General features: G+C 63.9%; 53 protein-coding genes, 1 tRNA gene and 1 pseudogene (2 of these 55 cut by a window edge). 39 read left to right on the top strand and 16 right to left on the bottom strand.

Going from position 1 to position 57671, the window contains the following annotated elements; translation table 11 throughout:
* The 3 genes in view from hrpA to QRN59_RS22830 are tightly spaced (at most 60 nt apart) and all read right to left on the bottom strand, a layout consistent with a single transcriptional unit that may run on beyond the window.
* Positions 1 to 3672, bottom strand: the 5' portion of a protein-coding gene (gene hrpA, locus QRN59_RS22840) for an ATP-dependent RNA helicase HrpA (RefSeq protein WP_284984710.1). Its footprint begins 330 nt before the window's first position; only the first 3672 of its 4002 coding nucleotides appear in the window; it begins with the start codon at positions 3670 to 3672; its stop codon lies off the left edge, out of view.
* Positions 3673 to 3685: 13 nt separating this feature from the next.
* On the bottom strand, positions 3686 to 4672 hold the full coding sequence (locus tag QRN59_RS22835) for a helix-turn-helix transcriptional regulator (protein WP_284984709.1): 987 nt from the start codon (positions 4670 to 4672) through the stop codon (positions 3686 to 3688).
* Between the two features lie 60 nt (positions 4673 to 4732).
* Positions 4733 to 4900: a hypothetical protein gene (locus QRN59_RS22830; RefSeq protein ID WP_284984708.1), complete on the bottom strand. Its 168-nt coding sequence runs from the start codon at positions 4898 to 4900 to the stop codon at positions 4733 to 4735.
* A gap of 81 nt (positions 4901 to 4981) precedes the next feature.
* Here QRN59_RS22830 and QRN59_RS22825 point away from each other — a divergent pair, with 81 nt between their 5' ends.
* Positions 4982 to 5950 (top strand): GlxA family transcriptional regulator, encoded by a 969-nt coding sequence (locus tag QRN59_RS22825; protein ID WP_284984707.1) that lies wholly within the window; start codon positions 4982 to 4984, stop codon positions 5948 to 5950.
* Here QRN59_RS22825 and QRN59_RS22820 read toward each other — a convergent pair.
* From QRN59_RS22820 to QRN59_RS22795, 6 genes are all read right to left on the bottom strand, one after another.
* Positions 5947 to 6270 carry a protealysin inhibitor emfourin gene (locus tag QRN59_RS22820; protein WP_284984706.1) on the bottom strand — a complete coding sequence of 108 codons (324 nt, stop codon included), beginning with the start codon at positions 6268 to 6270 and terminating at the stop codon, positions 5947 to 5949. The two genes, QRN59_RS22825 and QRN59_RS22820, sit on opposite strands and share 4 nt — an antisense overlap.
* Positions 6271 to 6303: 33 nt before the next feature.
* Positions 6304 to 7347, bottom strand: coding sequence for a M4 family metallopeptidase (locus QRN59_RS22815; RefSeq protein ID WP_284984705.1), 1044 nt, complete (start codon positions 7345 to 7347; stop codon positions 6304 to 6306).
* A 149-nt stretch (positions 7348 to 7496) separates the two neighbouring features.
* Positions 7497 to 7569: transfer RNA gene (locus QRN59_RS22810), tRNA-Arg, on the bottom strand.
* Between the two features lie 87 nt (positions 7570 to 7656).
* Positions 7657 to 9180: an FAD-dependent oxidoreductase gene (locus QRN59_RS22805; protein WP_284984704.1), complete on the bottom strand. Its 1524-nt coding sequence runs from the start codon at positions 9178 to 9180 to the stop codon at positions 7657 to 7659.
* Complete coding sequence (locus QRN59_RS22800; RefSeq protein ID WP_284984703.1) at positions 9177 to 10049, bottom strand: FAD:protein FMN transferase; 873 nt, start codon at positions 10047 to 10049, stop codon at positions 9177 to 9179. Before QRN59_RS22800 ends, QRN59_RS22805 begins: the two co-directional genes overlap by 4 nt.
* Before the next feature lie 4 nt (positions 10050 to 10053).
* A complete protein-coding gene (locus tag QRN59_RS22795) occupies positions 10054 to 10473 on the bottom strand; it encodes an FMN-binding protein (RefSeq protein WP_284984702.1) in 420 nt (139 codons plus the stop codon).
* A gap of 232 nt (positions 10474 to 10705) precedes the next feature.
* On the opposite strand from QRN59_RS22795, the gene argS reads away from it, so the two are divergent.
* The 10 genes from argS to QRN59_RS22745 all read left to right on the top strand — a co-directional run bounded on the left by argS (position 10706) and on the right by QRN59_RS22745 (position 23448).
* Positions 10706 to 12355, top strand: coding sequence for an arginine--tRNA ligase (gene argS, locus QRN59_RS22790; protein WP_284984701.1), 1650 nt, complete (start codon positions 10706 to 10708; stop codon positions 12353 to 12355).
* Positions 12356 to 12360: 5 nt separating this feature from the next.
* Entirely contained in the window at positions 12361 to 13857 is a 1497-nt protein-coding gene (gene lysA, locus QRN59_RS22785; RefSeq protein WP_284984700.1) for a diaminopimelate decarboxylase, read from the top strand.
* Positions 13850 to 15166 carry a homoserine dehydrogenase gene (locus QRN59_RS22780; protein ID WP_284984699.1) on the top strand — a complete coding sequence of 439 codons (1317 nt, stop codon included), beginning with the start codon at positions 13850 to 13852 and terminating at the stop codon, positions 15164 to 15166. The genes lysA and QRN59_RS22780 overlap by 8 nt, the downstream gene beginning before the upstream one ends.
* Positions 15167 to 16273, top strand: coding sequence for a threonine synthase (gene thrC / locus QRN59_RS22775; RefSeq protein WP_284984698.1), 1107 nt, complete (start codon positions 15167 to 15169; stop codon positions 16271 to 16273).
* A 2-nt stretch (positions 16274 to 16275) separates the two neighbouring features.
* On the top strand, positions 16276 to 17250 hold the full coding sequence (gene thrB, locus QRN59_RS22770) for a homoserine kinase (RefSeq protein ID WP_284984697.1): 975 nt from the start codon (positions 16276 to 16278) through the stop codon (positions 17248 to 17250).
* A gap of 301 nt (positions 17251 to 17551) precedes the next feature.
* On the top strand, positions 17552 to 19666 hold the full coding sequence (rho, locus tag QRN59_RS22765; RefSeq protein ID WP_284984696.1) for a transcription termination factor Rho: 2115 nt from the start codon (positions 17552 to 17554) through the stop codon (positions 19664 to 19666).
* A gap of 177 nt (positions 19667 to 19843) precedes the next feature.
* Positions 19844 to 20917 carry a peptide chain release factor 1 gene (gene prfA, locus QRN59_RS22760; protein WP_284984695.1) on the top strand — a complete coding sequence of 358 codons (1074 nt, stop codon included), beginning with the start codon at positions 19844 to 19846 and terminating at the stop codon, positions 20915 to 20917.
* An 18-nt stretch (positions 20918 to 20935) separates the two neighbouring features.
* Positions 20936 to 21808: a peptide chain release factor N(5)-glutamine methyltransferase gene (gene prmC, locus QRN59_RS22755; protein WP_284984694.1), complete on the top strand. Its 873-nt coding sequence runs from the start codon at positions 20936 to 20938 to the stop codon at positions 21806 to 21808.
* A 12-nt stretch (positions 21809 to 21820) separates the two neighbouring features.
* Positions 21821 to 22654 (top strand): L-threonylcarbamoyladenylate synthase, encoded by an 834-nt coding sequence (locus tag QRN59_RS22750; protein WP_284984693.1) that lies wholly within the window; start codon positions 21821 to 21823, stop codon positions 22652 to 22654.
* A complete protein-coding gene (locus QRN59_RS22745) occupies positions 22651 to 23448 on the top strand; it encodes a WecB/TagA/CpsF family glycosyltransferase (RefSeq protein WP_284984692.1) in 798 nt (265 codons plus the stop codon). The genes QRN59_RS22750 and QRN59_RS22745 overlap by 4 nt, the downstream gene beginning before the upstream one ends.
* Positions 23449 to 23452: 4 nt before the next feature.
* Here the strand turns inward: QRN59_RS22745 and QRN59_RS22740 are convergent, their stop codons facing one another.
* Positions 23453 to 24349 carry a glycosyltransferase gene (locus QRN59_RS22740; RefSeq protein ID WP_284984691.1) on the bottom strand — a complete coding sequence of 299 codons (897 nt, stop codon included), beginning with the start codon at positions 24347 to 24349 and terminating at the stop codon, positions 23453 to 23455.
* Between the two features lie 212 nt (positions 24350 to 24561).
* Between QRN59_RS22740 and QRN59_RS22735 the strand changes: the two genes are divergently transcribed.
* The 14 genes and pseudogenes from QRN59_RS22735 (at position 24562) to QRN59_RS22670 (ending at position 38046) form a co-directional block, all read left to right on the top strand.
* On the top strand, positions 24562 to 25671 hold the full coding sequence (locus tag QRN59_RS22735) for an MraY family glycosyltransferase (RefSeq protein WP_284984690.1): 1110 nt from the start codon (positions 24562 to 24564) through the stop codon (positions 25669 to 25671).
* A 127-nt stretch (positions 25672 to 25798) separates the two neighbouring features.
* Positions 25799 to 26287, top strand: a complete 489-nt coding sequence (locus QRN59_RS22730) for a Cg1360 family ATP-synthase-associated protein (RefSeq protein ID WP_284984689.1) — start codon at positions 25799 to 25801, stop codon at positions 26285 to 26287.
* 61 nt (positions 26288 to 26348) lie between these two features.
* Positions 26349 to 26612: pseudogene (locus tag QRN59_RS22725) on the top strand (hypothetical protein); the annotation flags it as partial.
* Positions 26613 to 26693: 81 nt separating this feature from the next.
* Positions 26694 to 27494 (top strand): F0F1 ATP synthase subunit A, encoded by an 801-nt coding sequence (atpB, locus tag QRN59_RS22720; protein WP_236811724.1) that lies wholly within the window; start codon positions 26694 to 26696, stop codon positions 27492 to 27494.
* A gap of 82 nt (positions 27495 to 27576) precedes the next feature.
* Complete coding sequence (gene atpE / locus QRN59_RS22715) at positions 27577 to 27795, top strand: ATP synthase F0 subunit C (protein WP_028264751.1); 219 nt, start codon at positions 27577 to 27579, stop codon at positions 27793 to 27795.
* 54 nt (positions 27796 to 27849) lie between these two features.
* The gene (locus tag QRN59_RS22710; RefSeq protein WP_284984687.1) at positions 27850 to 28410 is read left to right on the top strand and encodes a F0F1 ATP synthase subunit B; all 561 of its coding nucleotides are present in this window, start codon (positions 27850 to 27852) and stop codon (positions 28408 to 28410) included.
* Positions 28410 to 29237 (top strand): F0F1 ATP synthase subunit delta, encoded by an 828-nt coding sequence (locus QRN59_RS22705; protein WP_284984686.1) that lies wholly within the window; start codon positions 28410 to 28412, stop codon positions 29235 to 29237. Before QRN59_RS22710 ends, QRN59_RS22705 begins: the two co-directional genes overlap by 1 nt.
* Before the next feature lie 83 nt (positions 29238 to 29320).
* Positions 29321 to 30958, top strand: coding sequence for a F0F1 ATP synthase subunit alpha (gene atpA, locus QRN59_RS22700; RefSeq protein ID WP_078108478.1), 1638 nt, complete (start codon positions 29321 to 29323; stop codon positions 30956 to 30958).
* 93 nt (positions 30959 to 31051) lie between these two features.
* Positions 31052 to 31939, top strand: coding sequence for a F0F1 ATP synthase subunit gamma (locus tag QRN59_RS22695; protein ID WP_284751221.1), 888 nt, complete (start codon positions 31052 to 31054; stop codon positions 31937 to 31939).
* An 86-nt stretch (positions 31940 to 32025) separates the two neighbouring features.
* A complete protein-coding gene (atpD, locus tag QRN59_RS22690; protein WP_284984685.1) occupies positions 32026 to 33480 on the top strand; it encodes a F0F1 ATP synthase subunit beta in 1455 nt (484 codons plus the stop codon).
* Position 33481: 1 nt separating this feature from the next.
* On the top strand, positions 33482 to 33766 hold the full coding sequence (locus QRN59_RS22685) for a F0F1 ATP synthase subunit epsilon (protein ID WP_059387616.1): 285 nt from the start codon (positions 33482 to 33484) through the stop codon (positions 33764 to 33766).
* 10 nt (positions 33767 to 33776) lie between these two features.
* Positions 33777 to 34208, top strand: coding sequence for a DUF2550 domain-containing protein (locus tag QRN59_RS22680; RefSeq protein ID WP_284984684.1), 432 nt, complete (start codon positions 33777 to 33779; stop codon positions 34206 to 34208).
* Between the two features lie 5 nt (positions 34209 to 34213).
* Positions 34214 to 35485 carry an alpha/beta hydrolase gene (locus QRN59_RS22675; protein ID WP_284984683.1) on the top strand — a complete coding sequence of 424 codons (1272 nt, stop codon included), beginning with the start codon at positions 34214 to 34216 and terminating at the stop codon, positions 35483 to 35485.
* A gap of 68 nt (positions 35486 to 35553) precedes the next feature.
* Entirely contained in the window at positions 35554 to 38046 is a 2493-nt protein-coding gene (locus QRN59_RS22670; RefSeq protein ID WP_284984718.1) for a bifunctional lysylphosphatidylglycerol flippase/synthetase MprF, read from the top strand.
* 73 nt (positions 38047 to 38119) lie between these two features.
* Here the strand turns inward: QRN59_RS22670 and QRN59_RS22665 are convergent, their stop codons facing one another.
* The 3 genes from QRN59_RS22665 to nucS form a co-directional block, all read right to left on the bottom strand.
* The gene (locus tag QRN59_RS22665; protein WP_028264741.1) at positions 38120 to 38323 is read right to left on the bottom strand and encodes a cold-shock protein; all 204 of its coding nucleotides are present in this window, start codon (positions 38321 to 38323) and stop codon (positions 38120 to 38122) included.
* 303 nt (positions 38324 to 38626) lie between these two features.
* Positions 38627 to 39874 (bottom strand): N-acetylglucosamine-6-phosphate deacetylase, encoded by a 1248-nt coding sequence (gene nagA, locus QRN59_RS22660; protein ID WP_284984682.1) that lies wholly within the window; start codon positions 39872 to 39874, stop codon positions 38627 to 38629.
* A gap of 64 nt (positions 39875 to 39938) precedes the next feature.
* Entirely contained in the window at positions 39939 to 40634 is a 696-nt protein-coding gene (gene nucS / locus QRN59_RS22655) for an endonuclease NucS (RefSeq protein ID WP_284984681.1), read from the bottom strand.
* A 69-nt stretch (positions 40635 to 40703) separates the two neighbouring features.
* Here nucS and QRN59_RS22650 point away from each other — a divergent pair, with 69 nt between their 5' ends.
* Together QRN59_RS22650 and QRN59_RS22645 are read left to right on the top strand one after the other, a co-directional pair.
* Positions 40704 to 41036, top strand: coding sequence for an Rv1322 family protein (locus QRN59_RS22650; RefSeq protein ID WP_284751215.1), 333 nt, complete (start codon positions 40704 to 40706; stop codon positions 41034 to 41036).
* Positions 41037 to 41186: 150 nt separating this feature from the next.
* Positions 41187 to 41981 carry an alpha/beta hydrolase gene (locus tag QRN59_RS22645; RefSeq protein ID WP_284984680.1) on the top strand — a complete coding sequence of 265 codons (795 nt, stop codon included), beginning with the start codon at positions 41187 to 41189 and terminating at the stop codon, positions 41979 to 41981.
* 24 nt (positions 41982 to 42005) lie between these two features.
* On the opposite strand, the gene QRN59_RS22640 is transcribed toward QRN59_RS22645, so the two are convergent.
* On the bottom strand, positions 42006 to 43196 hold the full coding sequence (locus QRN59_RS22640) for an AI-2E family transporter (RefSeq protein ID WP_284984717.1): 1191 nt from the start codon (positions 43194 to 43196) through the stop codon (positions 42006 to 42008).
* Between the two features lie 299 nt (positions 43197 to 43495).
* On the opposite strand from QRN59_RS22640, the gene QRN59_RS22635 reads away from it, so the two are divergent.
* The 8 genes from QRN59_RS22635 to QRN59_RS22600 all read left to right on the top strand — a co-directional run bounded on the left by QRN59_RS22635 (position 43496) and on the right by QRN59_RS22600 (position 53215).
* A complete protein-coding gene (locus tag QRN59_RS22635; protein ID WP_284984679.1) occupies positions 43496 to 45307 on the top strand; it encodes a DUF8094 domain-containing protein in 1812 nt (603 codons plus the stop codon).
* Between the two features lie 36 nt (positions 45308 to 45343).
* A complete protein-coding gene (locus tag QRN59_RS22630; protein WP_284984678.1) occupies positions 45344 to 46309 on the top strand; it encodes a tetratricopeptide repeat protein in 966 nt (321 codons plus the stop codon).
* Complete coding sequence (locus QRN59_RS22625) at positions 46309 to 47412, top strand: NADH:flavin oxidoreductase/NADH oxidase (RefSeq protein WP_284984677.1); 1104 nt, start codon at positions 46309 to 46311, stop codon at positions 47410 to 47412. Before QRN59_RS22630 ends, QRN59_RS22625 begins: the two co-directional genes overlap by 1 nt.
* A 170-nt stretch (positions 47413 to 47582) precedes the next feature.
* Positions 47583 to 48374, top strand: a complete 792-nt coding sequence (locus tag QRN59_RS22620) for an ABC transporter ATP-binding protein (protein ID WP_284984676.1) — start codon at positions 47583 to 47585, stop codon at positions 48372 to 48374.
* Entirely contained in the window at positions 48356 to 49927 is a 1572-nt protein-coding gene (locus QRN59_RS22615) for an ABC transporter permease family protein (RefSeq protein ID WP_284984675.1), read from the top strand. The genes QRN59_RS22620 and QRN59_RS22615 overlap by 19 nt, the downstream gene beginning before the upstream one ends.
* A gap of 93 nt (positions 49928 to 50020) precedes the next feature.
* Complete coding sequence (nagB, locus tag QRN59_RS22610; RefSeq protein ID WP_284984674.1) at positions 50021 to 50803, top strand: glucosamine-6-phosphate deaminase; 783 nt, start codon at positions 50021 to 50023, stop codon at positions 50801 to 50803.
* Positions 50804 to 50839: 36 nt separating this feature from the next.
* Positions 50840 to 51178 carry a DUF3039 domain-containing protein gene (locus QRN59_RS22605; protein WP_284984673.1) on the top strand — a complete coding sequence of 113 codons (339 nt, stop codon included), beginning with the start codon at positions 50840 to 50842 and terminating at the stop codon, positions 51176 to 51178.
* A gap of 258 nt (positions 51179 to 51436) precedes the next feature.
* The gene (locus QRN59_RS22600) at positions 51437 to 53215 is read left to right on the top strand and encodes a DEAD/DEAH box helicase (protein ID WP_284984672.1); all 1779 of its coding nucleotides are present in this window, start codon (positions 51437 to 51439) and stop codon (positions 53213 to 53215) included.
* 25 nt (positions 53216 to 53240) lie between these two features.
* Here the strand turns inward: QRN59_RS22600 and QRN59_RS22595 are convergent, their stop codons facing one another.
* Positions 53241 to 53867, bottom strand: coding sequence for an isochorismatase family protein (locus tag QRN59_RS22595; RefSeq protein WP_284984671.1), 627 nt, complete (start codon positions 53865 to 53867; stop codon positions 53241 to 53243).
* On the bottom strand, positions 53868 to 55196 hold the full coding sequence (locus QRN59_RS22590) for a nicotinate phosphoribosyltransferase (RefSeq protein WP_284984670.1): 1329 nt from the start codon (positions 55194 to 55196) through the stop codon (positions 53868 to 53870). It abuts the gene before it with no gap.
* A 177-nt stretch (positions 55197 to 55373) separates the two neighbouring features.
* Between QRN59_RS22590 and clpS the strand changes: the two genes are divergently transcribed.
* The 4 genes from clpS to QRN59_RS22570 form a co-directional block, all read left to right on the top strand.
* Positions 55374 to 55784: an ATP-dependent Clp protease adapter ClpS gene (gene clpS, locus QRN59_RS22585; RefSeq protein ID WP_284984669.1), complete on the top strand. Its 411-nt coding sequence runs from the start codon at positions 55374 to 55376 to the stop codon at positions 55782 to 55784.
* Complete coding sequence (locus QRN59_RS22580) at positions 55777 to 56343, top strand: DUF2017 domain-containing protein (RefSeq protein WP_234747793.1); 567 nt, start codon at positions 55777 to 55779, stop codon at positions 56341 to 56343. The genes clpS and QRN59_RS22580 overlap by 8 nt, the downstream gene beginning before the upstream one ends.
* A 104-nt stretch (positions 56344 to 56447) precedes the next feature.
* Positions 56448 to 57518: a glutamate racemase gene (murI, locus tag QRN59_RS22575; protein ID WP_284984668.1), complete on the top strand. Its 1071-nt coding sequence runs from the start codon at positions 56448 to 56450 to the stop codon at positions 57516 to 57518.
* Positions 57515 to 57671, top strand: partial view of an MBL fold metallo-hydrolase gene (locus tag QRN59_RS22570; RefSeq protein WP_284984667.1) — the beginning only. 641 nt of this gene lie beyond the right edge of the window; only the first 157 of its 798 coding nucleotides appear in the window; the start codon lies at positions 57515 to 57517; the stop codon falls past the right edge of the window. Before murI ends, QRN59_RS22570 begins: the two co-directional genes overlap by 4 nt.

The raw sequence follows: 57671 nt of genomic DNA, 5'->3' as shown, positions 1-57671 counted from the left end.
CACGAGTTGCTCCAGTTGGCTCTTCATATCGTTGAGCGCACTGATTAAGGCGAGGCTCGTGCTGCCCTTGAGTTGCTTCTCGATCCGCCGGGTGCTCCCCAGGATGCGTTCGACGACGGCGGTCACCGTGAAGACGGTGTCGATCAGTTCCGCGCGGACCAGCTCGTACAGGGCATCGAACGCCGCCCTGTCCCAAGGAAGTTCGGCCGGAGTCAGCTTGTCGATGGCCGCCAGGACGCAGTCCGCGATCAAGGCGCTCACCGAACCATGGGGGTTCTGGCTGAACGTCAATTTCTCCGTGTTGTTCAAATGTTCCAGGACGTACCGGTCCGGGGCGGGAACCCGTAGGGCGAGCAGCCGGATCACGCCGCCTCGCATTGCCGACTCCTGCTCTGCGCGGCTCTGGAACACGCGCAATGCAACGGACTTGCCCTCATCTACGAGAGCGGGAAAACCCGTGACATCGTGCCCCTTCACCGTACGCGTCACTTGGCGTTCGATAGCTCCGAAAGTCCAAGCGGTGAGCCCGGATTGCTCGGACAGGAAACCGGCGGCCTGCGGGGTCGCGCCGCCGGCGCCGTTTCCACCGGGGGATACGGCCCCCCCTGCACGTGGGGCGCCCTTCGGACCGTTGGCGCGTGCCGTCGTCGCGGGTGTTGCCCCGAGGGATTCGGCGATGGCCCGGCGGGTAGCCGGGGCCAGCTGCTCCTGGAGCGCGGCAAGGTCCTTGCCTTCGTCGAGCACCTTGCCGCGGCTGTCAACAACTTTGAAGCTGACGCGCAGATGCGCCGGAACGGCGTCCCAATTCCACGATCCCGGAGGGATGATGTGTCCCCGGATACGGCGCAGCACCAGCTCGAGCGAGGCCTCAAGATCGTCTGATGCAGGATCGAAGTCGGTTTCCAACGCAGCAGCCGCTTGCCGGGCCACATCCGGGGCCGGCACGAAGTTCTTACGGATGTGTTTGGGCAGCGACTTGATCAGCGCCGTGACGAGCTCCACCCGCTGGCCGGGTATTTGCCATCGGAAGGCGGCGTCGTCGAGCTGGTTGAGGAACAGCACGGGAACCTCGGCTGTGACACCGTCCGAGGGATTGGGCGGCGAGCCGGGAGCCACCGGATGGAACTCGTAGCTCAGGGGCAGCTCAAAGCCCTTGTGCAGCCAGGTTTTCGGGTAGGCGGAATCGTCCAAGGCCTCGGCGTCCTCGCTGATGAGCAGCGATTGGTCGAAGTCGAGCAGGGTTGGGTCCTGCTGGCGGGCTTCCTTCCACCATTTGTCGAAGTGGCGTTCGGAGACCACGTCCTTGCCGATTCTGGCGTCGTAGAACTCGAAGAGCGTATGGTCGTCCACCAGGATGTCCCGGCGACGCATCCGCGTCTCGAGTTCCTCGATTTCGTGGAGCAATGCGCGGTTGCGGTGGAAGAATTTGTGGTGGGTCTTCCAGTCGCCTTCTACGAGGGCATGCCGGATGAAGAGTTCGCGGCACAGCTCGGGGTCGATCCTGCCGTAGTTGATGCGGCGGTTCGGGATGATGGGAACTCCGTAGAGCATGACCTTCTCGTGCGCCATGACCGAGCCCGTCCGGGTGGACCAGTGGGGTTCGCTGTAGGAACGCTTCACGAGATCCGGTGCAACCTGCTCGGCCCACAAAGGATCGAACTTCGCCGCGACCCGGGCCCAGAGGCGGCTTGTTTCAACCAACTCCGCAGCCATCACAAAAGCGGGCGACTTCTTGAACAACGCCGAGCCCGGAAAGATGGCAAACCGGCTGCCGCGTGCTCCGGCGTATTCTCGCTTGCGTTCATCCAGCATGCCGATGTGGCTCAGCAGTCCCGAGAGCAGGCTGATGTGGATTCCCTCGTTGTTGCCTACGGGGTCGGCCTCGCGCTTGTTGTCGATAGCGATGCCCAGCGGCTTGGCGAGCTGGCGCAATTGCTGGAAGAGGTCCTGCCATTCGCGGACGCGCAGGTAGTTGATGAACTCGTTCCTGCACAGCCGGCGGAACTGCGTGGAGGACAGTTCCTGCTGCTTTTCCTGGATGTAGTTCCACAGGTTCAGGAATCCGGTGAAGTCCGAGTTCTCGTCCCGGAAGCGTGCGTGCTTCTCCGCCGCAAGCTGCTGCTTATCGCTCGGACGCTCTCGGGGATCCTGGATGGTCAAAGCCGCCGCCAGGATCATGACTTCCTTCACGCAGCCGCGCCTTCCGGCCTCCACAATCATCCTGCCGAGCCGGGGGTCGACCGGGAGCTGGGCCAACTTCTGCCCGACGGCGGTCAGGCCGCCCCGGTTTTCTGCGCCGCTCGTACGCGCGTTGCCGCCGTCGATGGCTGGGGGAGTGCCGCCGTCGCCCGTGCGCGCCGCGCTAAGGGCGCCGAGTTCGCGCAGCAGGGTGACGCCGTCGTTGATGGCACGGGAGTCCGGCGGCTCAACAAAGGGGAAGTTCTCGACGTCTTTGGGGCCGCGCGCGACGCCCATGGCCGTCATCTGCAGGATGACGGCAGCCAGGTTGGTCCTCAGGATCTCCGGATCAGTGAACGGGGGGCGGGACTCGAAGTCTTCCTCGGAATAGAGCCGGATGGCAATACCCTCGGAGACACGCCCGCAGCGGCCGGAACGCTGGCTTGCCGATGCCTGCGAAACACGTTCAATTGGCAGCCGTTGCACCTTGGTGCGGTGCGAGTATCGCGAGATACGGGCTGTGCCGGTGTCGATGACGTACTTGATGCCGGGCACCGTCAGCGAAGTTTCCGCGACGTTGGTGGCCAGGATGATCCGCCGCTTGCCGCCCGGGTTGAAGACCCTGTGCTGCTCCTGCAGGCTCAATCGGGCAAACAATGGCAGGACTTCCGTGCCCGCCAGCCTGCGGTTGGCTTGGATCCGGCCATTCAGGGCTTCCGCGGCGTCGCGGATCTCGCGCTCGCCGGAGAAGAACACCAGGATGTCTCCCGGAGCCTCAAGCGCGAGTTCGTCGACGGCGTCGCACACGGCGTCGAGGGGGTCGCGGTCTTCCTCAAGCTCGTCGTCGGAAGCGTCCTCATCCTCGCCGGAAGCACCGCCGGCCGGCTGGGACAGCGGCCGGTAGCGGATTTCCACCGGATAGGTCCGGCCCGAGACCTCGATGATCGGCGCGGGTTCTTCTTCGCTGCCGAAATGCTTCGCGAAACGCTGGGGGTCGATGGTCGCGGAGGTGATGATGACCTTCAGGTCCGGCCTTTGCGGCAGGATCCGCTTGAGGTAGCCCAGGATGAAGTCGATGTTGAGGCTGCGCTCGTGTGCCTCGTCGATGATGATGGCGCTGTACTTCCGCAGGAGCTTGTCCCGCTGGATCTCGGCCAGCAGGATGCCGTCGGTCATGAGCTTGATTTTGGTGGCCCTGCTGACTTCGCCGGTGAAACGGACCTGGAAGCCCACTTCCTGCCCGATCTCGACGCCCATCTCGAAGGCGATGCGTTCGGCAACGGTACGCGCGGCAAGGCGGCGCGGCTGGGTGTGGCCGATCAGGCCCTTGTCCCCGAGGCCGAGTTCCAGGCACATTTTGGGGATCTGGGTGGTCTTGCCGGAACCGGTTTCGCCGGCGATGATGGTCACCTGGTTTGCGGCGATGGCCGCCATCAAGTCCTCGCGGCGCTCGGAGACGGGCAGCTCTGCGGGGTAGGAAATATGAAGTGTCATGGCTGCTGACAGTCTACTGTGGCGGCGCGTCGCCTTGCATTGCGTGGTTCCCTGCGGCCTTTTCCAATCGCCCGGCCATGGTGCGGGCGTACTCCTTGAATTCCTCCGGAGAGATGATCTCAAAGTCCATATCGAGCGCTGCGAGGTGCGCCGCCGGCTGCGCCAGGCTGTCCCAGCCGGCACGGAGCAGGGTCGCGTTCCCGCCGTCGTCGCTCAAGCTCGCGAGCTGCGGGCCGACGACGGCGGCCACCTCGCCGATGGGGGCGTGGAGGCGCACGACGACGTCGTAGCGGTAAGGCGAGCGGGTCACGGAGCGCTGGACGTAGTCCGCGAGGTCCTTGGCCGGCAAGGGGCGGGGCACGTACTTTTTCCGTTCGGCCGGAAGTGAGGCGATGCGGTCGGCGCGGAACGTGCGCCAGTCTTCCCGGTCCACGTCCCAAGCGACCAGGTACCAGCGCCGCCCGGTATCCACCAGCCGGTATGGCTCCACCAAGCGCCGGCCGGCCCCGCCGTCGGCCTTGACGTAATCGAAACTGAGTTGTCGCTTGTCCGCAATCGCAGCCGAGACCACCGTGAGCTGCTGCGGGTCTACCGACGCCGCGTTGCTGGGCAGTGTGGTGACAGCGGCCTTGAGCATCGCGAACTTCGGGCGTAGACGTGCAGGCAGCACCTGCTCGAGCTTGGCAAGGGCGCGAACCGATGCTTCGCCGATCCCTGCTACGGGACCTGCTGCCACTGAGTTCAGCCCCAAGGCGACCGCGAGTGCTTCATTGTCGTCGAGCAGCAACGGCGGGAGCTGCGCCCCGGCGCCCAGTTGGTAGCCGCCGGCTATGCCCGGCGAGGCATGGATGGGGTAGCCAAGGTTCCGGAGCTTGTCGATATCGCGGCGGACGGTGCGCTCGGTGACACCCATCCGGGTGGCCAATGCCGGGCCGGTCCATTCGCGCCGGACCTGCAGCAAGGACAGCAATTGCAGCAGCCTGGCAGACGTCTGGATCATGGCATTGAATCTAGCCCAGGATGCGGACAAAAGTCGTCCGTGTTCAGGGACAGACTGTGTTTAGAATGCGCGCAGTGTCCAGCATGAGTTGTCAGGCAGGTCCCTCGAGGTCCAAGGCTCGGAATGGTCGGGGGGAAGGTGGCCGCGGCCGTCCCGAAGGACCGCTGAGATGGAACCGGCGGCAGTGATGATGAAGACGATGAATAGCAAAACTCCGATGAACTCCATGACTCCATCGTGTTCCTGATGCACCTCAAGAAACAGTGGCAGAAACGACCCGTTTAGGCAATTTTCTGCCACACTGGATCTATGTTGAAAACGGTGGCAATCATTGTTGTTCCCAACTTCTCGATCTTCGAATTCGGGACCGCCTGCGAGGTCTTCGGCATTGACCGCGCGGACCGGGGGAGTGGCGTTCCCGGTTTTGACTTCAGGGTCTGCGCTCCCGTCCCTGGAGAGGTGAAGATGAAGTCAGGCCTGTCGATGCATGTCGCCCTGGGCCTGGAAGCTGCGGCCGATGCCGACCTGGTCATCATGGCCCCGTACGGACGGGATGAGGACGTCCCGGAGTCTGTATTGGATGCGCTGCGGGCGGCGCACGCGCGCGGGGCTTGGGTGATGTCGATTTGCTCCGGAGCGTACGCGCTTGCGCGTGCAGGACTCCTTGACGGGCGCCGCTGCACCACGCACTGGCACTATTCGCAGGACCTCGCCAGCAGGTATCCGAAGATTCACGTGGACGAAAATGTGCTCTACGTCCAGGACGGAACGATCATCTCAAGTGCCGGCACGGCCGCCGGTATTGATGCCTGCCTGCATTTGGTCCGTGTGGAGTTGGGCGCCAATGTCGCTGCGGCCATTGCGCGCGACATGGTGGTTCCGCCGCACCGCGACGGCGGCCAGGCCCAGTTCATCGACCGGCCCATGCCCACGTGCGGCTCTGCGCCCATGGAGGCATTGCTGCGTTGGATGGTGGAGAACCTCGATCGTGACCACAGCGTCAACGAACTGGCGGCCCGGCTGCACATGTCCGCCCGGACGTTCGCCCGGCGGTTCCGGGCCGAAACGGGTGCCACACCTGCGGCGTGGCTCAACTCGCAACGGGTGCTCCGGGCGCAGGAACTCCTGGAAACCACGGAGCTGAACATCGACGAGGTTGCGCGCGAAGCCGGGTTCGGACATTCGGTGCTGCTGCGGCACCACTTCGCCAAGGTCCTGGCCACTAGCCCGCAGTCGTACCGCAGGGCTTTCCGCGGCCAGTTGGCGGAGGTGGGCTAGCGGCGGAGGGTCTCCCGGCCCTCTACCTTGGCGTTCTCCACGAGGGTGTGCCATGGCCCGGTGACATCGGTCTCCGGAAGCGTGGCCCGGTGTTGTCCGGCGCGGATCGAATACATGAACCGGTCGGCCTGCCCGGCTGCTTTCCCGGCTGTCTGCGCGGTCGTTTGTGCGCGGGCTTGACCGCGGGCTGGCACTTGGTCCCAAGGGCAGGCCTCCACGATCGGCGTCCAGCGTCGCTTGTCTTCGGAAGTGGCGGCATCCACGGTCCAGACGCGTGTGATCGCGGCGACGCCACCGCTGCGCTGGACAGTGATTTTCATGTTCTGCGGCTTCCACTGCTCTGGAGGGTGCTGCTAGAGCTTTACCTTCACAGTTTCCCACGCCTTATTGACTGCGTCATGCTCGTTTGAACCGGAGCCGAAGAGCTCCTCTGCCGACGCCGCTGTGGCCTTTGCGAAGCGTCCGAAGGTGCACGTGGCAGGCAGTGAGCCGCTGGTCAGCGTGTTGTACCAGATTTGTCCCGGCGCTTCCCAGGCGTTGCCGCCCAGCTCCAGTGCAACAAGGGAGAACGCCCGGTTGGGGATGCCTGAGTTGATGTGCACACCGCCGTTGTCCGCGGTGGTGCGGACGTACTTGTCCATGGAGTCCGGTTGCGGATCCTTGCCGAGCACGTCGTCGTCATAAGCAGTCCCTGGTGCTTTCATGGAACGGAGCGCGGTGCCTTGGACGGCGTCGGTGAACAAGCCCTCGCCGATCAGCCAGCTGGCCTCGGCAGCAGACTGCTTTTTGGCATATTGCTCCACAAGCGCCCCGAAAACATCCGACATGGACTCGTTGAGGGCTCCAGCCTGGTTCCGGTACGCGAGGGCTGCCGTGTACTGGGTGACGCCGTGGGCGAGCTCGTGCCCTATCACGCTGAGCGACTTCGTGAACCTTTGGAAGATCTCGCCGTCGCCGTCGCCGAACACCATCTGGCTGCCGTTCCAGAAGGCATTGTCGTACAGCTGGCCGTAGTGGACAGTGGCATCGAGTTTCAGCCCGGCGCCGTCGATCGAATTCCGGCTGAACGCCTCGGCATAAAGCGCGTGGGTTTCGCCTAGTCCGTCGTAGGCTTCATCGGCGGCAGCGTCGCCCGTCGCCGGACCTTTCTCCCTGCGGACAAGCTTCCCCGGCAAGGCCTCGGTGGAGCCTGCGTCGTAGATCGTCCGCTTGGGCGGGCTGGGCTTCGCCTGGCGCGCCGTGGGCACAGGGACCGGCACGGGAAGCGCCCGGACCGCCTGGAGGTTCTTGATGTGCAGCAGGGATTCCTTGGCCGCGCGCGCAATCACCCGCAGGCGGGGCTCGTGCTGGGCCGCCAGCCTTCGCAGGATATAGGGAGGAATGATGGAACAAATCACGGCGAACCCTTTCGTACCTTTTTGGACGGGTACGAACAGCTTAGGAGCGGCCACCGACCTTTTAGCCGGCCGGGTGCGGCATGTCCCCGGCAACGCGGCCAGGCAAAGAAAAACCCGCCGGTTCCTTGAACTGGCGGGGTTTTCTGTTGTGCCCTCGATAGGATTCGAACCTACGGCCTTCTGCTCCGGAGGCAGACGCTCTATCCCCTGAGCTACGAGGGCATCCGGGATCCCGTCCGTTGCCGGAGGGACGTCCATGAGCTTAGCAGGTCACCGCGCCGCAATGGAAAACGGGCGGGGGGCGGGCCGTCAGTAGCCCGCAAAAGCGTCCACATGGATTCGTCGGGCTCCGGCATGGCGGGCGGCAGAGCGAAGGGCGTCCACGTTTGCCGGCGACCCGGAGACGTATACGTCCCGCTTGGCGACATCGGGGATGAGCTCCCGCAGGGAGTCGCCGTCGATGCGGCTCCGCCCGGCGTCGTGCATGAACGACGGCGGCGGGGAACCGTCCGAAAGGCGGGCGATGACCCGTGCGCCGGAGGCCGCCAGGATATCGCTCCCGGCAAGTTCGGCAGCGCCAGGGGCGAGATACAAGACGACGATGTCCCTTCGCGCGGAGTCGCCGGACGCCAGCTGGGAAAGGAAAGGGGCAATCCCGATTCCCGCCGCGATGAGCAGCACGGGTTTGCCGGCGTCGGGCGGTAAGACAAAGTCGCCGCCCACGGCGGTTCCCTGGACGCACTCTCCAGGCTCAAGTGCGAGCAACGCGCGCTTGGCGGCCGAGACAGGTTCCGCCGTGCCGACGCCGAATGTCATCTCGGCCGAGCCCGGCGCGCTGGTGATGCTGAAGACCCGTCGCCGTCCTTTCCCGTCGGAGCGCGAGTGCGGAAGGTTGAGTTCCATGAACTGCCCCGGAAGGAAACGGACGGGCCGTCGCGGCTCAAAACGGAATTCGGTGGTGAAGGGAGTCAGGGGACGCGAACCCTTGAACGTCAGCATGATTCCGCCCCGCTGTCCCAGAAGGAATGCCAGGAGGTTCCCGATGAGCAGTGCGAGCTCGGGCGAATTGGCGATGACGCCCGCCAGGTTGTACGGCACGGCGAACAACAAGGCCACGACGACGGCCAGCGCCACTTGCTGCCAACGGCGGGGAGGCAGGGTGAGGGGCTCGGTCAGCATGAAGCCGACGAAAAACAGCAGCGGCTGCTGCGAGATCGGCTGCCACAAGGCCGGGCCCAAGGTCATGCCGCCCCGCACGAGCGCGGCGCACACCACCGACACCGCCACCACAAGGAAAGCGCAGGCCATTAGCACCTTCAGCGTCCGGTACAACACCAGCAGCACGCCGGGGACCAGGAACCACAGCATGGCCGGGGTTGCCGCCCACCACGTGGCGGTGTTCAAGCCGGTGAGCCCGGCGATGAAGGCGCCCGCCGCGGCGGGATTGAAAATATGCCGGCCGCGGAAGGCCAAGACGTATTTGGATACCGAGGCGAGGACACATGCCACGGCGACTCCGGCGAGATCGGGGATCTGGACCGAGGGAATCAGCTCGGTGGGCCAGAACAAAAAGTACAACAGAAGGCCCGTGATGAGCGAGGACTCCGAATGCGGCTGAACCTTGAAGAGCATGGCCACGAGCCGGTTGGATGCATATGTCAGACCAAGGCACAGCACGAGGTGGACCAGCATTTCAGGCAGCCCGAAGCTTAGCCAGCCCAGGGCGTTCAACACCATGCTGTACGCCGCGAGCACGGCAAGGACCCAGAGGATCAGCCGGTACATCGTGAAATGGCCGAGCCAGGCATCCACACGCGCTTTGATGGCAATCATGAGAACAGTGTCCCTTCGAAGCCGGCCGAATAGGCGGCGTGTCCGTCCGAATAAACCTTGACCCAGGAGAAGTCGAATTCTCCCTCAAGCACCTTCGGATCCACCATGAAGAGCGCCGTGGCCAGGGCATCGGCTTCCATTGCGGTGGCGGCCATGGTCCACGTGGCCACGACCGTCTCTACCGGGCGCCCGGTCGCGCCGTCGAGGACATGGTGCAGTCCGTCGCCCCACGCGCGCCGGTTGGCTGCGGAAGCGCACAGCGCGGCGCTGTGGAGTTCGACGACGCCGATCGCCTGGGCGGGGTCGTAGGGGTGTTCGAGTCCCACGCGCAATGGTTCCGCACTGGAATGGAGCATGTCGCCGCTGGCATCGACCAGGAACTCCGTGATTCCCTCCGAGCGCAGGACCGCGGCCGCAAGGTCCACCAATTGGCCCTTCCCGGCGGCACCGATGTCCAGGACCAACGGTGCGGAAGCGGAGATCGCCGTGCCCTTCCACTCCAGGACGTCTTCCCACCGCGGTGCCGGCACCGGGTGGCCGAGGGGCCGCAAGGCATAGTCCGCCCCGTAGCCCAGTCGCTCGAGGCTGCCGCCGATGAGCGGCGTCATGGCGCCGCTGCTGAGGCGGTACAGCTTTGTGAAAAGCTGCTCCAGCTCGTTTGCCCCGGCCGGGAGGGTCACGGTGCCGGGTTCACGGGCGAGCGCTGCAAGCAAGGAATCGTCCCGGAAACGTGAGTAGCTTCGGTCGTAGTCCTCCACGACGCCGAGCAGACCGGCCCGCGCCCCCTCCGGGAGTTCCTCCGGCGTCGAGATTTCCCACGTGGTCCCGATACCGTCGAAGCTGAAAACGCTCCAGCCCGTGTGCGTCATGCGCCTATTTGGCCTCGGACTTGATGGTTTCCACGGCCTTGTTGAATCCTTCGCTGGTCAGCGAGGAGCCGGCTACCTTTGAGACGTTGATCTCGTCCAGTTTCTTGCCGACCACCTGCGCGGCGATGCCGTTCTTGAACTGTCCCTGGAATTCCTTGGTGTTCGGGTTGTTGGCATGGACGGTGATGTCCACCGCGGAAATAGTGCCACCGGCCAAGGTCAGCTGGACGCCCACGGTTTCGCCGCCGTTGGGTGAAATGTAGTCGCCGTCCGCGCTGTAGGTGCCGTCCTTGTACGGGCCGGAAATCGTGGAGGTCTTTTGAGGGGTGCTGCCTTGGGCCGAGGGGGCGCAAGCTGCCACCGAACTGGCCAGGGAGAGGCCGGCGGCGCCCACCAGAAGGCCCTTGCGGAGCGGCGTAGTCATGGTTCTGCTCGTTTCAACTGGACAAGTCATCTGGACAAGAAAAGGGTCGATGCAAAGTGCTCTGGGCCGTGGGCCGATCACACGATTGACGTTGATTTCAGCCTATCGGTTCAGTCTGGGAGCTCTACCGGCCGAAGCTGGGCGCAGGCTGGGTGCGCGCTGGTGCCCGCGTGTGCGCATTGCTAAGCATAAGAATTCCACCAGTTGCAAGCCCCACCGGTAGGCTAGACGGGTGACTCCCGAAGAACTCTCAGCCGCCATATCCGCCTGCCTGAAAGACGCTGTCGCCGCCGGCGAGCTTGCGCTTTCCGAATCTGCCCTCCCCGAGGACGTGCGCGTGGAGCGACCCAAGAACCGGGAGCACGGCGACTGGGCCACCAACATTGCCTTGCAGCTTGCCAAGCGTGCCGGGACCAACCCGCGTGAATTCGCCACGATCCTGAGCAAGCGACTGGAAGCGATCGACGGCGTCACGGCCGTGGACATCGCGGGCCCGGGCTTCCTCAACATCACCGTGGATGCAGCCGCCGCCGGCGCGCTGGCCAAGGTCATCGTCGAGGCGGGAAGCTCTTACGGAACGAACCAGGCGCTCGCAGGCCATGTGGTCAACATGGAATTCGTCTCGGCCAACCCCACGGGACCGCTGCACATCGGCCACACGCGTTGGGCCGCCCTGGGCGACTCCATTGCCCGCGTCCTTCGCGCCTCCGGTGCGGACGTCACTGCGGAGTACTACATCAACGATGCCGGATCGCAGATGAACGTTTTTGCGAACTCGGTACTGTCCCGCCTGCACGGACGCGGCGTTCCGGAAGGCGGCTACCCCGGCGAATACATCCGGGAACTCGGCGACGAGGTCCTCAACGCACATCCGGCAATCCGCGAGCTGACCGACGAGGCAGCACTGCCGGTGATCCGTTCCGCCGCCTACCAGGCCCAGATGAAGGACATCAAGGACACCCTGGCCGAGTTCGGCGTGGCTTTCGACGTCTTCTTCTCCGAGCAGGAACTGCACGACGGCGGTGCGATCGAATCGGCGGTTGCCCGCCTCCGGGAGCAGGGCCACGTGTTCGACGACGGCGGGGCAGTCTGGCTGCGCACCACGGACTTCGGCGACGACAAGGACCGCGTGATGATCCGTGCCAACGGCGAACCCACGTATTTCGCCGCCGACGCCGCCTACTACCTGTCGAAGAAGGACCGCGGCTTCACCGAGAAGATCTACCTGCTCGGGGCCGACCACCACGGCTACATCAACCGGCTCAAGGCCATCGCCGCCTGTGCGGGCGATGACCCCGAGGTCAACATCGAGGTCCTGATCGGGCAGCTGGTCTCGGTCAACGGCGCCAAGCTGTCCAAGCGTGCCGGCAACATCATCGAGCTCAAAGACCTTATCGAGTGGCTCGGGAAGGACGCCGTGCGTTACTCGCTCGCGCGCTTCCCCGCTGATTCGCCGCTGACACTGGACCCGGAACTGCTGAAGAAGAACAGCAACGAAAACCCGGTCTTCTACGTGCAGTACGCGCACGCCCGCTCCCGGGGAACAGCCCGCAACGCGATCGAGGCCGGCGTGGACCACAGCGCCTTCGACGCGTCCCTGCTGGACCACGCCACCGAGAACGAGCTGCTGTCCTACCTCGGCAGCTACCCGTCCATCGTGGCGAAGGCCGCGGAGCTCCGAGAACCGCACCGTGTGGCCCGCCACCTCGAGGTCATCGCGGGCGCCTACCACCGCTGGTACGACGCCTGCCGCGTTTCGCCGCTCGGCGACGAAGCCGTCCAGGACGTCAACCGCACACGGCTGTGGCTCAACGACGCCACGAGCCAGGTGCTGGCCAACGGACTTGAACTCCTTGGCGTATCGGCTCCGGAACGGATGTGATCCCCGTGAACGACTCCAAATCCGTGCAGCAAAACCCCGACAACGCGACAGCCTCACCCCTTGCCCCCGAGTGGCTCGCCGTGCCGGCGGACGTGAACGCGCTACACGCGCCGATGTGGGCCGAAGATGTCCACCGGACCGGCGACGGCGAACTCGCCATTGACGGGGTTCCCGTCAGTGAGCTCAAAGCGCAGTTCGGCAGCCCGCTGTTCGTCATGAGCGAGGGCGATTTCCGTGCCCGCGCCCGCTCCTTCAAGGACGCCTTTGACAGAGCTTTTGAGGACATCTGCGGGGGAGTTGACGTCTACTACGCCGGAAAGTCCTTCTTATGCACAGCCGTGGCCAGCTGGGTTGCCGAGGAAGGCCTGCGCCTGGACACATGCTCAGGCGGCGAACTCGCCGTCGCGGCCCGCGCCGGCATCGACGGCGGCAATCTGGGGCTGCACGGCAACAACAAATCCGACGCCGAGATCAACCGGGCACTGGACATGAAGCTCGGACGCATCGTGGTGGACAGCCTCGACGAGCTTGAGCGGGTTGCCAAGATTGCCTCAGGCCGCGGCGAGACGGCCAAGGTGATGCTGCGGTTGACCCCCGGCGTCCACGCCCACACCCACGAATTCATCGCCACGGCCCACGAGGACCAAAAATTCGGTCTTTCCATGGCCGGGGATACCACGGAGTCGGCAGGCCTCTCGGCCGCCGAGGAAGCCGTCGCTGCGGCCACCTCGTACTCCAATGTGGAACTCCTGGGCCTGCATTGCCACATCGGCTCCCAGATCTTCGAGCCTGACGGCTTCGCCCTGGCAGCCGAGAAACTGTTGGGATTCCTCGCCGCGATGCAGGCGAAGTACTCCATCGTCCTGCCGGAACTGGACCTGGGCGGTGGCTACGGCATTGCCTACACGCCGGTGGACACCCCCCGCCCGCCCGCCGAAATCGCGCAGGCGATGGCCGCCGTCGTTCGCTCCAAGTGCGCTGAGCTGGGCATCACCCCGCCCCGCATTTCGATCGAACCCGGCCGCGCGATCGTCGGCCCCAGCACCTTCACCTTGTACGAGGTCGGGACGCTGAAGACGGTTCGCGTTGATGCGCCTGCAGAAGCCGCGGGCAAGGAAAACGTTACGTTCCCGCGCCGGTATGTGTCGGTGGACGGCGGCATGAGCGACAACGCCCGTCCGGTGCTGTATGACGCGGATTATTCCGCCATTCTCGCCTCGCGGATCTCGGACGCCGCCCCGCAACTGTCCCGAGTAGTGGGCAAACATTGCGAGAGCGGCGACATAGTTGTTAGAGATGTATATCTGCCCGAAGACGTGGCAGCCGGTGATCTGCTCGCTGTACCGGGAACCGGCGCTTACTGCTGGGCCCTCTCAAGCAACTACAACTATCTGGCCAGGCCTGGCGTTGTCGCTGTGCGCAATGGATCCGCCCGGCTGATCGTCCGCGGGGAAACCGAAGAAGATCTCTTGAACCGCGACATGGGAGTGGCGAATGTCTGAAGTGCGAACCCTGAAGGTGGCCCTGCTGGGCTGTGGCAACGTGGGAGCCCAGGTAGCGCGGATTCTCCTTGACGACGCCGACGCACTTGCGGCCCGCAGCGGCGCACGGTTGCAGCTGTCCGGCATCGCCGTGCGAAACATTGATTCAGAGCGCGACGTCGAACTGCCGCGCGAACTGTTCACCACCGACGCCGATACCTTGGTCAAGGACGCCGATCTGGTGATCGAGCTCATGGGCGGGATCGAGCCGGCCCGTTCGCTCATCCTGACCGCCATGCAGAATGGCGCTTGCGTCGTGACCGGCAACAAGGCGCTCCTTGCACAGGATGGCCCCACGCTCTACGAAGAGGCCGACAAGGCCGGCGTCCAGCTCTCCTATGAGGCCGCCGTCGCCGGAGCCATTCCGATCCTGCGCCCCATCCGCGACAGCCTCTCCGGCGACCGCATCACCCGGGTCCTGGGCATCGTCAACGGCACCACCAACTTCATCCTCGACCAGATGGACAGCACCGGTGCGCAGTTCGCCGACGCCCTGGCCGAGGCCCAACGGCTCGGATACGCGGAAGCGGACCCGACTGCCGACGTCGAAGGCCTTGACGCCGCGGCCAAGGCCGCCATCCTCGCGTCATTGTCCTTCCACACGCGCTTCGCCCTCGAAGACGTCTACTGCGAAGGCATCACAAAGGTCAGCGCAGCGGATATCGCTGCTGCGAAAGAAGCAGGCTTCGTCATCAAGCTGCTCGCCATCGCCGAGAAGATCAACAACCCGAACGGCGAAGGCGGCATTTCAGTCCGCGTCCACCCCACCCTCCTGCCTCGCGAACACCCGCTTGCGGCCGTTCGCGGTGCGTTCAACGCAGTCTTCATCGAAGCCGAGAACGCCGGGGAACTCATGTTCTACGGCCAGGGCGCCGGCGGAACTCCGACGGCGTCTGCCGTCCTGGGCGACCTCGTCTCGGCGGCACGCCGGGTGGTGCTCGGTGGTCCCGGTCGTACCGAGACCACCACCGGCTACGTGCCCGCGCTGTCGATCGATGCCTCGACCACGAGTTATTACATCGGCCTCGACGTTGCCGACCAGGCCGGCGTGCTGGCCCGGATCACCCACATCTTCGCCGAGCACGGCGTATCGATTGAAATCATGCGCCAGACGATCCACCGCGACGCCGCCTCGAAGGTTGAGTCTGCCGAGCTGAAGATCGTCACCCACCGCGCATCCGAAGCCGCACTCGCGGCAACCGTCGAGGCCGTCAAGGGCCTGGACGTCATCAATTCTGTGACATCCGTCCTGCGGGTAGAAGGGGTCTAAGTGGCTCACCAATGGCGCGGAGTAATCCGCGAATATGCTGATCGTTTGCCCGTAACGGAAGCCACGAAGGTCATTACCCTCGGCGAGGGCGGCACCCCGCTCGTCTACGCGCAGAAGCTCTCCGAACTCACCGGGTCCACTGTGTACCTGAAGGTGGAGGGCATGAACCCCACCGGGTCCTTCAAGGACCGCGGCATGACGATGGCCATGACTGCGGCTGTCGAAGCGGGCGCCAAAGCCGTTGTTTGCGCATCCACGGGCAACACCTCTGCCTCCGCCGCCGCCTACGCCACGGCCGCCGGGCTGAAGTGTGCCGTTTTGGTCCCAGAAGGCAAGATCTCCATGGGCAAGCTCAGCCAGGCGATTGCGCACGGTGCCACGCTCCTGCAGGTTGACGGCAACTTCGACAACTGCCTGGACATCGCCCGCAAGCTCGGCGAGTCCTACCCGGTGTTCCTCGTGAACTCCGTCAACCCGGCGCGTATCCAGGGCCAGAAGACCGGTGCCTTCGAAATCGTCGACGCTCTCGGAGACGCTCCGGACATCCACGTCCTGCCGGTCGGAAACGCGGGCAACATCAGCGCGTACTGGAAGGGCTACAAGGAGTATTCCGCGCCCTTCGAGTCCGCAACCGCCGGCACCCTTCCTGCCGTCTCCACCAAGACGCCGGCCATGTGGGGATTCCAGGCAGCAGGCGCGGCACCGTTCGTGGCGGGCCACCCCATCACCGAACCGGATACGATCGCCACGGCCATCCGTATCGGCAACCCGGCGTCCTGGGACACGGCCATCGCGGCACGTGATGAATCCGGCGGCTTCATCGACGCCGTGACCGACGAGGAAATCCTCGATGCCCACCGCTGGCTCTCCGCCAAGGAAGGCGTCTTCGTGGAACCCGGTTCCGCGGCAGGCGTTGCCGGCCTCATCAAGAAGCACGCAGCAGGCGAGGTTCCCACCGGAAAGACAATCGTCATCACCGTCACCGGGCACGGACTCAAAGACCCGCAGTGGGCTCTCCGCACCGAAGACGGCAGCGAGGTCCAGCCGGTCAAGGTACCGAACGACGTCGTGACCGTGGCATCCGAACTGGGACTGGAAGAAAACTAAGAGTGGAAACCACGCAGCCCACCGCGACCGGTCTTAAGCTTGTCGCGGCAGGCCAGCAGCTGACCGTCAGGGTCCCGGGTACCAGCGCCAACCTGGGCCCCGGCTATGACAGCCTCGGCCTGGCATTGTCGATCTACGACACCCTGACTGTCGAAACGCTCACCACCGGAGAGCTCGAGTTCGAGCTCTCCGGTGAGGGAGCCGAGACCCTCCCTCGCGATGCCAGCCACCTCGTCGTGCGTGCCCTCAACACGGCCTTGGAGCGACTTGGTTTCCGGCACAGCGGTCTCAAGATCACCGCGGTCAACGTCAACCCGCACGGCCGCGGACTTGGCTCCTCGGCCTCGGCAGTGGTCGCCGCCGTGACCGCGGCCAACGCCTTGGTGCCCGAATCCGCGCAGCGTGACCGCGAATGGATCCTGCAACTCACGAGCGAGATGGAAGGGCATCCGGACAACGTCGCACCCGCGATTTTCGGCGGACTGGCCCTGTCATGGCAGGACAGCGAGCAGTACAGCAGCACACGCGCAGAGGTTGTCCCGTCGGTCATCCCGATCGTGGCCGTGCCTGACTACGAACTGTCCACCGAGACTGCACGCGGTTTGCTGCCCGCCTCCATCGGCCACCACGCAGCGGCCATGAACTCAGGACGCGCTGCACTCCTGATCCACGCATTGACGGCCGACCCCCGTTTCCTGCTTCCCGGAACCGAGGACTACCTGCACCAGAGCTACCGTGCAGAGGCAATGCGGCCAAGTGCGGCGCTGATCAAGGCATTGCGGTCTTCGGGCCATGCGGCTGTCGTTTCGGGAGCGGGACCCACGGTTCTGGCGTTGGCCAACGGGGCGGACGAAGCTGAGGCGATTGCCGAAATGATCACCACGTTCACCGCGGACAACACTCCGGACGTTGCGTGGCGCGTGATGACACTGGCAGTGGACGTTGAAGGTGCTAGAGTGGACTTGCACCGGCGGTAGAACCGCGGGCAGTTCCCTGACATTGGATCCCGGCTTAATGCCGTTCCCGTCTCCTACTGTGTCGAAGTCTGCCGGTGTCGTCTCCTTATCGGCCTGTCGCAGGTACCACAGAACCATTTCTGTTACCCGAACCGTCAGCCCGCGCCCCGCCCGCCGGAGCATCGAAGACGTATTAGTATCCGGCCCTGCTGAAACTAAACCGGCAAGACCGAAATCACGGCTGCAGATCTGAACTGCAGTCCAGAACAAATCATCGCGTCCAGCTCTAGGTCTGGACGCCGTCGAGGGGGAAGGATCCTTCGTGACAGAAACCACTGAGCTGGCTTCAGCTGTGGACACATCATCTTCTGCAGCTGAATCAACGGCCGCAACCGCTAAGAGCAGCGGCCTTGCAGGCCTTAAGCTCGCGCAGCTCCAGGCTCTCGCCAGTCAGCTGGGCATTTCGGGCGGATCCCGGATGCGCAAGGGGGACTTGGTCTCGGCTATCTCGGCCCATCGTGCCGGTGCAACCACGAGCAAGGCTCCTGCCGCGGCCAAGGCCGTGGCAGCAAAAGCCGCGCCTGCCCCGGAAGCTGAGACCACTGCCGCACCTGCCGCGGCATCCACCGAAGCTCCCGCGCAGGACGGCACTCGGGCACGTGGCCGTGGCCGAAGCCGTCGCGCCACCAGCGATGGTGTTGTTGCCGCTCCTGCCGCGGCGGAAACCGCGGAGGCTCCCGCCGTCGCCGTCGAGGTTCCTTCTGCTCCCGTTGCCGAAGCAAGCGAGGCCGCCGGCGAACGCCGCCAGCCGCGCACGCGGAACCGTCGTCGTGGCGAGGCCGCTCCTCTGGAGACCGGTGAAGCCAGTGAGACCCGCGCTGCCGAGCAGCCCCAGGCAGAACAGCCCCGCGTAGAACAGCGCCAGGCAGAGCAGCGTCAGCCCGAGCAGCGCCAGCCCGAGCAGCGCCAGACGGAACAGCGTCAGGCACAGCCGCGCCAAGGCGAGCAGGCCTCGGTTGAGGCCGGCGAATCCGGCCAGCGCGAACGCCGCGACACCACCCGTACGCGTCGCGAAGACACGAACGACGGCGATGACATGGGCAACCGCCGCAATCGTCGCAACCGCCGCGACCGCAACGACCGTCAGGGTCCGCAGGACAACCGTGACAACCGCGATGGAAACACCCGCAGCGACCGCTTCCGCGACCGCAACGAGCGCCGCCGCGGCCGCGGCCAGGGCCCGGACGTCGACGACGTCGAGGTCACCGAGGACGACGTCCTTCTGCCGGTTGCCGGCATCCTGGATGTGCTGGAGAACTACGCGTTCATCCGCACTTCCGGTTACCTGCCGGGTGCAAACGACGTGTACGTGTCCCTCGCCCAGGTCAAGAAATACAACCTGCGCAAGGGTGACGCCGTCGTCGGCGCAATCCGCGCCCCGCGTGACGGCGAGGACCGAAGCCAGCAGTCCGCGCGCCAGAAGTTCAACGCGCTCGTCCGCGTCACGTCGGTCAACGGCAAGACGCCCGAAGAGCTCAAGGATCGCGTCGAATTCGCCAAGCTCGTCCCGCTGTACCCGTCCGAGCGCCTGCGCCTCGAAACGGACCCCAAGAAGATCGGCCCGCGCGTCATCGACCTCGTGGCCCCGATCGGCAAGGGCCAGCGCGGCCTGATCGTCTCCCCGCCCAAGGCCGGCAAGACGCTCATCCTGCAGTCCATCGCGAACGCGATCACCACCAACAACCCTGAGGTCCACCTCATGATGGTGCTGGTGGACGAACGTCCCGAAGAAGTCACGGACATGCAGCGCACCGTCAAGGGCGAGGTCATTGCCTCGACCTTCGACCGTCCCGCCGATGACCACACCACGGTTGCCGAGCTTTCCATCGAACGCGCCAAGCGCCTCGTGGAAATGGGCATGGACGTGGTGGTCCTCCTGGACTCCATGACCCGCCTGGGCCGCGCCTACAACCTGGCAGCGCCGGCCTCGGGCCGTATCCTGTCCGGTGGCGTCGACTCCGCTGCGCTCTACCCGCCGAAGCGCTTCTTCGGTGCTGCGCGCAACATCGAAAACGGTGGCTCACTGACCATCCTTGCAACCGCCCTCGTGGAGACCGGTTCCAAGATGGACGAAGTCATCTTCGAAGAGTTCAAGGGCACGGGCAACATGGAGCTCCGCCTGTCCCGCCAGCTGGCGGACAAGCGCATCTTCCCGGCCGTGGACGTCAACGCTTCGGGTACCCGTCGCGAAGAGAACCTGCTTTCGGCCGAAGAGGTCAAGATCATGTGGAAGCTGCGCCGCGTCCTTTCCGGACTGGAGACCCAGCAGAGCCTTGAACTCCTGACCAACAAGATCCGGGAGACCGGGAGCAACGTCGAGTTCCTCATGCAGGTGCAGAAGACGACTCTTGGAGCCAAGTCGGATAACGACAAATAGCTGTTTTAGGGGCGGGTGCTGGTTCGTTCGTGCGGTTGGTGCCGCGCGGATGTTCCGCCCCCGCCCCTTCGCGTTGTAACGCGGGGTCAGATACGGCCCATCCGGACCCTCGGAATGGGCCGTAAGTGACCCCGCGTTGCAGTTATTAGACTTGTAGAAGTCGAAAGAGGTTTTGAAATGTTTGAGTCCGTACAGGGATTGCTTGATGAGCATGCTGCTATCCAGGCGCAGTTGAGTGATCCTGCTGTCTATGCCGACCAGGCTTTGGCCCGCAAGCTGGGGCGGCGGTCCGCCCAGTTGCAGGGCATCGTGGAGGCGTACAACCGTTGGCACGGGCTCATGGACGATCTTGAAGCGGCAAAGGAAATGGCTTCCGAGGACGCCGAATTTGCTGCCGAGGTAGACGAAATCGAGGCGAAGCTTCCGGCCGCGCAGGAGAAATTGCGGCGGTTGCTGATCCCGCGCGATCCTGACGACGCCCGCAACGTCATTCTTGAGGTCAAGGGTGGCGAAGGCGGCGACGAAGCTGCGCTCTTCGCCGGGGACCTGCTGCGCATGTACATGCGTTATGCGGAGTCGCGCGGCTGGAAGACCGAGCTCATCTCGGCCACCGAATCGGATCTGGGCGGCTACAAGGACGTCCAGATGGCCGTCAAGGGCAACTCGAACGATCCCGCGGAAGGCGTGTACGCCCGCTTGAAGTTCGAAGGCGGCGTGCACCGCGTCCAGCGTGTTCCCGTCACCGAGTCGCAGGGCCGCATCCACACTTCCGCGGCCGGTGTACTCGTGCTCCCGGAAGTGGATGAGCCCGAAGAACTCGAAATCAACCAGAACGACCTCAAGATCGACGTCTACAGGTCCTCGGGTCCGGGCGGCCAGTCCGTCAACACCACGGACTCGGCAGTCCGCATCACCCACCTGCCCACGGGCATCGTGGTGGCCATGCAGAACGAAAAGTCCCAGCTCCAGAACCGCGAAGCCGGCATGCGCGTCCTTCGTGCCCGTATCCTGGCCCACCAGCAGGAGCAGATCGACGCCGAGAACTCGGCCCAACGCAAGTCGCAGATCCGCACCATGGACCGTTCGGAGCGCATCCGCACGTACAACTTCCCGGAAAACCGGATTGCCGACCACCGCACCGGCTACAAGGCCTACAACCTCGACGCAGTCATGAACGGCGACCTGGAGCCGGTCATCCAATCGGCCATCGAAATGGATGAACAGTCTCGCCTGGATGCCCTGGGCGAGTAACAGCCTGCAAGGATCTTCATGACGTTCTTTCCGGGCCAAAGCCTCGCCGACGCAGTCCGCGAGGCAACAACCATCTTGTCCGACGCCGGAGTCCCCACTCCCCGCGTGGACGCGGAACTCCTCGCGGAACATCTCCTGGGTGTCGGCCTCGGCCGCCTGCGCGCCATGCTGCTTGGTGATTCCGCCGCTCCGGATGGCTACGGGGACTTGGTGGCCGAGAGGGCACAGCGGGTTCCGCTCCAGCACATCACCGGCGTCGCGCACTTCCGCTACCTCACGCTTGCCGTGGGCCCGGGCGTGTTCATTCCGCGGCCGGAAACGGAATCCGTGGTCCAGGTGGTCATCGACCACCTCCAGGGACTCCAGCACCCCAAGGTGGTTGACCTTGGTACCGGTTCCGGCGCCATTGCAGCTTCGATCGCCCACGAAGTGCCGGGGGCCGAGGTCCACGCCGTCGAATTCAGCACGTTCGCCCATGCCTGGGCCTCCAAGAACCTGAAGCCACTCGGAGTAAAGCTCGTGCAGGGCGACCTCCGCAATGCCTTGCCCGAACACGACGGAACTTTCGACGTCGTCGTTTCCAATCCCCCCTACATCCCGGCCGAAGCAATTCCGAACGAACCTGAAGTGGCGCTGCACGATCCGCCCGAGGCACTGTACGGTGGGGGAGCGGACGGGATGGAGCTTCCGACGGCGGCCGCCGCCTCGGCTGCCCGGCTCCTCAAGGGCGGCGGCTTCTTCGTGATGGAGCACGCCGAAGTGCAGGCACGGTGGATTTCCGAACATCTGAAGGCCGCCGGCTGCTGGACGCAGGTCACCACCCACCTCGATCTCAACGGCAAGGAACGTGCGACGAGCGCAGTGTTGGCAATCGCTGCCTCCGGGAAATGAAAGAATAGCGCTGTGACCACAAGCTACAACTGCACGTCAGAGGAACAACGCGCCGAAGGCCTGGAGCATGCGCAGCGCGCCATCAGCGAGAAAAAGTGTGTCGTCATGCCGACGGACACCGTCTACGGCATAGCCGCCGACGCGTTCTCGCCGCACGCCGTGACCATGCTGCTCGTCTCGAAGGGCCGTGGCCGCCATATGCCGCCCCCGGTGCTGATCCCGCGGCTCAATGCGCTCGACGGACTGGCAACCGATGTCTCGGAAGAAGCCCGCAAACTGGCAGAAGCCTTTTGGCCCGGCGGCCTGACGCTGATCTTCCACGCCCAGCCGTCGTTGGATTGGGACCTGGGGGAGACCCGCGGAACCGTGGCCCTCCGGATGCCCGACGACGAAATTGCACTCGAACTGCTCAACCGCACCGGACCACTGGCGGTGTCCTCGGCAAATCGCACCGGTCAGGCGGCCGCGCAGACAGCCGCCGAGGCGAGGACCCAGCTTGCCGAATCGGTCGAGGTGTACCTTGAGGGCGGCTTTCGGCCGGTCGAGGGAACCGAGTCCGTAGCGTCCACGATTGTCGACGCCACCACCCTGCCTCTCCGTGTGGTCCGCGATGGTGCCATTTCCCTGGAACGCCTTCGCGGGATTGTTCCAAGGGTGCTTGCCTTGGGCGAAACCGCGCCGGAACCTGCGACGGAGACTGAAACGGCGCCGGAAACTGAAACCGCGCCTGAGCCGGCCTCGGAACCGGAACCGGAAACGGCCCCGGTGGTCCAGGCTGAAACCGTCGCCGGCGAGAACGGTGTTCCCGGCGAGACCCCTGTTCACACGGAGACCAGGGCCGAATGAGCCTGGTCCGGGATCGTGTTCCCCTTCTGGACGTAGACGTCACCGCACTATGCGCCGAGGAACTCATCGAGGCCATCAGCGGGTACGTTTCGGACGGCACCACCAAGGTTGTCCTCGGACACAATCTGCACAGCGTCACGTTGTTTCATTCGAGCCCGGACTTCCGCCGCCTCTATGAACGCGGCGATGTGGTGCTCATGGACGGCGCGCCTGTCGCCATGCTCTGGGGACTTGGACGCCGCGGAGGTTCACGCGGCGAAGCCGCGGGGTTGATGGAATACCGCTTGGGATCCACTGACTGGGTGCCGGCGCTCGGCGGCGTCGAAGGACTGCGCCGGATCGCCGTCGTCGGCGCCGGCCCCGAGGCCAACAGCAAGACGGTGGAGCGTCTCCGCGAAATCGTGCCCGGCGCCGACGTTTCCGGGCGGCCCGGCGAGAATTGGGACGATGCCAGCGAAGAGGCCGCCGTCGCCTGGCTGGCGGAATTCCGCCCGCAGCTAGTGCTTCTTGGCCTTGGAATGCCGCTGCAGGAATCGGTCCTGCACCGCCGCCTCAACGAGCTTCCGCCTGCCGTCTACTGCACAGTCGGCGGTGCCATCGAGCAGCTGGCGGGCCTCCAGAAGCTCGCTCCACGCTGGCTGGGCCGGCTCGGGCTCGAATGGGCCTGGCGGCTCGTCCTGCATCCGGGACGGGTCGCTTACCGGGTCTTCGGTGAGCCGTGGGTGCTTCTAGGCCTGCTGGTCCGCCGTCGGCTCTCCGGCAAGAACAGCACGCCGAATCCAAGCGCCCGGTAAGCCGTTAGAACTTCTGGTCTTCCAGCGGGCCGAAGCCCCTGTCCCGCAAACCAGCGGAGAATGCCCGGAACCATTCCGCGAGCCCGCGGAAGTCACCGCGGGGGAGGAAATAGCCCAAGTAGCCTCCGATGTCGGCCACCATCGACTTGCCGCGGCGGTAGCGGCGGATCAAGTAGCCCCGGTTGCGGTAGTAGAAGTAGCGCTTGAACGCCGAATCCGGCACGATCACGTGCCAGCGCGCGCCGAAGACGTGCTTTGTCTCGGAAAACGCGTGCGGGTGGGTGATCCACGCCGTGGCGACCGTACCGAAGCGGATCCCCGCTTTCCTGAGGCGGATCATGAAGTCGACCTCATCGCCCCGGATGAACAGCCGGATATCCGGCACCCCCACTTTGAAGAAGACATTGGAACGGATGAGCGCACCGTTGAAGAAGTGCCCGACGTCGGGCAGGAACCCGGCCTTCTCGACTTCGGCGCGCTCGTGGGTCACTTTGCCGTCAATCCGGAAGAAGAAGGAGAGCTTGTCCGGGTGGCCGGGGGCCACGACGAGCGGCACGACGGCATCCAGTCCGCGGGCCTCCGCCTCTCGAACCAGGGTTTCGAGACAGGCAGGATCGGCGGGTTCGGCGTCATCGTCCATGATCCAGACCCATTCGGCGCCGCTGGCCACTGCCTTGAGGATCGCAAGGGCGAAGCCTCCCGCGCCGCCCAGGTTCGCCTCTGAGCGGACGTAGTCCACTTTTGGATGGCTTGACGCAAGCTCCCGCGAAGGGGTGGTTCCGCTGTCCACGAGGCAAATGGTGTCCACGGGCATGGACTGCTTGTCGATGGCGTCGAGCAGGACTGCTAGCTCTCCGGGGCGGTCAAAAGTAACGGCCGCTACGGCAACGGAGACAGGCATGTAGGGTTCCTTCCGGGCAGTTGCGGGAGGGTCCTCCCGGCTCGCCCTAGGGGCGCGTGAAACGGAGCAAAGCCGCCGTTGCCGCTAGTATCTTGACAGAGTCCAACTGTAGTACAGCAATATTCGGCGGTGCGCAGAGGTGTTGCGGGTGTTGTGCCGGCAGCTAGTAGCCAGGGACAGAATCCACCACCACCGCCAACAGGAGCCGCCACGTGATCATGTATTCGCTCATGATGCTCACGGCTGCCGTCGTGTCGTATCTCGCTACGTGGGTAGCCCGTCAGATGGGTAACAAACTTCGGCTTTTTGCCCCCATCCGCAGCCGGGATATGCACTCGGTGCCAATTTCCCGACTCGGCGGCCTGGGACTTTTCGCCGGCTTTGCCGTGGCCCTCGTGGTAGCCAGCAATTCGTTCTTCGTGAAGGACATCTTCCACGGGAACGGCGCGCCGTGGGGAATCCTGGCAGGTGCCCTTGTGATCGTCGCGGTCGGTGTTGCCGACGACGTGATGGACATCCGCTGGTGGGTCAAGCTGATCGGCCAATGCACGGCGGCCACCATCGTCGCGGTCTGGGGCGTGCAGATGTCCGTGATTCCCTTTGTTCCGGAGCCCATACGGATCGAGGCGGAACCGCTGCGGATCGTCCTGACTGCCCTCCTCATCGTGACCACCATGAACGCAGTCAATTTCATTGATGGCCTCGATGGCCTGGCAGCCGGTGTCGCCGCGATCGGCGGGGTTGCGTTCTTCCTGACGGCGTATTGGGTCCACCGCAATGCAACGCTCACGGACCGCTCGGACCTGGCAGCGCTGCTGATGGCCATCATCGTGGGTTGTTGCATCGGATTCCTGCCGCATAACTGGTTCCCGGCCAAAATCTTCATGGGCGACTCCGGTGCCATGCTTTTGGGCCTCGTGATGGCGTCGGCCGGTGTGGTGTCCACGGGCCAGATCAGTTCAGGACTTTACGACCGCGCCAACGGTATTCCGACCATCGTGCCCATCCTGCTGCCGTTCGCGATTCTCTCGCTACCGTTGCTGGACCTCGGCCTGGCGGTATTGCGGCGGACAGCACGTGGCCAATCGCCTTGGTCGGCTGACCGTGGACACTTGCACCACAAGCTCATCGAGCTCGGCCACACTCACCGCACGGCCGTGCTCATGATGTACGTGTGGACCTGCATTCTGGCGTTTGGAGGCCTGGCGTTTGCCATCTTCCCCTGGCAGATGGTCCTCACCGTCGACATCGTGGCCGCGCTGATCATGGCCGGAGTGACGGCCTGGCCGTACTTTGTCCGAAAAGGGCGCGCCGCCCAGTAGGCGGTGTGTGACGAGGGCGTTAACATCACAGTTCTATCTCATGTAGAATTCTAGGGCGGACAGTCACTCGCCCGCGCACCCACCCTTTTGAGACTTTGGCATATTTGCCACGACGATTGGCATCCCCATGACCTCCAACGCCGGCGGACAGCAGTCCGACTCGAGCGGCGTTGCTGCCCCACGCTCCGCGTCTTCGCTGTGGCTGCGGCTCCTTTTCCTCAGCTCGACGACGGCGGTGGCGGCTCTCGCGGCAACGTCGGCTGTTGCGGCGGTCATGAACGGTGGCGTAGGAGTGCTTTCTGCCGCATTCGGCGGCGCGCTGGTGATGGTCTTTTTTGCCATCAGCCTCCTGATCGGCCATTTTGTCGGCCGGGATAATCCCTCGGGCGCCGTCGGCCTTTTTGTTGCCAGCTACTTTGTCAAAGTCGTCGGCTTCGCGGTGGTGCTGTTCGTCGTGGGAGCCCCCGCATGGTTGCACGGACGCTGGTTCGTGATTGGCGCCGTCGTCGCGGTTGTCTCGTGGCAAGCCGCCGAAATCTACGGCTTCAGCAAGGCCCGGCTCCAGATCTACAACGACCCCGCAGCAGGCAAGGGGGGCGACGATGTCCACTCCTAGGAACAAGCGACGCTCCACCACACCCAATGCCGCAAAACCCGGCGATTTCACTGAGCAAGCGGGCGACGGAAGCGACGGCGGATACAACGCCGGCATTGCCGTCTTCAGCTACATTGTTGGCGGAATCATAGTCTGGAGTTTGATAGGCTGGGGTCTGGATAATCTGTGGGGGACTCGCTGGATTGTGCTCCTTGGCGCTCTGCTTGGAGCCGCAGGAGGGTTCTATCTTTCCCATATGCACGGCCTCACAAGTCATCGCTCGTCTTCCGGTGGAAGCAAAGCAGACAGTGGTCCGTCCCCGGACGGGAACAGTAATGCCAAATAATTTCACACGGGAAATGGCTGCAAGAAACGCGGCCGGATCCTCAACAACGCCCAATGATGGACACTGCAGAGAGGAAACGCGTTGATCGCGCTTGCGCTCCCGGCCCAGGATTCAGGGACCTTCACTCCTCCCGGAATCGACCAAATGCACCTGCCGGCTATCCTGCCGTGGGGTGCGAGCGATGGCTTCTCCAAGCAGATGTTGCTGGTGATCCTGTCGGTCGTCCTTATCGCTACATTCTTCATCCTCGCTGCGCGCAAGCAGCAGCTCGTTCCCGGCAAGCTGCAGTTCGCGGGCGAGATGGCCTACGGCTTCGTCCGCAACAGCATCGCCAAGGACATTATCGGCGGACGCGACTTCATGAAGTTCGTGCCCCTCCTGTTCTCCCTGTTCTTCTTCATCCTGGTGAACAACATCTACGGCGCCATTCCCGTGATCCAGCTTCCGAGCTTCTCGCACGTCGGCGGGGCTTATGTGCTGGCCGCAGTCGTGTACGTCACCTGGATCGGGATCGGCATCAAGAAGAACGGCCTGAAGTACTTCAAGCTGGCCACGGTTCCTTCCGGTGTTCCCTGGTACATCCTGCCGATCGTCGTGCCGATCGAAATCATCTCCAACTTCATGGTCCGTCCGGTCACCCACAGCCTCCGTCTCTTCGCGACCATGATGGCAGGGCACCTCATCGTGATGATCGCCGGCTCCGGCATTGAATTCCTCGTCATGCAGGAAAACGTCCTTCTCAAGGGCGCGTCCGTGCTAGTGCTCGTTGGCGCCGTCGCCATGTACATGCTCGAAGCCCTGATCATGGTGCTGCAGGCGTATGTCTTCACTCTTCTGACTGCGATCTACATCGAAGGCGCGCTCCACGCCGACAGCCACTAGGCACAACCCCTCAATCTTCCCCCTCGGGGGTTGAAGCAAACCAAACAACCTGCCGCGACTGCGGCATCTTGAAAGGAAAACAATGAACGGCGATATCAACGGCTCCCTTAACCTCATTGGCTACGGTCTCTCCGCAATCGGCGGTGGTATCGGTGTGGGTCTCGTATTTGCTGCTTACATCAACGGTGTTGCACGTCAGCCGGAAGCCCAGCGCGTGCTCCAGCCGATCGCGTTCCTTGGTCTGGCTCTGACCGAAGCCCTCGCCATCCTCGGCCTGGTCTTCGCTTTCGTTCTCAAGTAAACCGCTAAGAACCAAGCGAACATTCAGAACCGAGTAGATAAGGACGGGTGAAACATGAATCAGCAGATCATCTCAGCCGCCGCTCAAGGCGCCGCCGAGTCGGCTAATCCGCTCGTTCCCAACCCCTGGGAAATGGGCGTCGTCCTCGCTGGCTTTGCGGTCCTCTTTTACATCGTGGTCAAGTTTGTTGTCCCGATGTTCGAGAAGACTTTTGCCGAGCGCGCAGAGGCGATTGAGGGCGGCATTGCCAAGGCTGAAAAGGCCCAGGCTGAAGCTTCTGCAGCTCTCGAAGAGTACAAGCAGCAGCTCCACGATGCCCGCGCCGAGGCCAACCGCATCCGCGAAGAAGCTCGAGCCGAAGGTGCCCAGATCCTCGCGGAGCTGAAGACCAAGGCAGCCGCCGAGTCGGCCCGCATCACCGAGCAGGCGTTCGCCCAGATCGAATCGGAGCGCCAGGCAGCTGTTGTCTCGCTGCGTTCCGAGGTGGGCACCCTGGCCACGACTTTGGCAGAGCGCATCGTTGGCGAATCGCTCAGCGATGACGAGCGTGCCGCCCGTGTGGTGGACCGCTTCCTCGCAGATCTGGAGACCCAGAGCGCAGGTGCAGCTAAGTAATGGCAGGTGTATCGAGCGAATCGCTGACCACGGCGCTGGAGCAGTTGGAAGCCACGCTTCCGACGGCCTCGCTGCAGTTGGCTAAGGACCTCTTCGGAATCCTGGGAACGGTGGACAGCTCGGCTGGCTTGCGCCGCGCCCTGACTGACCCCTCCCGCAGCGGAGAAGAAAAGTCGGCGCTGGTCAAGCAGCTGGTTGGCGGGAAAGTCTCCGCTGATGCTGCGGAAATCGCGAGTGGATTGGCCAGCTTGCGCTGGGCATCGGCACGCGATATCGGCGATGCACTCGAGACTCTTGCCGCCACGGTGGTCATCGCCGTGGCTGAAAACAAGTCGGCCGTTTCTGCCTCCGGAATCACGGGGCTGGAAGAGCTGGAAAACGATCTGTTTGCTTTCAACCAGACCGTTGCTTCCAGCCACGAGGTACAACGTGCTCTGGGAGAGTCGCAGGCAAGTGCTGCGGCCAAGATCAGCCTGGCGGAGAAGCTGCTTCCTGGTGGAAGCCCGGAAGCCCAGCTCCTCATCGGCCAGGCCGTGTCACAGCCGCGCGGCGTCAAGCCGAGCAAGCTCATCGACAATTTCGCCAAGCTTGCAGCCAAGCGCCAGCAGCGCTGGATCGCAACTGTCCGCGTTACCCGTCCGTTGACGGATGCGCAGGCCAGCCGTCTGCAGGCCGGGCTTGATGCCCTCTACGGCCGCGAGTTGAAGGTCAACGTCAGCGTTGATCCGACTTTGATCGGTGGAATCCGGGTCCAGGTGGCGGACGAAGTGCTTGATGCTTCCGTCGTAGCCCGCCTGTCCGAGCTCCGCCGGCAACTCGCTGGCTAGCCAGACAAGCACAACTTAACTGATACAAACACCGGTCATCGTGAGCAACGATGATCACGAAAACAGGAGAGCAGGGACTGCAGATGGCCGAATTGACCATCAACGCCGACGACGTCCGTAATGCGTTGAACGAGTTCGCGGCGTCCTACGAACCCGGAAACGCAGAGCGCGTAGAGGTCGGCCGCGTGACCGCCGCAAGTGACGGCATCGCCCGTGTTGAGGGCCTTCCCTCGGTCATGGCGAACGAGCTGCTTCGCTTCGAAGACGGCACCCTGGGCTTGGCCCAGAACCTCGACGTCCGCGAAATCGGCGTCATCATCCTCGGTGACTTCACCGGTATCGAAGAAGGCCAGGAAGTCCACCGCACCGGTGAAATCCTGTCCGTCCCGGTTGGCGACGCCTTCCTGGGCCGCGTAGTTGACCCGCTGGGCCAGCCCATCGATGACCTCGGCGAGATCAAGGCCGAGACTACCCGTGCACTGGAACTCCAGGCTCCGGGCGTGACCCAGCGTAAGTCGGTCCACGAGCCCATGCAGACCGGTCTCAAGGCTATCGACGCCATGATTCCGATCGGGCGTGGCCAGCGCCAGCTGATCATCGGTGACCGCCAGACCGGCAAGACTGCCATCGCCGTGGACACCATCATCAACCAGAAGGCCAACTGGGCTTCGGGCGATGTCACCAAGCAGGTGCGCTGTGTTTACGTCGGTGTGGGCCAGAAGGCTTCCACCATTGCCGCTGTCCGCCAGACCCTGGAAGACCACGGCGCGCTGGAATACACCACCATCGTGGCTTCCCCGGCATCCGACCCCGCCGGCTTCAAGTACTTGGCTCCGTACGCCGGCTCGGCCATCGGCCAGCACTGGATGTACGGCGGCAAGCACGTACTGGTGATCTTCGATGACCTGTCGAAGCAGGCCGAAGCCTACCGTGCAGTGTCGCTGCTGCTCCGCCGCCCGCCGGGACGCGAAGCGTACCCGGGTGACGTGTTCTACTTGCACTCCCGTCTGCTGGAGCGTTGTGCCAAGCTCTCCGACGAGCTCGGCGCAGGCTCGATGACCGGCCTTCCGATCGTCGAAACCAAGGCGAACGACGTCTCGGCCTACATCCCGACCAACGTTATCTCCATCACCGACGGCCAGATCTTCCTTCAGTCGGACCTCTTCAACGCCAACCAGCGCCCCGCCGTTGACGTCGGCGTGTCCGTGTCCCGTGTTGGTGGTGCGGCACAGGTCAAGTCCATGAAGAAGGTCTCCGGTACCTTGAAGCTGGACCTGGCGCAGTACCGCGACATGCAGGCGTTCGCGATGTTCGCGTCCGACCTCGACGCGGCTTCACGCCAGCAGCTGACCCGTGGCGCCCGCCTGATGGAACTGCTCAAGCAGGGCCAGTACTCGCCGTTCCCGGTCGAGGACCAGGTTGTATCCATCTGGGCCGGTACGAAGGGCTACCTGGACGATGTTCCGGTTGAGGATGTCAGCCGTTTCGAGTCCGAGTTCCTGGAGCACCTCAAGCACAAGTCCTCCATCCTGACCACGCTGGCGCAGACCAACGTCCTGGACGACGACACCGCTGAAGCGCTGAAGTCCTCGATCATCGACTTCAAGAAGGGCTTCTTCGGAGAAGGCGACAACCGCTTGGTTGGTGCCGGCCACGAAGAGCACGAAGCGATTTCCGGTGGCGAAGTCGACCAGGAAAAGATCGTCAAGCAGAAGCGCTAGAGCATTGGTTCCCGGGCCTGCGGAATCCGCAGGCCCGGGACCTTCGCCAAAGCCTTAGCCGCTGATCCATCGGGATCTTAGGAAAGGAAATGTATGGGAGCCCAGATCCGGGTCTACCGCCAGAAGATCAGCTCGACGACGTCGATGCGCAAGATCTTCAAGGCGATGGAACTGATCGCTACCTCGCGCATCGGTAAGGCCCGCGCCCGCGTTGCAGCTTCGACGCCCTACGCAAACGCGATTACCCGTGCTGTTTCTGCTGTCGCAAGCCAGAGCGAAATCGATCACCCGCTAGTCACCGAGCCGGAGCAGATCCGCCGTGCCGCAGTCCTGGTTATCACCTCGGACCGTGGCCTGGCTGGTTCTTACTCGGCAAGCGTGCTCAAGAAGGCCGAAGGTCTTAACGAGCTTCTCCGGGCAGAGGGCAAGGAAGTCAAGACCTACCTGGTTGGCCGCAAGGCCCAGGCGTACTTCGACTTCCGCAGCCGTCCGTACTCCCGCGTGTGGACCGGCGGAACGGACGCACCGGAATTCGAGACTGCCAAGGAAGTCGGCGCCGCTCTTCTCGAAGAGTTCGCCAACGACTTCGCTGAGGGTGGCGTGGATGAAATCCATGTCGTTTACACCCGCTTCAAGTCGATGGTGACGCAGGAGCCCACGGTTGTCCGTCTGCTTCCGCTCGAAGTTGAAGAGCAGGCCGTCACTGAGTCCGAGCTTTTGCCGCTGTACGAGTTCGAACCGGAATCGGAGCAGGTGCTTGACGCACTGCTCCCGCGTTACATCGAGTCCCGCATCTTCGCGGCAATGCTCCAGGCAGCAGCTTCCGAGCTCGCCGCCCGCCAGCGCGCCATGAAGTCGGCAGGCGACAACGCGACCGAACTGATCAAGAAGTACACGCGTCTGCGCAACACGGCCCGCCAGGCTGAGATCACGCAGGAGCTTTCCGAAATCGTCGCCGGCGCCGACGCCCTGAGCGCGTAGTTGCCGGTGCATGGTTCGGCGCAAGCTACACCTGCACCAAATAGATAAACTTAACCCCACGCCATCTACTGAGTGAAGTGAGAGAGATGACTGCCACCGCTACCGAGCACGCAGCTGCAACGGCCGGCGCCACCGGCCGCATTGCCCGTGTCATCGGCCCGGTTGTCGACGTCGAATTCCCGGCTGACGCAATCCCGTCGATCTACCATGCGCTTACCACTGAGGTAACCCTCAACGGTGAGACCAAGACCATCACGTTCGAGACCTCCCAGCACCTGGGTGACAACCTCGTTCGTGCCATCTCCCTGCAGGCCACCGACGGACTCGTCCGCGGTACCTCGGTGCAGGACACCGGCGCCCCGATCTCCGTGCCCGTTGGCGACGGCGTCAAGGGACACATCTTCAACGTCCTCGGCAAGCCGCTGGATGTTGACGAGTCCGAGATCAATGCGGACGCTTACTGGCCGATCCACCGCAAGGCTCCGGCCTTCGCATCCCTCGAGGGCTCCACGGAGATGCTCGAGACCGGCATCAAGGTCATCGACCTTCTCACCCCGTACATCAAGGGTGGAAAGATCGGTCTGTTCGGTGGTGCCGGTGTCGGCAAGACCGTTCTGATCCAGGAAATGATCACCCGTGTCGCCCGTAACTTCGGTGGTACTTCGGTATTCGCCGGTGTTGGCGAGCGTACTCGTGAAGGCAACGACCTCTGGGTTGAAATGGAAGAGGCAGGTGTCCTCAAGGACACCGCCCTTGTATTCGGCCAGATGGACGAACCGCCGGGAACGCGTCTGCGCGTGGCACTGTCCGCTCTTACCATGGCGGAGTACTTCCGCGATGTGCAGAACCAGGACGTGCTGCTCTTCATCGACAACATCTTCCGCTTCACCCAGGCCGGTTCCGAGGTCTCCACCCTGCTCGGCCGCATGCCGTCCGCTGTTGGTTACCAGCCGAACCTCGCCGACGAGATGGGCCTCCTGCAGGAGCGCATCACCTCGACCAAGGGCCACTCGATCACGTCGATGCAGGCCATCTACGTGCCTGCTGATGACTACACCGACCCGGCTCCGGCAACGACCTTCGCACACCTCGACGCGACCACGGAACTTTCCCGTGAAATCGCCTCCCGTGGTCTGTACCCGGCCGTTGACCCGCTGACGTCGACGTCCCGCATCCTGGACCCGCAGTACATCGGCAAGGACCACTACAACACGGCCGTCCGTGTGAAGCAGATCCTGCAGAAGAACAAGGAACTCCAGGACATCATCGCCATCCTCGGCGTTGACGAACTGTCCGAAGAAGACAAGATCGTCGTGTCGCGCGCACGCCGCATCCAGCAGTTCCTGTCCCAGAACACCTACACCGCCAAGCAGTTCACCGGCGTCGAAGGCTCCACCGTGTCCATCAAGGACACCGTGGAAGGCTTCACGGCGATCTGCGACGGCGAGCTGGACCACATCGCAGAGCAGGCGTTCTTCAACGTCGGCGGCCTGGATGACGTCGAGCGCCAGTGGGCCAAGATCCAGGAACAGACCAAGTAGTATGGCTGAGCTCGAGGTTGAGATTGTCGCAGCGGACCACTTCGTGTGGTCCGGTGCGGCCAAGATGGTCAAGGCCCGCACCAGCGATGGTGAAATCGGGATCCTGCCGGGCCACTCGCCGCTCCTCGCCATTCTGGCCGCGGGCGAGCTGGCCATCGAGCCGGTTACCGGAGACCGCCTTGCAGTAGTTGTGGACGGCGGGTTCTTCTCCGTCGACAACAACCGCGTGGTGATCGTCGCTGACAACGCCCAGTTGGGCGATTCAGCTACTGCGGGGATCCGATAGCAAGACCTTGATGGACGATTCTGCTATTCCGTTCATCGCCTTGGCAACGGCGTTTGCGTTGCTGATCTTTACACTGTGCCTCGTCGGGGTGCGCCGCTTCAATTTGCGGCGCGCCCTGGGCACGGTCGACGCCTCCATTTGCACGGCTGGAAACAGCTGGCGGATGGGGGTTTGTCGTTATCAGGACTCGGAGCTTGAGTGGTTCCGCCTGCTCTCCCTCAGCTTCCGTCCAAAACACAGCTTCCGCCGCAGCTCCTTGGAGCTCTTGGGTCGCCGGAAGCCAACGGAGGAAGAACTGACGAGGCTTCAGCCCGACGTCGTGGTAGTCGAACTCCAGCATGAAGGCCAGTCGTTCATGCTGGCTATGAGATTTGATGCCTACGCGGGGTTGTCGTCCTGGCTGGAGGCCGGCCCTGTGGTGGGCGTCGGCACCTGGCGCTGAGGACAGTGGAATTCCTGTACAACCTGAGCCTTGTTGATGGTCCGTTCTATTGGACCATCCTTGGCGCTGGAATTGCCGGGAGCGCATTCCTCCTCCTGCGACGAGACCGGCGCTGGTTGGTTTCCATACTTGTTTCGCTTGCCGTGGCGAGTGGAGTTGTCTCGGTCATCCATTGGCTGCTCGTCAATGTCCTGTCCGTGTTCCCGGAGGATCTCCCCTTCGAGGTCCTCGTTTGGTCGACGGTTGCCTTCTCCGCGTTGGCCCTTTTCTTTTTTCGGCTCCCTGGCTCCTCGTGGCTCGGCAGGAGCGCCGCAGGGGTCTCCTTGGGCGCCGTGCTGCTCCTCTCCGCTCTTCAGATCAACAGCTACTTCGGGCTCAACCACACGGTGGCCGATCTTTTCGGCCACAATGTGGGGCGGATCCCGCAGCTCGAGGAGGGGTTCAAAAGGGGTTCCTCCCGGACCCTGCCGGTGTCACTGCCTGATGGGGGAATAGTCCGCAGGGCATCGATTCCCGGAATCGAATCGGGTTTCAAGGCCCAGGACGCTTTCATTTACCTGCCACCGGCCTACCAATCCGCTGATCGTAGCCGACTACCCGTGCTGGTCCTGTTTGCCGGCCAGCCCGGACGTCCCGCCGATTGGCTGACCGGCGGCCTGCTTGAACCGGCTATGAATACCTTCGCTGCCCGGCACGGAGGCGTGGCGCCCGTCGTCGTGGTGGTCGATCCAAACGGGTCCGATACCGCAAACACCATGTGCATGGACAGCCGGATCGCGCGTGCCGACACCTACCTCGCGATCGATGTTCCGCGCTGGATCAACTCGACGCTCGAGGTTTCCGCCGACCCAAGGAAGTGGACGGTCGGCGGGTTCTCCTTCGGGGCAACCTGTGCCGTGCAGATGACCACGCTGCATCCCGAAATCTACCCTTCCTTCATCGCGTTCTCGGGAGAGCGGGAGCCTTCACTTGGTCCCGATCGCCAGCGGACCATCCAGGCCGCATTTGGCGGGGACTCTGCGGCCTTCGACGCCTTGGCGCCGTTGAACCTGATGAAACAGCGAAGCTACGACGGCCATGCGGGCTTCTTCGCCGTCGGCGCCGCAGACGGCGAATTCGTCCGCTACGCCACCGAATTGGCGGGAGCCGCCCGCACTTCCGGCTTCGATATCAGGCATGCTTCAGTTTCCGGAGCCGGCCATTCGTGGGCTGTGGCCGTGCAAGAGCTTCCTTCTGCAATGGAATTCCTGGCCCCTCGGTGGGGACTCGTCCCGTGAGTACCCAGGAAGCCCAATTGTCCAAGGACCAGGCGGCTGACTCCGAAAATGCCAAGCCCGCCCGGAAGATGGTGGCAACCCTTGCCCAGGCCATCCTCGGCAACGTGGCTGCCCATATTGGCGCCATCCCCTTCACGGTGTTTGTGCTCGCGCTGTACCTTCTCACTCCGGCGATCTTCGACTCCGATCTCGGGTACGGCACTGACGTGTTGCGGCATCTTTCGGGCGTGAGCGGTGGAGGATTGAAGTCGGGGGACTGGTGGTCCATCTGGACCTCGATGTTTTTTGCCGCCAACCCCTTCGACTACGTCACGACCTCGTTGTTGTTGGTCGTGTTGTTGGGTTCTTCAGAGCGCAAGCTGGGGTGGTTCCGCACAGCGGCGGGGTTCTTTGGCGGGCAGTTTGCCACGGTCACCGCCTTCTTGGTGGTGGTCCAGTTGGCAGCCTACGCCGACGACGGCTGGCTGGGACGGATGATGGACGCCAGGACCTCCGGGCCCCTTCCCGCGACCCTCTTCGTCTCGATGGCGGCCAGTGGCCTTCTACCGACTCTGTGGCGTCGGCGCCTCAGGGCGACTGTTGTGTCTCTGGCGCTTCTCTTGGTCCTGTACGTTGGCGACCCCTCGGCTGTCATGGCCCTGACGGGTGCCGTGCTCGGACTGGGGACCGGTCTGTGGCTCCAGCTCGACCACGGCATTCAACCGAGCCACCGGGCGACCAGGCGCGAAACGCGAAACCTGCTGTCGCTCATGGTGGCGATTTTCGGCGTCGGGCCCTTAGTGGCTGGCGCGGTGCGAAGCCCCGCGGGGCCTCTGGCGTTGCTCAGCGAGATGGTCCTGAACCCTGTTCCGACGCTCAACCAATTGCAGGCGAACTGCGGTGGAACCGTGGACATCAGCTGCCTTGAACTCGGACGCCAGGGCTATCCCGGGCCCGCCGGCGTCGCCCTCGCGGTGGTACCCGCGTTGCTCCTGTTGATCTGTGCGGTGGGCATGCGCCAGGGAAGGCGCTTGGCGCTGAAAATCGCTATCGGGGTGCAACTCGGCGTGGTGGCGCTGTCCTTCGCCTACCTGGTGCTGTTCGCCAGCATTCCGCATTTTCCAGGACGGGCCCGTACCGTCGTCATGGGCTCAGCGGTGTTCCACATTCTGACCCTCGCCCTGGTTCCACTTATCCTGGCGGTTCTGCTTTTCCTGTTCAGGGGCAACTTTGTGGTGGGCTCGAGGGCGCCGCTCCGCCGGAAGATGGCGTGGCTGGTTGGCGGTACGTGGCTCGTATTGGCGAGTGGCTACACCGGGGCCTGGCTCGGCTCGGGCGGTATGGCGCACGACGGCGGCATCCTGGGCCTCATTGCGGAACTCGCCCGACAGTATCTTCCCTTGCCCATACCCACGGCTTTCGGCCGCGTGTTCGCGGAGCGAAGCGCCGCCGAGTCGATATTGTTCGTGTGGTCGGGGATCATCTTCTGGCTCGTGGCCATGGCCGCGGTGTGGACGCTGCTTCTGAAACGGCAGCACGGCCCCGGCGGTGACGATCCGGCCCGATTGGCGGCCAGGGATTTAGTCAAGCGTGGCGGGGAGTCCCTTTCGTGGATGGCGTTATGGGAGCCGAACAAGTTCTGGTTCACTCCCGGAATGGACGCCGGAATTGCCTACCAGCAGCACGGAAACGTCGCACTGACCCTTGCCGGTCCGTTCGGTGATCCCGTGCGAGCAACTGCCGCGACCGAGGGATTCCTGGACTACTGCGCACACCACGCATTGGTGCCGTGCCTCTATTCCTGCACGGAGGAATTGTGGCCGATGCTGCAATCCACGGGATTTCGCCGAATTGCCGTCGCCCAGGAAACCCGGCTCTCCATCCGCGACCTTGAGTTCACGGGCAAAGCGTGGCAAAACGTCCGCACAGCCAAAAATCGTGCACTGAAGGCCGGGGTTGAAGCCCGGTGGGGGCGCTATTCGGAGTTCCCGCAACACATACGCTCCCAACTCGGCGAAGTGTCGGAAGAGTGGGCCGCCAGGAAAAAGGTGCCTGAAATGGGCTTTACCTTGGGTTCCCTCGACGAGCTGATGGACGATGAAGTGCTTTGCTGCATAGCCGTCGACGGCAAAGGGTTTGTCTATGGGGTGACCAGCTGGCTTCCGGTGTTTCGCGATGGCCAAGTGATCAGCTGGACATTGGACTTCATGCGCCGGCGTAGCGACGCCTTCCCCGGCCTCATGGAATTCATGATTGCCTCGGCAGTCCACGAGTTGCGGCAGGGAGTGGAAGTCATTTCCCTCTCGGGATCGCCTTTGGCCGGGGAGACCGGGGAATTCTCCAGCGGGGAAGCCGGCTTGGCGGGCATTCTCGACCTCGTTGGCAGGACCTTGGAGCCTGTTTACGGATTCCGCTCTTTGGCCCGCTTCAAATCGAGGTTCCAGCCGGAGTACAGGACTTTGTATATGTACTACCAAGACAGTCTGGAGATTCCCGCGATCGGCGCTGCCCTAAGCCGGGCATATTTGCCGGGTCTGTCTGTCCGGCAAACTGCGAGGCTTCTCCGCACACTCGTTGCCTGAAAGGTAAAAGGGGTTCCGCAACCTGTGCGGAACCCCTTCCTTGAACCTGCCAGGCAGAATTCAAACAATCAAACTAGACGGCGGTTACGCCGGTGGCCTGCGGGCCCTTTGCGCCCTGACCGATCTCGAACTGAACACGCTGGTTCTCGTCGAGGGTGCGGAATCCGCCGGTCTGGATCTCGGAGTAGTGGACAAAGACGTCGCCTTCTGCGTCGTCCGGGGTAATGAAGCCGAAGCCCTTTTCAGCGTTGAACCACTTGACGGTGCCCAGTGCCATTTTTGTTTCTCCTCATTGTGGAACTTTTAAGTCCGGCACACCGCGTGCCGGCCTTGGTTACTCCGCGAGAAGACCTGGTTTTCCGTCCAAGCAAGGCTTGGTTGGCTTAGCAGGAGCTTCACGCTCGCAACACGTCTTGCGAGCATGAATCACACCTACACAAAGACTGCTACAACACTTTCATGGCGGATACTGGAGGTCAACGGTCTGCAGGGGAATTCCGACAAATTTTAAGTAAAAAGAAGGTAACGGAAGAAAGCGCGCCCGCGACGGGATGCGTTATTGGGAGCCTGCCAATTCGGCCTACGCAAGCCAATCCCCATTGCGCAATACACCCGCGAGTTGGAGCTCCTTGTCCACGACGACGAGATCGGCCCGCAGGCCCCGGCGAAGGCCGCCAAGTTCATCGGAGAGCCCCAGGACTGCGGCGGGAACCGCCGTCGCCGATGCAACCGCGTCGGCGAGCCCGACGCCGGCCGCAACGGTGCGCCTGACGACGTCGAGCATGGTGGCAGTGCCGCCGGCGATGGATCCCGTGGCATCCAAGGTAGCGACGCCGTCCGTCACGGTCACCGGGGAGGGGCCCAGCATGTAGTTTCCGTCGGAGAGTCCCGCCGCCGCCATTGAATCGGTCACGAGGACAACGTTTGCGGCGCCTACGAGCTGAAAAACTGTTGCGACGGTGCTCGGGTCAAGGTGGGTGCCGTCCGCAATCAGTTCCACGACCGCCTTGCCCTCCTGGGCCGTGCGAAGGGAGGCGGCCACGGGACCGGGGGAGCGGTGGTGCATGGGAGGCATGCCATTGAACAAATGCGTCACAGTCGGCAAGGAGCTGACGCCGTCGAAACCAGCGGATTCCAAGCCCTCCCGCGCCGCAGTGAGCGAGGCGGCCGCCGTCGCGTCGTCGCAATCCGTGTGGCCGAGAGAGGGCGTTACTCCGTGGAACGTCATCAGGTCCACGAGTGCCGCGGCGCCGGGAAGCTCGGGGGCGTAGGTCATGGTGGCGAGCTTGCCGGCAGCGGCTTCAACCAGCTCGGTCATGAGGTCCAGGTCCGGCTCCAGCAGATAGGCGGGGTTCTGGGCGCCGCAGCGGGCATGGGAGAGGAAAGGCCCCTCCAAATGGATTCCCGCTACGAGTCCTTCATCGGCCAAGCGTACGAAAAGCTCGATGCCCCGGAGCAGGTCCTCCCGGGGCGCCGTGACCATGCTGGCGAGGAGGGTGGTGGTACCGGAGCGATGCAGGAAATCGATGGCTTTGCGAGCCGAGGATTCATCGGCTCCGGGAAAGTCGCCTCCGTTGCCGCCATGGCAGTGCACATCCACGAATCCGGGGACGATATACCGCTCAGCAGGGAAATCGGTCCGGGGAGTTTCCTCGAACCCTTCGAAGGCTGCTTCGTGGAATTCGGCGGCCGGACCGGCGAAGGCTATGCGGTCGTCCTCCACCGCGACCAGGCCATCTTCGATCACCGCACCGTCGCTGACGATGGTTCCGGTAATCAAGTGGCGCACAGGCGCAGAAGAAGATACAGGCCGGTCTGGGACAGTCATGCTTTGATTCTAGTTGCCGGGGTCCGCGCCTGACCCGGTTCACCCGGGATGACGGCCAGGACACCTAGAACAAGCGCGACTCGCTGTCGTCTACGCCGCGCATCGCGTCATAGTCCAGGGTGATGCAATCGATTCCGCGGTCGTTGGCAAGGACCTTCGCCTGCGGCTTGATCTGCTGGGCGGCGAAAATGCCCCGCACCGGGGCCAGCAGCGGATCTCGGTTGAGCAGTTCAAGGTAGCGGGTGAGCTGCTCGACGCCGTCGATGTCGCCGCGCCGCTTGAGTTCGACGGCGACTGTCCTGCCGTCGCCGTCCCGGGCGAGGATGTCCACCGGACCGATGGCAGTGAAGTACTCGCGCCGGATAAGAGAATAGCCGGCACCAAGGGTTTCGATCTGCTCGGCGAGCAGTCGCTGCAGATCGGCTTCAACGCCGTCCTTGATGAGCCCGGGGTCTGTTCCGAGGTCGTGGGACGTGTCGTGGAGTTGCTCGTAGATGTTGATGATGAGCCGGTCATCGGTCTTGGCCGACTGCACGGTCCACTGCTCCACCACCCCTTCTTCGACCTCGGTCTCCTCCGGCGTGGTCACCCGCAGGGTAGCGGGCGGGCTCATCCAGTTCAGCGGCTTGTAGGAGCCGCCGTCGGAGTGGACCAGCACGGAACCATCGGATTTGACGAGCAAAAGCCGCGTGGCAAGCGGGAGGTGGGCCTTGAGGCGGCCAACGTAATCTACGGAACAACGGGCTATGACGAGTCGCACCCGCTCCACTTTACTTCCTCTGCCGCTTCCCCTGCCGCGCGCAACTAGCGACTGGGGCAGAATGGAGTCATGCCCCGCTCCAACCGCCCCAGACGCACCGAATCAGCCAAGGCAAGCTGGAAACGGACAGGCGAGTCGCCGGAACTGGACCTGGAACGTGCCCGTTCGGGCATTGCCCGCAGGGAGAGCGCCCCCGACGGCGACTGGATGGTCCGGACCATGACCGCACGGAATGCGGAGAAGACCTATATATGTCCCGGTTGTTCGATGGCCATCATGCCCGGAATCGCCCACTTGGTGGTGTGGTCCGAGACGCACCTCTTCGGCGATGCCGCGGGTTTGGCGGAACGGCGCCACTGGCACAACAACTGCTGGACAGGCCGAACCTACAGGTACCGCTGAGCACTTGAGATGGCCCGCTGAATCTCCCCGCCTTTGGCCGGGGCGGCGCCTCGGAATACCTGGAAGGGCGGGGAGTCCGGACTGCGGTAGCGTCCAAAAGCGGGGGAACCACGACGGCGGCGCCGCCGCCGAGCACTTAAGCTTGGAAGCATGAGTTTCGATCCTGCTTCCCTCGTTTTCAGCCAGCCGGAGTCTGCCACGGACATCAGGGCATCGACGGTCTTGCCGGCGCACCGCGAAAACGTGGAGTTCCTGACCGACGACGGCAAGTTGCTTGTGGGTGAGTTGGCGCTGCCGGAGTCCGGCGAGATCTCGGCCACGCTTATTACGCTGCACCCTTTGCCTACGCACGGCGGATTCATGGATTCGCACGTCTACCGGAAGGCGTCCTATCGCCTTCCGGCGCTGGCCGGCGTCGCTGTTCTGCGCTTCAACACGCGGGGAACGCATTCGCCTCGGGGTACCAGCCAGGGGCATTTCGACGAAGGAATCGGTGAGCGGTATGACGTCGAGGCCGTTGTTCGCTTCGCGGTGGAACGCGGGCTTCCTCATCGCTGGCTGGTTGGCTGGTCCTTCGGCACCGAGCTGGCCTTGATGTACGGTGCCGTTGAGCCGGTGGCTTCCCAAGTGGAGGGCGCCATCCTGTTGTCTCCGCCGCTGCACCGGGCCACGGACGTGCACTTGAAGGAATGGGCTGCTTCAGGAAAGCCGCTGACAGTCCTGGTTCCGGAACACGACGACTATCTCCAGCCCGCTGAGGCCGCTGAACGATTCAGCTTGGTGCCGCAGGCCCGGGTCTTGGGGATCGACGGAGCCAAGCACCTGTGGGTCGGCGAGAAGTACGCGGCCCGGGTCCTGGACGAGATCGTGGACGACGTGACCGAAGCCGGTGCAGGGCCCGATGGCCTGCCGCGCCACTGGACAGGCCCAGTGGCGACGGCCTAATGGTGACGGCCTAATGGTGACGGCCTAGTGGCGGTCCTGGCGGACGATGAAAACTTCCTTGATCAGCAGCATGATGGCTGCCGCCGTCGGGATGGCGATCAATGCGCCGAGCACGCCCAGTAGGCTGCCACCCGCGATCACCGAGATCACGGCAACAGCACCCGGAACGGCAACGGCCTTCTGCATGATGCGCGGCGAGATGAAGTAGGCCTCGAACTGCAGATAGGCGAAGTAGCAGATGGCGTAGATCACGGCGGTCTGCCAGCCGGCGGTGAGGGCTACCAGGATGACCACCACAGCGGCAATCAAGCCTCCCACCAAGGGGATAAACGCAAGCAGGGCAACCACGAAAGCCAGCAGAACGCTGAACGGAATGCCCAGGATGCTCATCACGATGAATGCGAACAACGCGTTGAGCAACGCAACACAAACCTGGCCGATCACATAGTTGCCCACCGAGCGCGTGATTTCCTCGGACAGCGCCTCCACCCGGGGCCTGCGTGAGCGTGGTGCGAGCCGGTATCCCCATCTCTTCATGGCAGGCAGGGCACCGAGGAAGTAGAGGCTGAGGACCAGGACGATCAGCGTCCCGAAGACCCCGTTGGCCACCGTGGATCCGAAACCGACGACGCCGCCGAAAATACCGCCCATGGCGTCAGGGTTCTTGACGAACTTGTCGAGTTCCTGGCTGATCTTGTCGCGGACGCCGAATTGGCTGTCCAGGGAGCGGAAGAAGTCCGAATCCACGAAGCCACGGATCCAGTCCGGAGCCTGCCGCACGATCTGCGAGACCTGTTCCACGATCGTGGGGATAAGGGTGGCGAAAAACGCTGCCACTCCGGCAACGAGGACACCGACGGCGATGACGACGCCGGCAGGGCGCGGCACCTTGCGGTTTTCGAGCCAGCGGACCACGGGGTCCAGCCCCAAGGCGATGAACAGGGCCGTAACGATCCACAACAACAGTTGGACGGTGCTGGTGCCGATGAAATACAGCATGAGGGCGACGCCGACGCCGGCAGTGCCCATGAAGCCGACATACAGCGGATGTTGCGCGGACATCCGCGGGCCGGGGGAACCGAAGCGCGGACCGTCGGATTCATCCTCGGCGGACTCGGTTGTTGCATCGTGCTCAAGTTCCGGAGGCATTTCGAAACGGACCCGCGGTTGGGCGCCGGGAAGGGGCTGGCGGAGGCGGCGCACGAAGGACGCCATCAGGCCCTCGCCATGGTCCTTGCCGTCACGGGCAGACCCATCAGCCAAGCCATCCGGGCTGGACTCCGGTCCTTGTTCGGCCGGAGTGGGATCCTTGCGCTCTTTCACGTGTTTCAGCTGCCTTTTCGTTCCGCGGTCGGGCCCCAGGAGTGCCCGATGTCATGTTGTTCGCCACACTATCAGCAGGCCCGAATTGGCGAATTCTAGAGGGTAAGCCGTGCGGCGGGAAGCCCTTCGGGAGGGCCCCGAACTGACTCTTTGGTAACAAAACCGTTACCCTTGAAGTTCAACGACCGCTGATGATTGGTATTCCTGTGCGATTGAAGACTGCAGTTTCGCTGGTGCTGCTTGGCCTGCTGACACTGTTGGCCGGCATTGGCCAGCTGACCTTTTGGGCCCCGGCCGAGACCGTAACCGCGTCCGCCCCCGGTGACTCCAAAGCCGCTCCGCTGACCGTGATCACCCAAGACGTGTTGACCCACGGGGGTGGTCCCAGACAAATCAGCATCAAAAGCGATGGCAAGTTCGTGTTGGCTGTCGGACGTCCGGATGACGTGGACGCGTGGGTAGGTAAGACCGCGCACAACAGCATCACCGGCGTCTCCGAGGACGGCAAGTCCCTCCAGGTTGCCGGCACCGACGGCGAAGCAACTGCTCCGTCGCCTGCCGGATCGGATCTGTGGGTGCAAACGGAGAACGCCAACGGACAGCTGGACTACTCCTTTACTCCTCCCGCGAGTGGCAACTGGTCCCTCCTTCTGGCCAGCGACGGAACCAAGCCGGCGCCGTCGTCGGTCTCCATAACGTTCGCCAACGATGCCACCATGCCGTGGGCCGTCCCGCTCATTGTCATTGGCGCGATCCTCATCGTGGCGGGTGCGGCGTTGCCGTTCGTCAGCAAGTTCACCAGGGGCCGGGGCTCCCGCCCGAACGGTCCGCAGGGCGGCGGGAACAAGGAAACCGACCCGGAGGCCGCCGGCGAAGGCACCGCCAAGGAGACTGACAAAGACATCATCGGCGAGGACGCACCTGGCCAGGACACCAAAAAAGGCACAGGCGGGGGTCCCGCACTTCGAATTTCCCTTGTAGCCGCAGCTGTTGTGACGGCCCTCGTCGGTGGCACCGCGGCAGGCGCCCAAGCGGCCGAGACTCCTTCTCCCTCCGGATCCGCGACTTCTCCGACTGGATCCGCGACGGCGAGCCCTGCGGGGACCGCCGGTGCGCAAACCGCCCCCGTCTTGGTGGACGCGCAGCTCAAGCGCATCCTGGACCAGGTCGCCGGCGCAGTGGCGGCTGGAGATGCCGCACGTGACGCCTCCAAACTCGCTCCCAGGGTTGACGGCACGGAACTGCAGGTGCGCACGCAGAACTACAAGATCCGGTCCCAGGTTGCCACGCACGAAGCGCGGATGCCTGTCCGGTCCAACAAATTGCTGGGCAGCGTCATCTCCACCCAGCGAACCTGGCCACGCACAGTGATCGCCTTGACCCAGGGCGATGGCAACGTAGTTCCCCAGGTCCTGACTCTCGTGCAGGCCTCGCCGCGGGAGAACTACAAGCTGAAGAGCACTTCCCCGCTTCAGCCCGGAACGTCCTTCCCGGCGATCCCCTTGGGCGGAACCGCGCAGATGGCGGCCGGAGACAAGTCCGGGCTGCAGTACAGCGGGAGCGAGGCGATGGCAGCCCTGGGCGATCGCTTGACCAAGGCGGATTCGGCGTTCAAGGACAAGCTTGTGGAAGGCACCAATTCGCCCTACATTGCCGATGTCCTGGACTACCAGGCAAGCACCGTCAAGTCCGGCACCAACGGCAATTTCACCTTCACGCACACGCCCTCTCCGGCGGATACGGCAGTGTTCCGGACCTCCGACGGCGGCGCCGTGGTGGTGGGAAAGCTGGACTTCGCCTTCACCAGCAAGCCCAAGGCAGATGGCGACACGCTGACCGTGGACAAAGCCGCGGCAGTGCTCGCGGGCGGGGATTCCACGAAAGTCGGCCTCGTGCAGACCTTCTCGGAGTCGGTAGCTATTTACATTCCACCGGCAGGCTCGACTGCTCCCATGAAACTCGTTGCCGCGGTCCGCGGCCTGGTGGGAGCCAGCTTCCAGTAGGCAAATGCTGTTGGCGCAGCGGCTAGAGTGGACGGTATGAGTTCGCCAGGATCCCGTCCCGTCTCTCCAGCCGCTGCCAGCCAGCTCAACCTGCGCGGCGCCGTCGACCTCTCTGCATTGCGGCGCCCTGCGCCGGCGGCACCGAACGGTGCCCCGGCTGCCTCCGGCGGAAGCCCCGGAAGCAGCCAGCCCCTTCGCGTAGATGCCACCGAGGCCAATTTCCAGGACCTCGTCCAGCTGTCCGCGCAGATTCCCGTCCTTTTCCTTTTGTGGTCCAACCGCTCCTTGGAGGCTTCGACCCTCCTCCACAGCCTCGAAGGTGTGGTGGAAGGCTACGCCGGCAAAGTCGTGCTGGCCGCAGCGGATGTTGATGCGTTCCCGCAGCTTGCGCAGGCATTCCAGGTTCAGGCCATCCCCACCGCCGTCGCGGTCTTGAAGGGCCAGCCCGTGCCGCTCTTCGAGGGGCCCGCTTCGGACCAGGAAATCCGCAGCCTCATCGATGAACTCCTCAAGGTGGCCGAAGCCAACGGAGTGACGGGCAGTATCGGCGCGGGCGCCGCCGGTGCGGAGGCCCGTCCTTTGCCGCCGCTGCACCAGTCAGCCTTCGATGCCATTGAAGCCGGAGATTACGCCGCTGCGGCCACGGCCTACCGCCAGGCGCTGGCCGAGAAACCGGCTGATGCCGAGGCGAAGGCCGGACTCGCCCAAGTGGAACTAATGGGCAGACTCGAGCTCCTGACGGCTACGGAAGCCGAAGCCATGCGTCAGCGGGCGGCGGAGGAGCCGGACAACATCGAGGTTCAGCTCACGGTGGCCGACCTCGACATCTCGGGTGGTCACATCGAGGACGCGTTCAACCGCATCATCGCGTTCATCGGCCGCAACTTCGGTCTCGAGCGTGAGACGGCGCGTGTGCGCCTGCTGGAACTGTTCGACGTCGTCGGCATTTCGGACCAACGTGTGGCCAAGGCCCGGCAAGGTCTGGCGCGGGTCCTCTTCTAATGACGCAACCGGCGTTGTTCAGCCCGCTTCAGTTGCGCTCGTTGACGTTGCCGCATCGTGGCTGGGTTTCCCCGATGTGCCAGTACAGCTGCTCGCCCGACGGCGGGGGTGGCGTACCCAACGATTGGCACATGGTGCATCTTGGAGCGTTTGCCACGGGCGGCGCGGCCCTCATCCTCACCGAGGCCTCGGCCGTCAGCCCCGAGGGGAGGATCAGCCCGCGGGACGCCGGACTGTACACGGACGAGCAGGCGGTCGCTTGGGAGCGGATTGTGGACTTCGTCCACCGCAACAGTGCCGTGGGCGGCAAGATCGGCGTCCAGTTGGCGCACGCCGGTCGCAAGGCTTCCACTTACTGGCCCTTCGCCGAAGAGAGCGGATCCGTAGCGGAGTCCGACGGCGGGTGGCTTGCACGGGGTCCGGGTAACGAGGCGTTTTCCGGGCTTGCGCGGCCTCTTGCCATGAGCGAAGCTGACATCCACGCCGTGATTTCGGATTTCGCGGCGGCGGCCATACGGGCCGTGGACGCCGGGTTCGACACGGTGGAGATCCACGGCGCGCATGGCTACCTCCTGCACGAATTCCAAAGCCCCCTGATCAACAAGCGCGACGATTCGTGGGGAGGCAGCGAGGCCGGCCGAAATCGCTTGATGCTTGCGGTCATCGACGCCGTCCGTGCTGTCATCCCTGATTCGATGCCGTTGTTGCTGCGGATTTCCGCGAGTGATTGGGCCGAGGGTGGCGTCGACGTCGACGCCTCCGTGCGCCTCGCGCGGGCGGCGTCCGAACACGGCGTCGACTTGGTGGACGTCTCGAGCGGTGGCGCCGTGGCCCACCAGCGGATCAAGGCCGGCCCTGGATACCAGACGGGATTCTCGGAACAGATCCGGCGCGAAGCGGGGGTTCCCACCGGGGCAGTCGGCTTCCTGACATCCTCAGGACAGGCCGAACACACGGTGGCAACGGGCCAAGCCGACGGCGTATTCATGGCACGGGCAGCCCTTCGCGATCCGCACTGGTGGCTTCGCGCGGCTTTCGAACTCGGCTTCCCCTTGGACTGGGCGCCGCAGTATCAGCGCGCGGTTCCCCGGCACAGCTTCTAAGGGCTGGTCTTATCGGGCACGAACCCTTGTAGTTCTTTGGCGAGCTAGTTCTTTGGCGAGCTAGTTCTTTGGCGAGCTAGTCCTTTGGGATGAGGCGGCTCCGGAAAGGGGCTCAGTAGTTCCCCCTCCGGGACGACCCCCGGAAGCGTCCCCGGGGCTAGGCTGGCTGCATGACTGTCCAGCTTCCCGGTTCTCCCCATACCTCCCCGGTGCCTGCCTTGGCCCTGCGCGGACTTGCGAAACGCTTCGGCGGGAAGATCGCCGTCGACGGCATCAGCCTGGATGTGCCGGCCGGTTCCTTCTACGGGGTCGTTGGTCCCAACGGGGCGGGTAAGACGACGACGTTGTCCATGGCCACCGGGCTCCTGCGGCCGGATTTCGGGACGGCCTACATCCACGGCGTGGACGTGTGGGCGAAACCGCTTGAAGCCAAGAAGCTGATGGGGATTTTGCCCGACGGCGTCCGCCTCTTCGACCGCTTGACGGGTGAACAGCTTGTCACCTACGCCGGCTTGCTTCGCGGCATGGACAGGGACGTCGTTGCCCACAGGGTGGGAGAACTGATGGCCGCGCTGGACCTGAGCGGCGACGCCGGCACCCTTGTGGTGGACTACTCCGCCGGCATGACAAAGAAGATTGCCCTCGCCTCGGCGCTTATCCATGCGCCCAGGCTGCTGGTGCTGGACGAGCCTTTTGAGTCGGTGGATCCCGTGTCGGCTGCCAACATCCGGGGAATTCTTGACAACTACGTGGGCTCGGGAGGCACGGTCATCGTCTCAAGCCACGTCATGGACCTCGTCCAGCGCATGTGCGACCACGTGGCCGTTGTGGCTGCAGGCAGGGTCCTCGCCGCCGGAACCGTAGAAGAGGTCTGCGACGGCGCTTCGCTCGAGGACCGTTTTGTCCAGCTGGTGGGCGGCGGAAACCAGGCGGGGGGATTGGAATGGTTGCGCACCTTCTGAGCCTGAAGTGGCGGCTCCTGCTGAACGGCTTCCGACGCAGCCCGGGCCAGCTTGTGGGAATCGCGATCGGTGGGCTCTATGCGCTGGGAGTCGTCGCGACCCTCGTGGGGACGCTCATCGCCCTGCGGTGGGCCGACCCCGAGACGGCCCACACCGCCGTCGTCCTCGGTGGCGCCGCCGCGATCCTGGCCTGGGCTGTGGTGCCCCTGATGGCCTCGGCTGCGGACATGACCCTCGACCCCTCCCGCTTCACGACGTCCGCGATCCCCATGCGCCAACTGCTGACCGGGCTTGCCCTCGCCGGATTCATCGGAGTGCCGGGGCTCTCCACGATGCTCGTGGCGTTACTCACTGCGGCAACATGGTGGCGCGGCGTGCCGGCGGTGCTCGGCGCGCTGCTGGGTGCCGTGCTGGGCGTGCTGAGCTGCGTGGTCCTGTCGAAAGTGATCACGACGGCGACGGCCAGCCTCGCAGCCTCCCGCCGTTTCAAGGATGTGAGCAGCATTGTGGTCTTTGTGCCACTCGTGCTGATGGGACCGATCGTGGCCGGGGTCTTCAGGGGAGTGTCCGGTTCCACCGGCTATCTCCCCGAACTTGCCCGGACGGTCTCCTGGACTCCGCTCGGAGCTTCCTGGTCTCTTGGCGGCGATCTGGCGTCGGGAGATGTTGTTGCCGCCAGCCTGAAGGCCTTGATCGCCATCTCCACTCTCCTCGTGTTGTTGGCCGCCTGGAATGCCCTGCTCAAGCGGGCGCTGGTCACTCCGCCATATTCCGGTGGATCGAGAAAACGCGGCGGGAAACTTGGCTTGTTCGGACTGCTGCCGGCAACTCCCACCGGGGCCATTGCGGCGCGCGCCCTCAGCTACTGGATCCGCGATCCGCGCTACGCGGCCTCGCTGATCGTGGTCCCGTTGTTGCCCGTGATTTTCCTGTTCCAGTCCGCGCAGTCCGGAAGCTACTCCATGCTGGTGATCCTGGGGCCAATGGCTGCCTTTGTCCTCGCATGGTCTATTGCCGCGGATGTTTCCTACGACAACACCGCATTTGCCTTGCATCTGTCCACCGGGGTCCGCGGCATCCATGACCGGCTTGGCAGGGCCTTGGCCTGCCTGGTATTCGCCCTCCCGGTGGTGTTGGTCTTCGCCGTCGGGCCTTTTTTCCTTACGGGAGAATGGGGCTGGTTGCCTGGTGTCCTGGGTCTTTCCCTGGGGGTGCTGTTCACAGGCCTGGGCCTGGCCTCCATCGTGTCGGCGCGGTACACGTCCAGCGTCCCGTTGCCCGGTGACAGCCCGTTCAAGAAGCCGCCGGGAAACGTTGCCCAGACGCTTGCGGTCCAGTTCGGAGGAATGGCGGTGCTTTTCCTCCTGGTCCTTCCTGAACTTGTCCTGGTGATTGTCCAGTCCGTCACAGGCGATCCGCTCTGGGGATGGATCAATCTGGCAATTGGTACGGTTCTTGGGGTGGGCTTGTTCGTGTCGGGTGTCCGGATCGGCGGACGCTGGCTTGACCGGCGCGGGCCGGAGCTCTTCGCGCAATTGAGCGTCAATCGTTGATTCCATGAGCAACAATGACAAGTTATGGGACATGGGATAACCTCGAGTTTGAACCAGTCGATCCGGGAAACACAGCTAGAAAGGTCGTGGACGATGGAAGTTGTCATCCTTCCGGGAAGCAAGCAGATCGGGGCGCTTGCCGCGGATGCCATCGAGGCGCTGCTCCTCCGAAAGCCGAGCGCCGTCCTGGGCCTTGCCACAGGGTCCTCCCCGCTCCCTATCTATGACGAACTGGCGCGCCGCCACCAGGAAAGGGGCCTCGACTTCAGCCACGCACACGCCTTCGCCCTTGATGAATACGTCGGGCTTGAACCCGGGCACCCGGAGTCGTACCGCGAAGTCATCCGCCGTGAATTCACGGACCGGGTCAACATCGACCCCGCCAATGTCCACAGCCCTGACGGTACCGCGGCCGACCTTCCTGCGGCCTGCCAAGCGTACGAAGACTCCATGCGGGCACTCGGCGGCGTTGACCTGCAGATCCTTGGCGTGGGGACGGACGGGCATATCGGTTTCAACGAGCCAGGCTCCTCGCTCGCTTCGCGGACCCGGATCAAGACGCTGATCGAGCAGACCCGCAAGGACAACGCACGATTCTTCAAGAGCATCGACGACGTTCCGCACCACGTCGTGACCCAGGGACTCGGAACCATCATGGATGCCCGGCACGTGGTCCTGATTGCCACGGGGGCCCAGAAAGCCCAGACGGTCAAGGACTTCGTCGAGGGGCCGGTGGCAGCCATCTGCGCGGCATCGGTGCTGCAAATGCACCAGCACGCCACCATCCTGATCGATGAGGCTGCGGCGTCCTCGCTCAAGCTCGCCGACTACTATCGCCACACCTATGACAACAAACCGAAATGGCAGAGCATCTGACGCGGTGCATCTGATCGCGAAGCATCAGCGGCTAAGATGGATGGCATGACGACGCTGCCTCCGGACCCATTCGAAAACGATCCCATGCGCGAGCTTTCCGGAGCCGGAACTTCCACTGCAACCATTGAGCGCGAGGAAGTGCGCCAGGAAGTGGAACCCGGTGACCGGGAGCGTTTCTCGCACTATGTCCGCAAGGAAAAGATCATGGAGTCAGCCCTGACAGGCGAACCCGTGATTGCCCTGTGTGGCAAAGTGTGGACCCCTGGCCGGGACCCGCAGAAGTTCCCGGTCTGCCCCGAGTGCAAAGAAATCTATGAAGGACTTCGCCCCGGCAACGACGGCGGAGACAAAGGCGGCTCGGGCAACTCCAAGTAGCGAGTAAGCCCCAGTAGTCGGGTAAATCCTGGTAGTAGGCGGGGGAGCGCTTTCCCCTGCCTGTTTGCTGCCCTGCGTGATTCGGCGCATCCGGAACAGATTGGTGTTTTTTGTGGTTATTTGGGTTTCGCTGGCTGCAGCGGCCTTGCTTGGAATCGTTGCTGCGTCGCGCAGCAGCCTGTATGGAGCTGCGCCTGGCGGCGTGGCCCGCGGCTTGATTGCCGCGAGTCAGGCGAACGCCAGTCGAGGGGAATCCGCGTGACTGAAACACTCTTCGGCGGCCCTGCACTGCCTCCCGCATATCCGGAACGCGCAGCCTGGGGAACCGCCCCGAAGCTGCGCGCCTGGCAGCAGGAAGCGCTGGACCTGTACCTGAACGCCAGCCCGCGCGATTTTCTCGCCGTGGCAACGCCGGGAGCAGGTAAGACCACCTTCGCACTGCGGATTGCGTCAATGCTCCTCGACAGTGGAACGGTGAACCGGGTGACGATCGTCGCTCCTACCGACCACCTGAAACGGCAGTGGGCGGACGCCGCGGCCAGGGTGGGCATTGCCATCGATCCGAACTTCAAGAATTCCGACGGCCAGCACGGCAGGGGCTTCGTCGGCGTCGCCGTGACCTATGCGCAGGTGGCCAGCAAGCCCATGCTCCACCGGGCCAAGACCGAGGCCGCCCGCACGTTGGTCATCCTCGATGAAATCCACCACGGTGGCGAAGCGTTGTCCTGGGGCGACGGATTGCGCGAGGCCTTCGATCCTGCTGCGCGGCGCCTGGCCCTCACGGGCACGCCTTTCCGTTCCGATACCTCTCCCATCCCTTTCGTGGAATACGCCGAAGACCGCGACGGCATCCGCCGCTCGAAGGCGGACTACACCTACGGTTACGGCAATGCCTTGAGGGACCACGTCGTCCGTCCCGTGCTGTTCATGGCGTATTCGGGCCAGATGCGTTGGCGGACCAGCGCGGGAGACGAAATGGCGGCTTCCCTCGGCGAGGCCGCCGTGACCAAGGACATCACCTCCCAGGCATGGCGTACCGCGCTGAACCCGAGCGGCGAATGGATCCCCGCCGTTCTTGCTGCCGCCGACAAGCGCCTCGGCGAGGTGCGGCGTACCGTGCCCGACGCCGGCGGCCTGGTGATTGCCACGGATCACGACGACGCCCGCGCCTATGCCGGTCAGCTCAAGAAGATCACGGGCCAGTCGCCTACGGTGATCTTGTCCGATGATTCCAAGGCTTCGCACAAAATCGAGGAGTTCACCGCCAGCGACAAGCGCTGGATGGTGGCCGTCCGCATGGTGTCCGAAGGCGTTGACGTCCCCAGGCTTTCGGTCGGCGTCTACGCGACGTCCACGTCCACGCCGCTGTTCTTCGCCCAAGCCGTGGGCCGCTTCGTCCGTGCCCGCAAACGTGGGGAAACGGCGTCGGTCTTTTTGCCGTCCGTGCCGCCCCTCATGGCCTTGGCCAACTCCATGGAAGCCGAGCGGGACCACGCGCTGGACCGGCCCGAGAAGGAAGACCCGGACGGCCTCTTCAACCCCGAAGAGAACCTGATGGCCGAGGCCAACCGCGAAGAGAAGGCCTCGGACTCCCTCGAGAAGGGCAAATTCGAGGCCCTCGATTCCCAGGCATCCTTTGACAGGGTGCTGTTCGACGGCGGCGAATTCGGCACGGGCGCCGATATCGGCTCCGAGGACGAACTTGATTTCCTCGGGATCCCCGGGCTGCTCGACGCCGAACAGGTGGGAACGTTGCTCCGGCAGCGGCAGCATGATCAGCAGTCGAGGAAGAAGCGCCAATCTCCGTTGGCTGCCGCCGCGTCACCCGCGGTTCCGGACCACCGCATGCTGATGGACCTACGCAATGAGCTCGCAAAAAACGTCGCGGCCTGGTCGGCCCGCACCGGTACCCCGCACGGCGTCGTCCACAATAAGTTGCGCGAGGTGTGTGGCGGCCCGGCAGTGGCGCAGGCAAACGAGGAGCAATTGCAGTCGCGGCTGCGCAAGCTCCAGGATTGGTTCATCGGACGGAAGTAGTCCTGCTTGGCAGGGCTCCCGGTCCTTAGGGCTGACCCAGTTCGACGCCGTTTTCTTCCAGTTCCGCGTAGGTCTCGTCAAGGTCCCCCGCGATTCCGGCGGTGAGTTCACCGATCACTGTCACGGAGTAGCCCGCCTGCACGGCGTCCAGTGCTGTGGCCCTGACGCAGTAGTCCGTGGCAATTCCCACCACCACCACTTCCTCCACACCGTGGCTCTGCAGCCAGTCGTCGAGGCCGAGGGCGTCCTCGTCCAGCTCGACGGAGGGGACGGCGCCGGGGGCGAGTTCGCCCATGGGAACTTCGTCTTCGGGTGCCAGGACTCCTTCGAACCCTGAATAGGCCGCGGTGTACTGCCCCTTGCGGAAGTAGGCCTGGATGTACTCGGCGTCAAGATCCGGGTGGAGTTCGGCGCCCTTGCTCCCGGCGCGGCAATGCGGTGGCCAACTGTCCACGAGATCCGGTGTCTCCGAAAAATGGCTGCCCGGGTCCACGTGCCAGTCCTGCGTGGCCACGACGTGGTCGAAGTGCTGGTGGTTCGCGTCAAGGTATTCGCTGATGGCGGCAGCCGTGGCGGCGCCACCTTCCACTGCGAGGGACCCGCCCTCGCAGAAGTCGTTCTGGACGTCGACGATAATCAGGGCACGGGACATTCAGTCCTCCTCGTAGACGGTGGGGATTGCCGGCTCGCCGCGCTGCAGCCTCCGGACTACCGGGGGGAGTTCGGCCATGGTCGCAGTATGGCGTTCCTGTGCCCGGACCACGCCCTCGTGTCCCGTCCATCCCGGGAGCAGTTCGCCATTCTTGATGAACTGCTGGAGCAGCGGGCGGTCGTTGCCGTCGTCTTCCGGCCGGTGTCCGATGCCCACGATCTCCTGGGTGGCGATGCCGAGTTCGTTGAGTTTACGAAGGGCGTATTTGCGGCCGCCCACGCTGGCCTTGTTTTTGGCAACCTTGGCTACGGGAACGAATTCCCCGGCATCGTTGGTCCGGCTGACCAGCTTGTAGACCATGCTGGCCGTCGGGGCTCCCGATCCTGTGACCAGGGAGGTACCTACGCCGTAAACATCCACCGGCGCCGACTGCAGGGCTGCGATGGCATATTCATCGAGATCCGAGGTGACGACGATCCGGGTGTTGGTGTTGCCGAGGTTGTCCAGTAGCTCACGGACCCATTGGGCCTGGGCCACGAGGTCTCCGGAGTCGAGGCGGACTGCCCCGAGCTTGTCACCCGCGAGTTCCACCGCTGTGCGTACCCCGACCTCGACGTCGTACGTGTCCACCAGAAGCGTCGTTCCCGGTCCGAAGGCTGCGATCTGCGCTTCGAAGGCCTCGCGCTCGGTATCGTGCAGGAGCGTGAACGAGTGGGCGGCCGTGCCTACGGTCTTGATGCCGTAACGGCGACCGGCCTCAAGGTTGGAGGTACTGCCGAAACCGGCGATGACCGCGGCGCGGGCTGCCGCCGTCGCCGATTCCTCCTGGGTGCGCCGGGAGCCCATCTCGATGCACGGCCGGCTGCCGGCAGCGCTGGTCATCCGGGAGGCAGCCGAAGCAATCGCGGTGTCGTGGTTGAGTACGGACAAGATGTACGTTTCCAGGATGCACGCTTCCGCGAACGTGGATTCGACGATCAGGATGGGGGAGCCGGGGAAGTAGGCCTCGCCCTCCGGATAGCCCCAAATGTCGCCGGAAAACCTGTAGTCGGCGAGGAAGTCCAGGGTCTGACTGTCAACTACTTTGTGCTGATCGAGGAACGCGAGCTCGGCGTCTCCGAAACGGAAGTCCTTGATTCCTTCAAGCAGCCGGCCGGTGCCGGCGACGATGCCGTATCTGCGCCCGTCGGGCAGGCGGCGGGCGAAGGCCTCGAAGACGGAGCGCCGGTGCGCCGCGCCCGAATGGAGGGCGGCTTCCAGCATGGTCAGCTCATAGTGATCGGTGTACAACGACGTGCGGGGGTGGTTCCAGGCGACGGATCTACTCACGAATTCACTCTAGTCCCCACCGGCTCCCAGGTCTCGCTCCGCTCGACCCGGGCCCCTCGCCGGCGTGGGCCCACCCACCGGCTCCCAGGTCTCGCTCCGCTCGACCCGGGCCCCTCGCCGGCGTGGGCCCATCCACCCGCCATTAGCTCGCCCATCCACCACCATTAGAATGGACAGATGACCACTACCGTCGGCCCCGGCACAGCCCCCGGCATCCATACAGCCACCTGCACCGTGACAGACGCGGGCTTAAAGGGAGAGGAACGGACGGAGACCTCGGAGCAGTCGTCCACCGACGTCCTCAGCGCTGCTGACATCCCTTGGAACCTGGTTGTCTGGAACGATCCCGTCAATCTCATGAGCTATGTGAGCTATGTGTTCCAGAGCTACTTCGGCTATTCCGAGGCCAAATCCAACAAACTCATGCTCGAGGTCCACAAGAAGGGCCGTTCCATCGTGGCGTACGGTGGCAAGGAACAAGTGGAGCAGCACGCGGTTGCCATGCACGGCTACGGCTTGTGGGCAACGGTTGAAAAGGCAAGCAGCAGCGGCGACGGCCGGGGACGCAAGGGCGGCGCACGTGGCTAAGGCTTTCAAGTACGGACTCAAGGGCATCACCGGCTACCTTGAGCCCGCCGAGCGCGAACTCCTGCGCGGACTCCTGGACGATGTCATTTCAATGCTGGAACCGCAGCTGTCCAGCAACGAAGATCCCCTGACGGCCTTGATCGGCCTGGACATGAACGTCAAGGAACCGTCCGATCGCGCCCTGTTGCGGCTCTTGCCGAACGTCATGAAGAACGACGACGCCGCGTCCCTCGAGTTCCGCCAGCTCACCGAGCGCTCGCTGCGGGAGGGGAAAATCGGCGCGCTTCGGGCCGCCGCGATGGGCCTGGACCGAAACGAGCTCGTCCTCACCCCGGAAGAAGCGAAGCTCTGGTCCATGGCCCTCAATGATGTTCGTTTGGTGCTGGCGGAGCGCCTCGATATCCGCGACGAAGCGGATGCCGACCATGTCCATGCCATGCAGGACTGGTCCCAGGCCGAAGACGTAGAGAGCTACCTGGCACTCGTCTACAACTTCACCACCTGGCTCCAGGAATCGTTGGTCCAGGCCATGATGGCCTCGATGGACCGGAAGTCCTGAGTGAAATTGCCGGGGCTTTTGGCCGTCCGTGTGACAAAACAGACACGAGGCCCCCGCCACATGTCATGGCTGCAGCACATGCCTTGGCTTATTCTCTAAGAATCATGAACTCAGCATCGGACCCGGTATCGGATGGGGAGAGCGCCGCAGGGGCGCCTGAATCCCAGCGCAAGCCGGAAACACTGAACAGCAAAGCACACAACCCCTTGCTGGGATCACGCCCCATCGGTGTCTTCGATTCCGGAGTCGGCGGACTCACCGTGGCACGGTCCATCATCGACCAGTTGCCCAATGAGTCAATCATCTACGTAGGGGACACTGCCAACGGACCGTATGGGCCACTCCCCATCGCCGAAGTCCGGGCCAATGCCCTCGGCGTCATGGACGAACTCGTGGACTCCGGCGTGAAACTCCTGACCATCGCCTGCAACTCTGCCTCGGCCGCAGTCTTGCGCGATGCCCGCGAACGCTATACGGCCCGCTACGGGATTCCCGTCATCGAGGTGATCCAGCCCGCAGTCCGCCGGGCGGTGTCCGCCACGAGATCCGGTCGGATCGGCGTGATCGGGACATCGGCCACGGTGGGTTCCCGCGCTTACGAAGACACCTTCGCCGCTGCCCCGGACCTGAGCATCACCTCGGTGGCCTGTCCGGAGTTCGTGAGTTTCGTGGAGGCCGGCATCACCACCGGTCCCGATCTGCTGGCCGCGGCCCACGAATACCTGGAACCGCTCAGGGATGCCGGCGTGGATACCGTCGTGCTGGGTTGCACGCACTATCCCTTGCTCACCGGTGTGATCTCCTTCGTCATGGGGGAAGACGTCACTCTTGTGTCGAGCGCCGAGGAGACTGCCAAGGATGTTTACCGCGCCTTGGCCACCCACGGGATCCAGCGCACCGATCCCGGCCTGCCCCGGCACGACTTCATGGCCACCGGCGACGCAGTGCAGTTCGAAACCCTGGCGCGCCGTTTCCTCGGCCCGGAGGTCCTCTCCGTGCGCCACGTGGACCATGTAGCCGCCCAGTACCCGACCGGAAGCCTCGCGCGCATCACCCCGGAAATGTTGGAAGCCGCCCGAGCGGGAGGCCATCATGCGAGGACGTCCAATTTCGTTGACCCTGCGGCGTTCACCGTGAACGAATTCGGCGCGGCCCGCGGGGGCCGCATCCAGTGAAACTGACCATTGTTGGCTGCACGGGTTCCTTCCCCGGTCCCGGCTCTCCGGCGTCGTGCTATCTGCTGACCGCGCACGATGGCGAACGCCAGTGGAAGATCGTCATGGACCTCGGCAGTGGTGCCCTCGGGGCCATCCAACGCTACACTGACC

Origin of the sequence: Arthrobacter sp. efr-133-TYG-118 (assembly GCF_030209755.1) — a bacterium.
Classification (GTDB): domain Bacteria; phylum Actinomycetota; class Actinomycetes; order Actinomycetales; family Micrococcaceae; genus Arthrobacter.
Note: the sequence above shows the minus strand (reverse complement) of the source record. Positions and strands in the feature narration are given on the sequence as shown.

Coding starts and splice junctions, on each gene's coding strand:
- QRN59_RS22665 (WP_028264741.1), bottom strand. CDS start 38,323: ATGGCACTGGGCACCGTCAAGTGGTTCAACGCTGAAAAGGGCTTCGGC.
- QRN59_RS22710 (WP_284984687.1), top strand. CDS start 27,850: ATGAATCAGCAGATCATCTCAGCCGCCGCTCAAGGCGCCGCCGAGTCG.
- QRN59_RS22830 (WP_284984708.1), bottom strand. CDS start 4,900: ATGGAGTTCATCGGAGTTTTGCTATTCATCGTCTTCATCATCACTGCC.
- nagB (WP_284984674.1), top strand. CDS start 50,021: ATGGAAGTTGTCATCCTTCCGGGAAGCAAGCAGATCGGGGCGCTTGCC.
- prfA (WP_284984695.1), top strand. CDS start 19,844: ATGTTTGAGTCCGTACAGGGATTGCTTGATGAGCATGCTGCTATCCAG.
- QRN59_RS22835 (WP_284984709.1), bottom strand. CDS start 4,672: ATGATCCAGACGTCTGCCAGGCTGCTGCAATTGCTGTCCTTGCTGCAG.
- atpD (WP_284984685.1), top strand. CDS start 32,026: ATGACTGCCACCGCTACCGAGCACGCAGCTGCAACGGCCGGCGCCACC.
- QRN59_RS22630 (WP_284984678.1), top strand. CDS start 45,344: ATGAGTTCGCCAGGATCCCGTCCCGTCTCTCCAGCCGCTGCCAGCCAG.
- QRN59_RS22780 (WP_284984699.1), top strand. CDS start 13,850: ATGTCTGAAGTGCGAACCCTGAAGGTGGCCCTGCTGGGCTGTGGCAAC.
- QRN59_RS22605 (WP_284984673.1), top strand. CDS start 50,840: ATGGATGGCATGACGACGCTGCCTCCGGACCCATTCGAAAACGATCCC.
- QRN59_RS22745 (WP_284984692.1), top strand. CDS start 22,651: ATGAGCCTGGTCCGGGATCGTGTTCCCCTTCTGGACGTAGACGTCACC.
- QRN59_RS22825 (WP_284984707.1), top strand. CDS start 4,982: ATGTTGAAAACGGTGGCAATCATTGTTGTTCCCAACTTCTCGATCTTC.
- QRN59_RS22680 (WP_284984684.1), top strand. CDS start 33,777: ATGGACGATTCTGCTATTCCGTTCATCGCCTTGGCAACGGCGTTTGCG.
- atpE (WP_028264751.1), top strand. CDS start 27,577: ATGAACGGCGATATCAACGGCTCCCTTAACCTCATTGGCTACGGTCTC.
- QRN59_RS22695 (WP_284751221.1), top strand. CDS start 31,052: ATGGGAGCCCAGATCCGGGTCTACCGCCAGAAGATCAGCTCGACGACG.
- QRN59_RS22670 (WP_284984718.1), top strand. CDS start 35,554: ATGGTGGCAACCCTTGCCCAGGCCATCCTCGGCAACGTGGCTGCCCAT.
- QRN59_RS22805 (WP_284984704.1), bottom strand. CDS start 9,180: ATGATTGCCATCAAAGCGCGTGTGGATGCCTGGCTCGGCCATTTCACG.
- QRN59_RS22635 (WP_284984679.1), top strand. CDS start 43,496: ATGATTGGTATTCCTGTGCGATTGAAGACTGCAGTTTCGCTGGTGCTG.
- murI (WP_284984668.1), top strand. CDS start 56,448: ATGAACTCAGCATCGGACCCGGTATCGGATGGGGAGAGCGCCGCAGGG.
- QRN59_RS22705 (WP_284984686.1), top strand. CDS start 28,410: ATGGCAGGTGTATCGAGCGAATCGCTGACCACGGCGCTGGAGCAGTTG.
- QRN59_RS22615 (WP_284984675.1), top strand. CDS start 48,356: ATGGTTGCGCACCTTCTGAGCCTGAAGTGGCGGCTCCTGCTGAACGGC.
- QRN59_RS22595 (WP_284984671.1), bottom strand. CDS start 53,867: ATGTCCCGTGCCCTGATTATCGTCGACGTCCAGAACGACTTCTGCGAG.
- QRN59_RS22625 (WP_284984677.1), top strand. CDS start 46,309: ATGACGCAACCGGCGTTGTTCAGCCCGCTTCAGTTGCGCTCGTTGACG.
- prmC (WP_284984694.1), top strand. CDS start 20,936: ATGACGTTCTTTCCGGGCCAAAGCCTCGCCGACGCAGTCCGCGAGGCA.
- QRN59_RS22640 (WP_284984717.1), bottom strand. CDS start 43,196: ATGGCGTCCTTCGTGCGCCGCCTCCGCCAGCCCCTTCCCGGCGCCCAA.
- QRN59_RS22620 (WP_284984676.1), top strand. CDS start 47,583: ATGACTGTCCAGCTTCCCGGTTCTCCCCATACCTCCCCGGTGCCTGCC.
- QRN59_RS22820 (WP_284984706.1), bottom strand. CDS start 6,270: ATGAAAATCACTGTCCAGCGCAGCGGTGGCGTCGCCGCGATCACACGC.
- QRN59_RS22795 (WP_284984702.1), bottom strand. CDS start 10,473: ATGACTACGCCGCTCCGCAAGGGCCTTCTGGTGGGCGCCGCCGGCCTC.
- atpA (WP_078108478.1), top strand. CDS start 29,321: ATGGCCGAATTGACCATCAACGCCGACGACGTCCGTAATGCGTTGAAC.
- QRN59_RS22650 (WP_284751215.1), top strand. CDS start 40,704: ATGCCCCGCTCCAACCGCCCCAGACGCACCGAATCAGCCAAGGCAAGC.
- QRN59_RS22800 (WP_284984703.1), bottom strand. CDS start 10,049: ATGACGCACACGGGCTGGAGCGTTTTCAGCTTCGACGGTATCGGGACC.
- QRN59_RS22645 (WP_284984680.1), top strand. CDS start 41,187: ATGAGTTTCGATCCTGCTTCCCTCGTTTTCAGCCAGCCGGAGTCTGCC.
- clpS (WP_284984669.1), top strand. CDS start 55,374: ATGACCACTACCGTCGGCCCCGGCACAGCCCCCGGCATCCATACAGCC.
- QRN59_RS22730 (WP_284984689.1), top strand. CDS start 25,799: ATGACCTCCAACGCCGGCGGACAGCAGTCCGACTCGAGCGGCGTTGCT.
- QRN59_RS22685 (WP_059387616.1), top strand. CDS start 33,482: ATGGCTGAGCTCGAGGTTGAGATTGTCGCAGCGGACCACTTCGTGTGG.
- QRN59_RS22740 (WP_284984691.1), bottom strand. CDS start 24,349: ATGCCTGTCTCCGTTGCCGTAGCGGCCGTTACTTTTGACCGCCCCGGA.
- nagA (WP_284984682.1), bottom strand. CDS start 39,874: ATGACTGTCCCAGACCGGCCTGTATCTTCTTCTGCGCCTGTGCGCCAC.